A 56,869-nucleotide genomic window follows, 5' to 3' on the forward strand; every position below is an offset into this window, starting at 1 on the left:
TCCCCAATCCGCTGATCAACGAAGCGATCACGGTGACGTCGCTGGCCGGCATCACCGGTTCGGCCTCCGGCGGCATGAGCATCGCGCTCGGCGCGATGGCCGAGACCTTCATCGCCAACGCGACCGCGGCCGGCATCCCGATGGACGTGCTGCACCGCGTGGCGGCCATGGCCTCCGGCGGCATGGACACCCTGCCCCACAACGGCGCGGTGATCACCCTGCTGGCCGTCACCGGCCTGACCCATCGCCAGGCGTACAAGGACATCTTCGCGATCACCGTGATCAAGACGATGGCGGTGTTCGTGGCGATCGGCGCGTTCTACGCCACCGGGCTGGTCTGAGCGACGGCGGCCGCACCGGCCCTGTCGCCTCCTCCGGCGATCGCGCATCATTCCATCGTCGCGTTGCATCGCCTCGTTTCCCTGTTCGCCGCGTTTCGGACGCGGCGTTTTTTCCATCGACGGAGCCCCCATGTCCGACCGATTCCTCGCGTCCCGCACCGCACTCGTCACCGGCAGCACGTCCGGCATCGGCCTGGCGATCGCCCGCGCCCTCGCCGCCGCCGGGGTGAAGGTGGCAATCAACGGTCTCGGCTCGCCCGAGCAGATCGAAGCCGCCCTGCAGACCGTGCGCGACGCCGGCGCCGCCGACGCCCGCCACTTCGGCGCCGACCTGCGTGATCCCGACGCGATCGAGGCGATGATGGCCGCGATCGACGCGTGGTCGCCGCTCGACATCGTGGTCAACAACGCCGGCATCCAGCACGCCGTGCCGCTGGCCGAGATGCCGGTGCAGAAGTGGAACGACATCCTCGCGATCAACCTCAGCTCGGCGTTCCACACCATGCGCCTGGCGATGCCGGGCATGGCCGCGCGCGGCTACGGCCGAGTGGTGAACATCGCCTCGGTGCATGGCCTGGTGGCGTCGACGAACAAGGCGCCGTACGTCGCCAGCAAGTTCGGCATCGTCGGCCTGAGCAAGGTCGCGGCGCTGGAATACGCCGCGGCCGGCAGCCGCGACAGCGGTGGCATCACCACCAACTGCATCTGCCCCGGCTGGGTGGAGACGCCGCTGATCGAGCCGCAGATCGAGGCCCGCCGCAGCGCCCTCGGCGAAGGCGCCAGCCGCGACGACGGCGTGCGCGCGCTGCTCGCCGAGAAGCAGCCGAGCCTGCGCATGTCGCTGCCCGAGGACATCGCCTCGATGGTGCTGTGGCTGTGCCGCCGCGAGGCGCATAACGTGACCGGCGCCTCGTTCCCGATCGACGGCGGCTGGACCGCGCAGTAGGCCGCGCGACGGTCCGGAGGCGGGCTTTCCGGAGCGAGGCTTCCGTCACGGTTCGCAGGCGTTCAGGACATATTTCGTTTCGGGGTTCCGGCTTATAGTGCGGTCGATCCCCACGGTCGCATCGAGACGGAGCCCGCATGCCCAGACTGTTCCCGCACCTCCGCCGCAAGGCGGTGTACGCCCAGATCGCGCGTCGAAACGGCATCCGCGGCCCGCTGGTGTTCCAGGCGCCGCCGCCGCGCCTGGACGAGTTCGGGCATCCGATCGCCAACGGCCTGCCGACCACGGTCGGCACCCTGCCGGGCACGACGCCGGCAACGCCTTCCGGCGGGCACCGGATGTCCGGACCGTCGACGGCGCAGCTCTCCGAGGCCAATCTCGTCACCCTGCAGCGCGCGCCCTTCGCCGTGCGGGTGCTGAACCACCTCACCTACGGCGCGACCACGGCCTCGATCGCCGCCTTCAATGCGCTCGGTGCCAACGACACCGCACGGCTGACGGCGTTCCTCGACCAGCAGCTCAACCCGGCGGGCATCGACGACAGCGCGATGGACACCCGCCTGACCGCGGCCGGCTATACCACGCTCAACAAGAGCCTGACCCAGCTGTGGACCGACCACGTGGTGGGCGATCCTGTCTATGACGTGCGCATGCGCCCCGCATGGGAAGCCGAGCGCGGCGCGCTGGCCCGCGCGGTCCACTCCAAGCGCCAGTTGCTGGAAGTGGTCTGCGGCTTCTGGCACGACCACTTCAATGTCACCGCCAGCGACTTCTCCGCCGGCCCGGTGTACATCCACTACCAGCGCGACGTGATCCGCGCCAATGCGCTGGGCAATTTCCGGACGATGCTCGAAGCCGTCGCGCAGAGCACGTCGATGATGTACTACCTCGACAATGCCTCGAACACGCGCTCGGGTCCGAACGAGAACTTCGCGCGCGAACTGCTGGAACTGCACACGCTGGGTGCCGAGAACTACCTCGGCTTCATGGACCCGTTCCAGGTGCCGCCCTGCCCCGAGGATCCGACCTACCCGATCGGCTACACCGACAACGACGTGTACGAGACCGCATCGGCATTCACCGGCTGGTCGCTGAAGAACGGCCACTGGCAGTACCCGACCGAGAACGACGGCACCTTCGCCTACCGCTCGGCCTGGCACGATGCAGGCCCGAAGTACGTCCTCGGCAAGTACATCTATCCCGAGCAGCCGGCCATGAAGGACGGCCGCGACATCATGGACCGGCTGGCCAGCCATCCGCGCGTCGCCAAGTTCATCTGCAAGAAGCTGATCCGCCGCTTCGTGGGCGACCGTCCGCACCAGGCGCTGATCGACAGCGCCGCCGCCGTGTTCCGCGCGAACTGGCAGCAGCCGGACCAGATCGCGAAGACGCTGCGCCACATCCTCACGTCCGAGGCGTTCAAGAACAGCTGGGGCATGAAGAACCGCCGCCCGTTCGAGCTGATCGCCGCCGCGCTGCGCGGCCTCGGCTCCGACTGGACGCCGAAGGTCGGCGACAGCCGCACCGACTCGCTCTTCTACCTGCTCACGTCCGCCGGCCACGTGCCGTACGAATGGCCGGCGCCGAACGGTTATCCGGACACCTTCCTCGCGTGGTCGGGTTCCAGCAGTTACGTGATGACGTGGCGGGTGCTGGACTGGCTGACCGAGACCAACGACGGTGCGGCCACGCCCGCGCCGATCGCGCCGATCCTCGACGCCACCCGCAGCGGCGTGACCAGCTGGACCGCGAACAACCTCGTCGACTTCTGGTGCCAGCGGTTGCTGGGCTACCTGCCGGCGGCGAGCCGGCGCGCGGTGCTGGCGGGCTTCATGGCACAGAACGGCAATCCCGCCACCGACGTCATCACCGATACCGATGCCTGGGCCGCGAGCGATCCGAAGAAGCACTACAACCAGCAGCGCATCCGCAGCCTGGTCGCGCTGATCCTGCTGTCGCCCGAATTCACGACCCGCTGAGGACGCCGCCATGACCGATCTTCGTTTCGACCGGCGCGAGTTCCTCAAGGGCTGCTGCGCGACCGCCGCGATCGGCGCCGCGGGCCCGTCGATGTTGTTCTCGCAGGAAGCGGCCGCAGCCGCCAACGCCTACGACACCGTGGTGCTGGTGTTCCTCCGCGGCGGCATGGACGGCCTCAACCTGGTGCCGCCGGTCTCCGGCAACGACCGCAGCTACTACGAGGAAGCCCGGCCGTCGCTCAACATCGCCGCCAGCGGCACCTACGGCGCGCTGCCGCTGACCCTCGCCGGCGGCGCCGCCACCGGCTTCGGCCTGCATCCGTCGGCCACCGGGCTGAAGACGATCTGGGACGCCGGCAAGCTCGCCATCGTGCAGGGCTGCGGCATGCCGACCGTGGTCACCCGCAGCCATTTCGACGCCCAGCTGTACCTCGACCTCGGCACGCCGGGCGCGCAGGGCGGTGGCAGTGGCTGGATCAGTCGCGCCTGGTCCACCCTGCCCGGCACGACTGGCAGCGAGAGCATGCCGCTGCTGGCCGTGGCCAGCCGCCAGCCGGCGAACCTGCTCGCTTCCAACCAGGCGCTGGTGATGCCCAGCCCCACCGATTTCGCGCTGAACACCGGCGCCTGGCAGTGGCAGCAGTACCGCAGCGGCCTGCCCGCCGGCACCAAGGGCGTCAACGAGACGCTGGCCGCGCTGTGGGCCGGCCAGACCGGTACCGAGCTGGCCGGCCAGCGTGCCGACAACGCCCTGCGGGTGATCGGCAGCCAGGCCTACACCTCCACCCTGCCCGCCGGCTGGCCGACCACGACCTTCGCCCGCCAGCTGTGGACGATCGCCCAGTCGGTGCGTTTCAACCTCGGCCTGCGCTTCGCCACCCTCGACCTGGGCGGCTGGGACACGCACGACGGCCAGGGCACCGCAGGTAGCGGCTACCACTACTACCAGAACAAGATCGCCGAACTCTCCGACGCGCTGACCGCGTTCTACAACGAGCTGACCACCACCGGCGAAATGGGCCGGGTGACGGTGATCGTGCAGTCGGAATTCGGCCGCCGCGTGCGCCAGAACGGCAGCGGCGGCACCGACCACGGCTACGGCAACCAGATGCTGGTGCTCGGCGGCGCGGTCAACGGCCGCAAGCTCTACGGCCAGTGGCTGGGGCTGGCGCCGGAAACGCTCTCACCCTACTTCGGCGACGTGCCGGCGACCACCGACTACCGCCGCGTGTTCTCGGAAATCCTGATCCGCCGCCTCGGCAACAACAAGCTGGGCACGATCTTCCCCGGCTACACCGGCTACACGCCGATGGGCATCGTGCAGGGCACCGACATCGCACCGCAGTACTCGGCCGGCCTCGCGGTCCCGGCCATGGCCAACCTGCCGGTGAACCCGCAGCCGGCCTACGGCGAATCGCTGACCGAGACCTCGCGCGCGCTGCGCGCCGCCGCGCGCGATCGCGAGACCTGGTACCACCGTCTGCTGGCGGCGCTGGGCCTCGTCTGAACAAGCGAGCCATCGCGACGGCGGCGGGACGAATGCCCCGCCGCCGTCGCCGTCAACCCAGCGCGGCGATGCCGTCCACGATCGCCGACGCGTACGCGGAGACTGGGTTGCCGCTCTGCTGCACCTCGCCGTAATTCCAGACGAAGCCGCCGATGATCCCCGGCGTCATCTGCGTGTCGTCGGCGAACGTCGCCTGCAACGCCTGCGGCGGCGTCTGCTGCGCGTCGTAGCCGGGCACCACGAAGGCCGGGATGTCGGCGATGCCGAGCGGCGACGTCGCTTGCTGCAGCAAGCCGACCCACTGCGACTGGGTGTTGCTGCCGCCGCCGTCGTAGCACTGCAGGTTCATCGTGGTCACCAGCTGGCGATTGCCGTTCGCGGCGTAGATCTTCGCCAGACAGCCGATCCAGAAATCCGGATCCGTGTACGGGCAGAACGTCGTGGTCATGCCCAGGCCGTCGAGCATGGCCGCCAGCGACACCAGCGTGTCGGTGTAGTAGCTGTAGAGATGTGAATACGGCGCCGGCGACGACTCCGCCTCCAGGTCGATGTCGATGCCGTCGATCGACAGCGCCGTCTTCAGCGCCTGGAAGTTCGCGTACAGCGGATTGCTGCTGCCGGTACCGTACTGGTCGATCATCGCCTTGATGTTGACGAAGTCGCTCTCGCAGCTCCAGCCGCCGACCGAGAACAGCAGCTGCGTCATGATGCCGCGCGCCTTCATTTCCGCGATCAGCGCCGGCAGGTGCGCGAAGCCCGGCTGCAGCTGGCCGCCGGAGACGATCGGATCGCCGTCGTTGTAGGCGAAGTCACCGTTCGCGCGCACGTGCAGCGCCCAGAACACGCCGACGGTGAAGCCCGAATTGCCGATGTCGTGGGCCATCAGGCCCAGCGCCTCGATGCTGGGATTGCTGGTGGGACCGGGGTTCTGGACGTCGAAGTTGTTGAGATAGAGCGTGATCTTCTGCGTACCGCTCATGGCCTGTTCCTCCTGGACGTTGGCTGTCTGGCTTCCGGATTGCCGCATGGGGACGCCGGCGACGTCTGCATGCCGGCGCGGCACGCTCACCATAGCCTGTCCCCGACGGCAGCGTCATGGCATCGCGACGACGGATCGCCGCCGCAAAACGACGAAGCCCGCCGTTTTCACGGCGGGCTTCGGGAAAGCGCGCAGCGGCAGGCGGCTTATTCGCCGGACAGGCCTTCGCCTTCGGCCACGGCCTTCATCGACAGGCGGATGCGGCCCTGCTTGTCGACTTCCAGCACCTTGACCTTCACCACGTCGCCTTCCTTCAGCTTGTCGCTGACCTTCTCCACGCGTTCGCTGGAGATCTGCGAGACGTGGACCAGGCCGTCCTTGCCCGGCAGGATGGTGACGAACGCGCCGAAGTCCATGATCTTCGCGACCTTGCCTTCGTAGATCCGGCCCGGCTCGACGTCCGAGGTGATCTGCTCGATGCGCGCCTTCGCGGCCTGCGCGGCGGCGGCATTGACCGAGGCGATGACGATCGTGCCGTCGTCCTGGATATCGATCTGCGTGCCGGTTTCCTTGGTGATCGCCTGGATCGTGGCGCCGCCCTTGCCGATCACTTCGCGGATCTTGTCCGGATGGATCTTCATGGTCAGCAGGCGCGGCGCGTACTCGCTCAGCTCGGCGCGCGGCGTGGTGATCGCCTTGGCCATCTCGCCGAGGATGTGCAGACGGCCCTGCTTCGCCTGGGCCAGCGCGACCTTCATGATCTCTTCGGTGATGCCCTGGATCTTGATGTCCATCTGCAGCGCGGTGACGCCCTGCTCGCTGCCGGCCACCTTGAAGTCCATGTCGCCGAGGTGGTCTTCGTCGCCGAGGATGTCGGACAGCACGACGAACGCGCTCTCTTCCTTCACCAGACCCATCGCGATGCCCGCGACCGGGCGCTTCACCGGCACGCCGGCGTCCATCAGCGCGAGCGAGGAGCCGCACACCGAGGCCATCGACGACGAACCGTTCGACTCGGTGATCTCCGAGACGACGCGGATCGTGTACGGGAACGCTTCCATGCCCGGCATCATCGCCAGCACGCCGCGCTTGGCGAGGCGGCCGTGGCCGATCTCGCGGCGCTTCGGCGCACCGAAGCGGCCGGTTTCGCCGACGGAGTACGGCGGGAAGTTGTAGTGGAACAGGAAGTGTTCCTTCCACTCGCCGGCGACGTCGTCCATGATCTGGCCGTCACGCGCGGTGCCGAGGGTGGTCACGACCAGCGCCTGGGTCTCGCCGCGGGTGAACAGCGCCGAGCCGTGGACACGCGGCAGCACGCCGATCTTGCAGGTGATCGGACGCACGGCGTCGAGGGTGCGGCCATCGATGCGGATCTTGGTCTCGAGGACCGAGTCGCGCATGGTGCGGTATTCGAGTTCGCCGAATTCCTTCGACAGCTCGCCGGCGTTCCAGCCCTCGGCCTCGGCGCGCGGCGCGAGGGCGCCCAGCACGTCCTTCTTGATCGCGGCGATGGCGTCGCGGCGCTGCAGCTTGTCGCGCACCTGGAAGGCGGCGGCGAGCTGGCTGCCCACGGCTTCCTTCAGCGCGGCGATCATGGCGTCGTTCTTCGCCGGCGCCGTCCATTCCCACGACTTGGTGCCGGCTTCGACGACCAGTTCATTGATGGCGTGGATCACCGCCTGCTGCGCCTGGTGGCCGAAGACCACCGCGCCCAGCATCACCTCTTCCGACAGTTCCTTCGCTTCCGACTCCACCATCAGCACGGCCTGCGAGGTGCCGGCGACGACGAGTTCGAGCTCCGATTCCTTCAGCTCGCTGACGGACGGGTTGAGGATGTACTGGCCGTTCTTGTAACCGACCTTGGCGGCGCCGATCGGACCCTGGAACGGGGCGCCGGTCAGGGCCAACGCGGCCGAGGCGCCGATCATCGCCGGGATGTCGCCCTCGACTTCCGGATTCAGCGACACCAGCGTCGCGATGATCTGGACTTCGTTCTTGAACTCTTCCGGGAACAGCGGGCGGATCGGACGGTCGATCAGGCGGCAGATCAGCGTTTCCTTCTCCGTCGGACGACCTTCGCGCTTGAAGAATCCACCCGGGATGCGGCCACCGGCGTAGAACTTTTCCTGGTAGTCGACGGTGAGCGGGAAGAAGTCCTGTCCTTCGCGGGCCGACTTGGCGGCGACGGCCGTCACCAGCACCACGGTGCCATCCACCGACACCATCACTGCGCCGCCGGCCTGGCGGGCGATTTCGCCGGTCTCGAGCACCACTTCATGCCGGCCGTACTGGAAACGCTTGGTCACTTTTGCCACGTTGGAAATTCCTCGAATCGATGTCGATGGGCGATGCTGAACCGGGACGCGGCCCCTGCCGGGCCCGGGTGGCCGCGGTCGCGGCCGGTATTGCGCGGGACTCGCGTCCCCAAAACGAAACCGCGGCGCATTGCTGCGCCGCGGTGGGTCTGAAGCTTAGCGGCGCAGACCGAGCTTCTCGATCAGGGCCTTGTAGCGCTCCGCGTCTTTGCGGTGCAGGTAGTCGAGCAGGCTGCGACGACGGTTGACCATCTTCAGCAGGCCACGACGGCTGTGGTGGTCCTGCTTGTGGGTCTTGAAGTGTTCGGTGAGCTGCGAGATGCGGGCCGACAGCAGCGCGACCTGGACTTCCGGCGAACCGGTGTCGTTGGCGCTGCGCTTGTTGGCGTCGATGATCTGGGCGGAATCGATGGACATGAGGACCTCTGGACGCGGGCATCGCAGGAACGCGCATCGGACTTGCCGGATGCCGCGCACCACGGGTGCCGCCTGGATGGAAGGGAAAAACGAGACTGTCCGGGGTGCGGTGGAAACCGGCCCGGACAGCAGCGGAATTGTAGCCCGCTCCCCCGGCCCGGACAAGGCTTCCGGTCGGGAGGACGGCGGTCAGTGCCGTTTGGCGCCCGCAGGCGGGGCCGGCGCGGGCGGTGGAGTCCCGGCCTCGAACACCTTGCGCATCATCTCGGCCATGCCCTCCATCTCGCCGCTGAGTGCGACGCGCCAGCCGGTCGGCGTGCGGTTCAGGGTGACGACCTCCATCTTGGTCATCTTCAGCCCCATCGTCTCGGCCGTGTTGCGGGTGACCAGATGGACCCGGTCGGCGCCTTCCGGCACGGCGCCGAGGATCTGCTGGTCACCCAGCGACACCATGCCGCCCATGCGCCCCATGATCGCCTTGAGGAATCCGGCGAAGAACGCCGCGTCGTCCAGCTTGGCGACCGCGGCCGGGTCGTCGATGCCCAGCAAGCCCTGCAGCATCGGCGGCGTCTTGCCGGACGCATCGATCCCGCCGAGCATCTCGCGGAACCGGTGCAGCGCGGCCGGATCGAAGGTCGCGGCCGCCCCCGACCAGTCCCCGCCGCGCATCCGGGCGAAGCTCTCGCCGGCGACCTGTTGCGGCGTCATGTCCGGCTTCAGCTCGGCGGCGGACAGCGGCAGCACGCCCGCGACCAGCAGGACGGCCGCAAGGGCCAGGCGGGCCCGGGAAGGGGCGAACGAAACGGACGGAAAGCGCACGGGGAACTCCTTGTCGGGGGATGCGGGAATCGGTTCGGGGGTAAGGATGGCGCCCCGGGAACGTCAGGGGTCGGCCCGCTGGAACACGCGCTGCGGGGCCAGCAGGCCTTCGTCGTCGACGCTGCCCAGCCCGCAGGCGCGGCCCTCGGCGTCGAACACGGCGCAGTCGCCGGGGCGCTCCTGGGCGAGGCGCAGGCGCTGGCCCTGGCGAAAGCGGCGGGTGGCGTCCTCGGTCAGGTCGATGCGGCGATGGCCGACCAGCCCGATCTCCAGCGGCAACAGGCAGGCGTCGAGGCAGTGCGGGTCGCGTTCGGCCAGCGCCTGCAGCGAGGCCAGCGTCCACATCCGCGGATCGCGGAACGGATCGACCCACAGCCGGCGCAGTTCGGCGACGTGGGCACCGCAGCCCAGCGCTTCGCCGAGGTCGCGCACGAGGCTGCGCACGTACGTGCCCGAGCCGCATTCGACGTGCAGCCGCAACTGCGGCGCATCGCCATCGAGCAGATCCTGTTCCGACAGCAGCTCGAAGGCATGCACGTCGACGAGGCGAGGTTCGATCTCGATCGTTTCGCCACGACGCGCCTTGGCGTACAGCGGCTCGCCGCCGCGCTTGAGCGCGGAATAGATCGGCGGCACCTGTGCGATGCGGCCGGTGAGACCGCGCAGCGCGGCGTCGATCGTGGCGATGTCGTAGCGGCCGACGGGACGCTCGCGCAGCGGCCGGCCCTCGGCGTCGTCGGTGTCGGTGACGATGCCCAGCCGCGCCACGGTGTCGTACGCCTTGCGCGAGCCGAGCAGGTCGCCGGCGATCTTGGTGGCTTCGCCGAAGCACACCGGGAGCAGGCCGGTGGCGAGCGGGTCGAGACTGCCGGTATGCCCCGCCTTCTCCGCACGGAACAGGTGTCGCACCCGTTGCAACGCCTGGTTCGAGCTCAGCCCCTGCGGCTTGTCGAGCAGCAGGATGCCGTCGAGCTTGCGGAAGGTTTTCTTGGGGGCCTGGGCCATCAAGGGATCATATTCCCAACCAGCGGTGTGTAGGGCGGGCCCTGGCCCGCCACAGCGGCCTCACGGATCGCGATGGACGACGACCGAAACGGGCTTCCCCTCTTCCGCCTTGAACGGAACAACGCCGAAACGGGAGCCAAGGGCCACCGTCACGAACCGCTGTCGAGGTCCCGCAGCAAGTGGTCGATGCGTTCGCCGCGATCGACAGAATCGTCGTATTCGAAATGCAGTTCGGGCGTGTGCCGCATGCGCACGGCATGCGCGAGTTCGCGGCGGATTTCCGGCGCGGCTTCCTTGAGGCCCTTCAGTGCTTCCTTCGCGCGCTCGGCCTGCAGCGCGGTGAAGAACACCTTGGCGTGGGCCATGTCGCGGCTGACCTCGACGTCGGACACGCTCACCGACGGCAGACCATGCTCGCGCACCATGGCGTGCACGATCGCGCCCAGCTCCCTGCGGAGCTGGGCGGAGACGCGGTCGGTGCGGTGGAACGATTTCTTCGGCATCAGCGGGACCGGTTCGAGGATCGCCGGATCACAGCGTGCGCTGCACTTCGATGCGCTCGAAGCATTCGATCTGGTCGCCCGGCTTGACGTCGTTGTACGCCTTCACGCCGATGCCGCACTCGGTGCCGTTGCGCACCTCGTCGACGTTCTCCTTGAAGCGACGCAGCGATTCCAGCTCGCCCTCGAAGATGACGGTGTTGTCGCGCAGCACGCGGATCGGCTTGTTGCGCTTGACCACGCCCTCCACGACCATGCAGCCCGCGACCGCGCCGAACTTGGAGCTGCGGAACACGTCGCGGACCTCGGCGGTACCGATGATCTCTTCGCGGATCTCCTTGCCCAGCAGGCCGGACGCCACCTGCTTCACCTGGTCGATGACGTCGTAGATGATCGAGAAGTAGCGCAGGTCGAGGTTGTTGGCGTCGATCACCTTGCGCGCCGAGGCATCGGCACGGACGTTGAAGCCGATGATCGTGGCCTTCGCCGCCAGCGCGGAGTTGGCGTCGGATTCGGTGATGCCGCCCACGCCCGAGACGATCAGGTTGATGCGGATCTGGTCGTTCGACAGGCTGGTCAGCGCCTGGCGCAACGCCTCGGCCGAACCCTGCACGTCCGCCTTCACCACCAGGTTCAGCGACAGCTGGCTGCCGCCCGAACCCATCTGGGCCATGATGTCTTCCATGCGGTTGCCGGCGGACTGCACCAGGCGCAGCTCGCGACGCTTGGTCTCGCGCTGCTGGGCCACGTCCTTCGCCAGGCGCTCGTCGGCGACCACCACGAAGTCGTCGCCCGCGTCCGGCACGCCCGACAGGCCGAGCACCTGCACCGGGATCGACGGGCCGGCGCTCTGCACCTGCGAGCCGGTTTCGTCGAACAGCGCGCGCACGCGACCGTACTGGACGCCGCAGACGAGGTAATCGCCCTTCTGCAGCAGGCCTTCCTGCACCAGCACCGTCGCGACCGGGCCGCGGCCCTTGTCGAGCGCGGATTCGATGACCACGCCCGAGGCGCGGCCGTCGGCGACGGCGGAGAGTTCGAGCACTTCGGCCTGCAGCAGCACGGCGTCGAGCAGTTCGTCGATGCCCTTGCCGGTCTTGGCCGAGACTTCGATGCACTGCGTCTCGCCGCCGAAGTCCTCGGCCACGATGCCGTGCGCGAGCAGTTCGTTCTTGACCCGCAGCGGGTCGGCGTCGGACTTGTCGATCTTGTTGACCGCGACCACGATCGGCACGCCGGCCGACTTCGCGTGCTGGATCGCCTCGATCGTCTGCGGCATCACGCCGTCGTCGGCCGCGACCACCAGGATCACGATGTCGGTCAGCTTGGCGCCGCGCGCGCGCATCGCGGTGAACGCGGCGTGGCCCGGGGTGTCGAGGAAGCTGATCACGCCCTTCGGCGTCTCGACGTGGTACGCGCCGATGTGCTGGGTGATGCCGCCGGCTTCGCCCGAGGCGACCTTGGTGCGGCGGATGTAGTCGAGCAGCGAGGTCTTGCCGTGGTCGACGTGACCCATGATCGTGACCACCGGCGGACGGGCGCGCTTGTCGCCCTGCTTGTCCTCGATGTGCGCGAGCAGTTCGGACTCGGCGTCGTCGCTCGAGGCGCGGATCGCCTTGTGGCCCAGTTCCTCGGTCACCAGCGCCGCGGTGTCGTGGTCGATGGTCTGGGTGATGGTCGCCATCACGCCCATCTTGAACAGGGCCTTCACCACGTCGCCGCCCTTCAGCGCGAGTTTCTGCGCGAGATCGGACACGGTGATGGCTTCGCCGATCGACACTTCGCGCACAACCTTCTCCGTGGGTCGGGTGAACCCGTGCTGGCCGCCGCCGCTGCGGCTCTGTTCGATCTGGCGACGGGTCTGTCGGGTCTTGCTGCCGCGCGAGGTCGAGCGACGTTCGCGCTCGGCCGTGCTGAGATGCAACTGGCCGGCGAAGCGCGCGGTGGCGTCGTCGTCCTCGACGTCGGCCACCATCGCGTGCGAGCCGCGGTTCGGCTTGGCCTTGTGGGCATTGCGGTCGTCGACGCGCGGCGCATCGGGGCGCGCCGGCTTGGGATGACCATGGCCGGCGACCTTCGGGCGCGCAGCGGCCTCGTCGGTGGTCTCGGCGACCTTCCCGGCGGCCAGCGCGGCCTCGGCCGCGGCGCGCGCGGCGGCCTCGTCGGCGATGCGCTTGCGCTCGGCAGCCTCTTCGGCACGCTTGCGGTCCTCGGCGGCGAGCCGCTGCTGCTCTTCGAGGTTGCGCTGGCGCGATTCCTCGAGCTTGCGCAGGATCTCGGCGCGCTCGTCGTCGGCACCGGCCTCGGCGCCGCCTTCCGGCCGCTTCACCAGCGTGACCTTCTTGCGCACCACCACGTCGACGGTGGTCTTGTTCTTGCCGCCGCCGACGGTGATTTCCTGCTTGCTGTTGCGGCTGAGCGTGATCTTCTTCGCCGCGACCGGGTCTTCGACGGCCTGCTCGCTCTTGCCATGGGCACGCTTGAGGAAGCCGAGCAGCTTCAGCTTTTCGGCGCTGGTCACGATCTGGTCGGGACCGCTGAATTTCATGCCGGCCTCGGCCAGCTGCTCCAGCAGTTTCTCGACCGGCGTGTTCACCAGTTCGGCCAGCTTGCGGATGGTGGTTTGCTGCGACATTCGGTATCCGTTTCTCTATGACGCGGCGGGCCGCGCACGTGATCTGGCGATTCTACTGCGGGGGGCGCCGCCGGGGCGCCCGGGACGGCTCAGCCTTCGCGTTCCAGCCGGGCGATTTCCTCGGCGCGGGCGGCCAGGATCAGCGCCGCGGCGCGGGCCTCGTCCAGCCCCTCGATGCCGAACTCGGCGACTTCGTCGGCCGCCAGCTCGCCCAGTTCCTCGACGGTGCGGACGCCGTGCCCGGCCAGGGCGTAGGCGGTCTCGCTGTCCATGCCGTCCAGCGACAGCAGGTCGTCGGCGGGCTGGTGTTCGTCCAGCTCCTCCTCGACCGCCAGCGCCTCGTTCAGCAGGGCGTCGCGGGCACGCGAGCGGAGCTCCTCGACGATGTCCTCGTCAAAGCCCTCGACCGCGAGCAGCTCGCCGACCGGGACATAGGCGATTTCCTCGACCGTGCTGAAGCCTTCGGCCACCAGGATGCCGGCGATTTCCTCGTCCACTTCCAGCTTGTCCATGAACAGGCGGCGGGCGGTGGCCTGCTCGGCCTCGCTCTTGGCCTGCACCTGGTCGGCGGTCATGACGTTGAGCTGCCAGCCGGTCAGGCGGCTGGCCAGGCGCACGTTCTGGCCGCCCTTGCCGATCGCCTGCGCCAGGCGCTCCTCGGCGACCGCGAGGTCCATCGAGTGCTTCTCTTCGTCGACGATGATCGACTGCACTTCCGCCGGCGCCATCGCGTTGATGACGAACTGCGCCGGGTTGTCCGACCACAGCACGATGTCGACGCGCTCGCCGTTCAGTTCGTTCGACACCGCCTGCACGCGCGAACCGCGCATGCCGATGCAGGCGCCGATCGGGTCGGTGCGGTTGTCGTAGGCGACGACAGCGATCTTGGCGCGGTCGCCCGGGTCGCGGGCGCAGGCCTTGATCTCGACCAGACCCTGGCCGACTTCCGGCACTTCGAGCTTGAACAGCTCCATCATGAATTCGGGGGCGACGCGGCTGATGAACAGCTGCGGGCCGCGCGGTTCGCTGCGGACGTCGGACAGGAAGCCGCGGATGCGGTCGCCGGCGCGCACGACGTCGCGCGGGATCGCCTTGTCGCGCGGGATGAACGCCTCGACCTTGTCGGGCAGTTCGACGTAGACGTTGCCGCGCTCGACGCGCTTGACCGTGCCGGTGATCAGTTCGCCGACGTGGTCCTTCCACGCATCGACGACCTGCTGGCGCTCGGCCTCACGCACGCGCTGGACGATCACCTGCTTGGCGGCCTGCGCACCGATACGGCCGAATTCGGGATTCTCGATCTGCTCTTCGATGTAGTCGCCGACCTCGACACCTTCGACTTCGTCGACCGCGTCCATCAGGCGGATCTGGCGATCCGGCGATTCCATCACCACGTCGTCGGCGACCACTTCCCAGCGACGGAAGGTCTCGTAGCTGCCGTCCTTGGGATTGATCGACACGCGCGTCAGCACGTCCTGGTCCTGGTAGCGCTTCTTGGCGGCGGTGGCCAGCGCGGCTTCGAGCGCCTCGATGATGACCGACTCGGGCACGCGCTTTTCGTTGGCGACCGCGTCGACGACCAGCAACAGATCCTTACTCATCTTGTTTGCCTCTAGAACCTTGGATTCACTCATTCGTGGGGCCGGGGCACGTCGCCGTGCCGCCGCGGGCCGGAAGGCCCTCGATCGTCATGCCTTGCCGTCGGGACGCTTCGCGTCCGGCTTCCTGCCCGCGGGCTTCTTGCCGGGCTTCGTCGGCGCGAAACCGAGCGCGACCCAATCCGGCACCAGCCGCGCCTTCTCGATGTTGTCGAACGTCACCGACAGGACCGCGTTCTCCGGCTTCGCCTCGATCGAGAACTCGACGCGATCGCCATCGACCGCCGCGATGCGGCCCTGGAAACGACGGCGGCCATCCTGCGGCAGCTTCAGCACGATCTTCGCTTCCTCGCCGAGGAAACGTGCGCACTGCGCCGCGGTGAACAGCGGGCGATCGACGCCGGGCGAAGACACCTCGAGCGTGTAATGGCCGCTGATCGGATCCTCGACATCGAGCAGCGCGGAGACTTCGCGACTCACCGCTTCGCAGTCTTCGATGCCGACATGCTGCGCACTGCCCTCGCCTTCCGGCAGCGTCCCGCGCAAGGGCTCCGCGCCCGGACGATCGATGTACAGCCGCAGCGTCGCCCCGCCCGGCGCGGGCAGGTATTCGATGCCGAGCAGTTCGAGGCCGAGCGCCTCGACGGTCGGCGACAGCAGTGCGGCGATGTCGGTGGCCTTGTCCGCCATGTTGCGGCGATGCTCCCGGGGTCGGAATACGCAAAAATCGGAAACGAAAAAGGGGCCGAGGGGCCCCTTGTCCGATACCGCTGGATGTCGGCGTCGAAACGGGAGCAACCGTTCCGACAAGCCCCGTTTCCGATGCACTCCGGCCGAAGCCGGAATACATGGAAGAAACGTGGTAGCGGGGGCAGGATTTGAACCTGCGACCTTCGGGTTATGAGCCCGACGAGCTGCCAGACTGCTCCACCCCGCAGCAGAGAAACGAGATTATGCCGATCCCGTACGATTGTTGCAAGCCCTGTTCAGTCGCGAAGACGGAACGCAGGCACCTTCATCTTCAGGCGAACGCCTGCTGGCACCAGGCCATGAGCGGATCCCACGCCAGACCGAGCACGAGCAGGCCGAGCGCATTCACCGCGAACACCACGCGCAGAGCGATATCGTCGCGCTGCACCATCGGCTCGCCCTGCGGTTCGTCGAAGAACATCGCGCGGATCACGCGCAGGTAATAGAACGCGCCGATGACCGCGAAGACGATCGCGACGATCGTCAGCCAGATCTGGCCGCCTTCCCACGCCGCACGCAGCACGGCGAGCTTGGCCCAGAAGCCGAGGAACGGCGGCACGCCAGCCAGCGACGCCATCACGCACAGCACCAGCCACGCCATCCACGGGCTGCGCGCGTTGAGGCCCTTGTAATCCTCGATGCGATCGGCCTCGAAGCCCTTGCGCGACAGGATGATGATCGTGCCGAAAGACGCGGCCGCCATGATCGCGTAGGAGATCGCGTAGAACATCGATGCGGCATAGCCCGACGCACCGCCGCCGGACAGGCCGAGCAGCAGGAAGCCGACATGCGAGACAGTCGAATACGCGAGCATGCGCTTGAGATTGGTCTGCGCCAGCGCGATGAGGTTGCCGATCGCCAGCGAAGCGGCGGCGAGCAGCGAAAGCATCAGGCGCCATTCGGCATCGAGCTGGCCGACACCGGCTTCGAGCAGGCGGTAGGCCATCGCGAACGCGGCGAGCTTGGGCGCGGCGCCGATGAACAGCGTGATCGGCGTGGGCGCGCCCTCGTAGACGTCGGGCAGCCACATGTGGAACGGCGCGGCGCCGAACTTGAAGGCGATGCCGGCGACCATCAGCACCACGCCGGTGAGCAGCAGCGGGTTGTCCGTGCCGGCGCCGTGGATGACGGCGAGATCGAGGCTGCCGGCGCCGCCGTACACCAGCGACATGCCGAACAGCAGCAGGCCCGAGGCCAGCGAACCCAGCACGAAATACTTCATCGCCGCTTCGGAAGCGAGCGGGCTGTCGCGGTCGATCGCGACCAGCGCGTACGAGCACAGCGCCAGCAGTTCCAGGCCGAGATAGACCATCACCAGGCTGCCGGCGGAGATCAGCAGCATCATGCCGGCGACCGCGAACAGCATCAGCACCGCAATCTCGCCCTTGTACAGGCCGCGCTCGCGCAGGAACGCCCAGCTGTAGACCAGCGAGGCCGCGCTGACGATGCAGGCGACCCACTTCAGCACGTCGGCCATGGTGTCGCGCACGAACATGCCGCCGAGGAAGCTGCCGTGCAGGCTGGCGGCGTCGCCGCCGACGCCCAGCGCGATGAGGCCGGCGACGCCGATCAGCGTGGCGACGGCGAGTCCGTGGACGAGCCCGCGCTGGCGTTCGCTGACGAACAGGTCGAGCAGCAGCAGCGAGAACGCGGCGCCCACGAGCACCAGCTCCGGCAGGAGCGGCAGCAGGGAGGCGGCGGTGACGTTGGTCGTGATCATGATCTTCCCGGAACCTGTGTCGTTCTCAGAGCTTGCTGGCGGCCAACTGGCTGGCGAGCTGGGCGATGGCCGGCTCCATCAGGTCGGTCAGCAGTTTGGGGTACACGCCGATCAGCAGCGTGCCGGCCGCGAAGACCGACAGCACGATCCACTCGCGGGGATTGATGTCCTCGAGCTCGGCGACGTGGGCGTTGCCGACTTCGCCGAACACCACGCGCTTGACCAGCCACAGCGTGTAGGCCGCGCCGACGATCAGCGTGATGGCGGCGGTGAAGGCGATCATCGGGTGCGCCTGGAAGCTGGCCAGCACCACCATGAACTCGCCGACGAAGCCTGACGTGCCCGGCAGGCCGGAGTTGGCCATGCCGAACAGCACGAAGAACATCGCGAACCACGGCATCACGTTGGCCACGCCGCCGTAGTCACGGATCATGCGGCTGTGCATGCGGTCGTAGAGCACGCCGACGCAGGAGAACATCGCGCCGGAGATGAAGCCGTGCGAGATCATCTGCACCATCGCACCCTGCAGGCCGAGGCGCGCGGCGTTGGCGGCGTTCGGATCGCTGGAATCGCGGATCAGCATCAGGGCGATGAAGGTACCGAGGGTGACGAAGCCCATGTGCGAGATCGACGAATACGCGATCAGCTTCTTCATGTCCTCCTGCACCAAGGCGACCAGGCCGATGTAGACCACCGCGATCAGGCTCAGCGCGATCACCAGCCAGGCGTAGTCGTGGCTGGCGTCCGGCACGATCGGCAGGTTGAAGCGCAGGAAACCGTAGCCGCCGATCTTCAGCATGATCGCGGCCAGGATCACCGAGCCACCGGTCGGCGCCTCGACGTGCGCGTCGGGCAACCAGGTGTGGACCGGGAACATCGGCACCTTGACCGCGAACGCGATCAGGAAGGCGAAGAACAGCCACATCTGCTCATGCGCTTCGAGGCGCAGTGCGTACAGATCGGGCAACTGCCAGCTGCCGGCCTTCAGGTACAGGTAGATCAGCCCGACCAGCATGAACACCGAGCCGAGGAACGTGTACAGGAAGAACTTCACCGACGCGTAGACGCGGCGCGGACCGCCCCAGACGCCGATGATGATGAACATCGGGATCAGCATGCCCTCGAAGAACACGTAGAACAGCATCGCGTCGATGGCGGAGAACACGCCGACCATCAGGCCTTCGAGGAACAGGAACGCGGCCACGTACTGGTTCACGCGCTTGTCGATCGACGTCCACGCACCGATCAGTACCAGCGCCGTGGTCAGCGTGGTCAGCACGATCAGCGCGACCGAGATGCCGTCGGCGCCGAGGTGGTACTGGATGCCGTAGCTCGGGATCCACTCGCGCTGCTCGACGAACTGCATGCCCGAGGTGAAGTAGTCGAAACCGGTGAGCAGCGGCAGGCTGAACGCGAAGGTCGCCAGCGCGACCGTCAGCGCCAGCCAGCGCGCGGTCTGCGCGCGACCCTGGCCGAGCGCGAGCGCCAGCGCGCCGCCGACGATGGGCAGCCAGATCAGGATGCTGAGAAGGGGCCAGTGTTGCATCGCGATTCGGTATCCGTCGGTTCGTGTCGATTAGTGCCAGAAGTTGATCAGCACGGCCAGCAGGGCGATCAGGCCGAGGATCATCGCGAAGGCGTAGTGATAGAGGTAGCCGGACTGCGTGCGGCGCAGCAGCCCCGACACCAGGTCGACGATGCGGGCACTGCCGTTGACGATCACGCCGTCGATGACGACCTCGTCGTGGCGACGCAGCAGCTTGCCCAGCTTGACGCCGCCGCCGGCGAAACCGCCGATCCACAGGTCGTCCATGCCGTACTTGTTGTTGAGCACGCGCGCAGCCAGCGCGAACGGCGGGAACGCAGCGAGCCTGGCCGGCAGGTCGGTGCGGAACAGGTACAGGAAGGTCGCCAGCGCGAAGCCGCCGAAGGCCAGCCAGAACGCGGGGGCCAGGAAACCGTGCAGCGCGAACGCCACGGAGCCGTGGAACTCCTCGGCCAGCTTCGCGACGACGTCGTGGTCCTTCAGCACCTCGATCGCGCCGAGGAAATAAGGCAGCACCTCGTGATGCCCACTCAGGTCCTTGCCGAACAGCATCGGGCCGACGGTGAAGAAGCCGATGAAGATCGAGGGGATCGCCAGCAGGATCAGCGGCAGCGTGACCACCCACGGCGACTCGTGCGGTTCGTGCGCGCCATGGCCGTGGCCATGATCGTCGTGGCCGTGGTCGTCATGCGCATGGTCGCCATGGTGCGCATCGGCATGGGCGTGGTCGTCGTGGCCGTGCGCGGCCGCATGGCGGAAGCGCTCCTCGCCGAAGAACGTCAGGTACAGCAGGCGGAAGCTGTAGAACGAGGTCACGAACGCGCCCAGCAGCACCGACCAGTAGCCGTAGGTCGCGATCCAGCCGTGGGCTTCATGCGCGTGTTCGGCGGCGGCCTCGATGATGGTGTCCTTCGAGTAGAAACCGCTGAAGAACGGCGTGCCGACCAGCGCCAGCGTGCCGATGAGGCTGGTCCAGAAGGTGATCGGCATGTACTTGCGCAGGCCGCCCATCTTCCGCATGTCCTGCTCGTGGTGCATGCCGATGATGACCGAACCGGCGGCGAGGAACAGCAGCGCCTTGAAGAAGGCGTGGGTCATCAGGTGGTACACAGCGGCGGAGTACGCCGACACGCCCAGCGCCACGGTCATGTAGCCCAGCTGCGACAGCGTCGAGTACGCAACCACGCGCTTGATGTCGTTCTGGACGATACCGATCAGGCCGGTGAAGAACGCGGTGGTCGCGCCGATGAACAGCACGAAGTCCAGCGCGGTCTGCGACAGCTCGAACAGCGGCGACATGCGCGCGACCATGAAGATGCCGGCGGTCACCATCGTCGCGGCGTGGATCAGCGCCGAGATCGGGGTCGGACCTTCCATCGAGTCCGGCAGCCACACGTGCAGCGGCACCTGCGCCGACTTGCCCATCGCGCCGATGAACAGGCAGATGCAGATCAGCGTCGCCACCGACCATTCGTGGCCGGCGAAGATCTGGACCGTCTGGCCGCCGCCGATCACGCTGGAGGCGTTGGCGAAGACCGTGGCGTAGTCCAGCGTGCCGAACCAGTACAGCACCGCGGCGATGCCCAGCAGGAAGCCAAAGTCGCCGACGCGGTTGACCAGGAAGGCCTTCATGTTCGCGAAGATCGCGCTGGGCCGCTTGAACCAGAAGCCGATCAGCAGATACGACACCAGGCCAACCGCTTCCCAGCCGAAGAACAGCTGCAGGAAGTTGTTGCCCATCACCAGCATCAGCATCGAGAAGGTGAAGAGGCTGATGTAGCTGAAGAAGCGCTGGTAGCCCGGGTCCTCGGCCATGTAGCCGATGGTGTAGACGTGGACCAGCAGCGAGACGAAGGTGACGACCACCATCATCATCGCGGTCAGCTTGTCGACCATGAAGCCGACGTGGGCGTCGTAACCGGCGACCTGGAAGAAGGTGTAGACGTTCTCGTTGAACGGCGTCGCGCCCTGCAGCAACTGCCACAGCGTGTGCACCGACAGCGCGCAGGCGGTGGCGACACCGAGAATGGTGACGGTGTGCGCGCCGGCGCGGCCGATGCGGCGGCCGAACAGGCCCGCGAGGATCGCGCCGAACAGCGGCGCGAGCACGACGGCGATCAGGACGGACTTCGAGATAGCGTACATACCGGTGCCGTCAGCCCTTGAGAGTGTCGATTTCGGTCACGTTGATCGTCCGGCGGTTGCGGAAGAGCGTGACCAGGATCGCCAGACCGATGGCGGCTTCGGCAGCGGCCACGGTCAGGATGAAGAACACGAAGATCTGCCCTGCCGCGTCGCCGAGGTGGCGCGAGAAGGCGACGAAGTTGATGTTGACGCTGAGCAGCATCAGCTCGATCGACATCAGCAGGATGATGACGTTCTTCCGGTTGAGGAAGATGCCGGCGACGCTGATGCAGAACAGCGCGGCGCCGAGCGCCAGGTAGTGCCCGAGGGCGAGCGGTCCGATCACGATTTCACCTCCTCGGTCGCGGCGGCTTCGGCGACGACCGGCTGTTCGGCCGCCATCTTCACCATGCGGATGCGGTCCTGCGCGCGGACGCGCGACTGCTCGGCGGGGTTCTGGTGCTTCACGCCGACGCGACGGCGCAGGGTCAGCATCACCGCCGCGATTACCGCGATGGTCAGGATGACCGCCGCGGTCTCGAACGGCAGCATGAAGTCGGTGAACAGCGTGCGCGCCAGCCACTCGGTGTTCGACAGGCCCTGCGCTTCGGCCGGGTCGGCACCGAAACCGGCGGCCAGCTGCGCCTTCACGCCGATCAGGGTCAGCATCTCGACCAGCATCACCACCGAGACCAGCAGGCCCAGCGGCAGGTAGCGGACGAAGCCTTCACGCAGCGGCGCGATGTCGACGTCGAGCATCATCACCACGAACAGGAACAGCACCATCACCGCGCCGACGTAGACGAGGATGAGGGCCACGCCGAGGAACTCGGCGCCGGCGATGATCCAGGTGCAGGCGACGGTGAAGAACGTCAGCACCAGGCACAGCGCAGCGTGCACCGGGTTGCGCACGGTGATCACCGCGCCGGCGGAGACGACGGCGACGAGCGCGAAGAAGAGGAAAGCGATGGTCGGCAGGTTTTCCACGGCGGTCCTCAGCGATAGGGCGCGTCGGCGGCGCGACGTTCGGCGATTTCCTTCTCGAGGCGATCACCGAGGGCCAGCAGCTTGGGCTTGGTCAGGATGTTCTCGCCGCGCTGCTCGAAGTGGTACTCGTGGATGTGGGTCTCCACGATCGAGTCGACGGGGCAGGATTCCTCGCAGAAGCCGCAGAAGATGCACTTGAACAGGTCGATGTCGTAGCGCGTGGTGCGGCGGGTGCCGTCCTCGCGGGGCTCCGAATCGATGGTGATGGCCAGCGCCGGGCAGACTGCCTCGCACAGCTTGCAGGCGATGCAGCGCTCTTCCCCGTTGGGATAGCGGCGCAGCGCATGCAGGCCGCGGAAACGCGGCGACTGCGGCGTCTTTTCCATCGGGTACATCAGCGTGTACTTCGGACGGAACAGGTACTTCAGGGTCAGCCACATGCCCTGGAACAGTTCCAGCAGCAGCAGGCTCTTGAGATAGGCGACGATCTTGTCCATCACTGGCCGGCCTCGAAGATCTGGAAGTGCACCAGCAGTGCGGCGACGAAGATCCACGCCATGGTGACCGGGATGAAGACCTTCCAGCCCAGCCGCATGATCTGGTCGTAGCGGTAGCGCGGGAACGAGGCGCGGAACCAGATGAACAGGCTGGCGAACAGGAACACCTTCGCCAGCAGCCACGGCCAACCGCCCTTCCAGATCCAGTCGACCCACGGCGACACGTCGGCCGTGATCAGGCCCTGCAGCGGGCTGAGCCAGCCGCCGAGGAAGAACAGCGCGGTCAGGAAGCTGACCAGGATCATGTTCGCGTATTCGGCGAGGAAGAACAGGGAGAACTGCGACCCCGAATACTCGACCATGTGGCCGGCGACGATTTCCGACTCGCCTTCCACCACGTCGAACGGCGCGCGGTTGGTTTCGGCCACGCCGGAGATGAAGTAGACGACGAACAGCGGCAGCAGCGGGAACCAGAACCACTCGAACGGACCGGCGTTGCCCGCCTGGGCCATCACGATGTCGGTGAGGTTGAGGCTGCCGGCGGCGATCAGCACGCCGACGAGGGCGAAGCCCATCGCGATCTCGTACGAGACGACCTGCGCGGCGGAACGCATCGCGCCGAGGAAGGCGTACTTCGAGTTGGAGGCCCAGCCGGCGAGGATGATGCCGTACACGCCCAGCGAGGTCATCGCCAGCAGGTACAGCAGGCCGGCGTTGGCGTTCGACAGCACGACGCGCGCGTCGAACGGCACCACCGCCCAGGCGGCGAAGGCCGGCACCAGCGCGATCATCGGCGCGAGGATGTACAGCGGCTTGTTCGCGCTGGACGGCTGCAACACTTCCTTGAACAGCAGCTTGAACACGTCCGCGAAGGCCTGGAGGATGCCCCAGCCGACGTACATCGGCCCGTGGCGCACGTGCATCCAGCCGATCAGCTTGCGTTCCCAGACCACGTAGAACGCGACCGAGATGATCACCGGCATGGCGACCGCGAGGATCTTCAGGATGATCCACAGGAACGGCCCCATCGTCGGGCCGAGCGCGAACAGCCAGTCGCGCAGCGGGTCGAACAGCATCTCCATCAGACCACCCCCGTCACGCGCACGCGGCCTGCGCCGAGCGCTGCCGTCGGGCCGTAGCCCGCTTCGACCCACGCCGCGCCTTGCGCGACGCGGTCGTCGACCACGACCTGCAGGGTCGCGGTGCCGACGCCGTTGTCGAGCTTCGCCATCGCGCCTTCCTCCACACCGGCCGCAGCGGCATCGGCCGAATGCAGCACGACGCGCGGACCGGCATTGAGCGGGTGCGACTGCAGCGCCGCGGCGCGACGCACCGTGGCGTCGACGCGGTAGATCGCCTGCGACACCGCCAGTTCAAGGCCCTCGCCCGCCTGCGGCTGCGCCGCGGACGCGGCGACCTGCACATTGCGCGGCGCGAGGCCGGCGTCGGACAGATCGGTGAAGGCGAAGGCGTTCGCGCCGAGCGTGCCGCCGAGGGCGCGCAGCACGCGCCAGCCCGGACGCGCCTCGCCCGGCAACTTGCCGCCGGCGACGGTGCGCTGGTCGGTGCCGGCGAGATTGGTCAGCGTGGCCTCGATTTCCGGCAGCGCACCGATCGGCAGGATCACGTCGGCGACGTTGCGGGTCGAGCGGCAGGCGTACTGGCTGAAGGCCACGACCTTCGCCGCGCCCAGCGCCTTCAACGCGCGGGACTGGTGGGCGAAATCGAGCCCCGGCTCGATGCCGTAGATCACGTAGGCCTTGCGCGCGTCGGCGAGCATCGCCTGCGCATCGCGCGCGGTCGGCAGCACGCCCATGCGGGCGAGACCGAGCGCGTTCGCGCCCTGCGGGATGCGGCAGACCGCGGCATCGTGCGCAGCGGCGAACGCGGCCGCGGCCTTGCGGATGGCGGCCGCGTGCGCGGAGGTTTCCGCGACCGCACCGACGATCACCGCACCGCGGGTCACGCCTTCGAGCTTCAGATTCGACAGCGCCGACGCCAGCTGCGACGGCGGCACGATCGTCTTCGAGGTAATCGCGAACGCGAAGTCGAAGTCGACCGGGTTGACCACGTGGATCTTCGCGCCGCGCTTCGCCGCCTTGCGCAGGCGCTGGTGCAGCAGCGGGACTTCATGGCGCAGGTTGGTGCCGACCAGCACGATGGCGTCGGCGGCTTCCAGATCGGCCACGGCCATGCCGAAGGCTTCGGCGACCGCGCCGTCGGACAGGTCGTGCTGCGCGATGCGGTGATCGACGTTGCCGGTGCCCAGCGCGTCGGCAAGACGCGCGAGCAGCGCGCCTTCCTCGTTCGAGGTCGACGGATGCACGAGCACACCGAGGTCGTCGCCGCGGTGCGCGGACAGGATCTCGACGGCCTTCGCCAGCGCCTCGTCCCAGTTCGCTTCGCGGAAGGCTTCGGGTTCACCGCCCTCGCCCACCCGGATCATCGGCTTCTTCGCACGATCGTCGGCGTAGAGGCCCTGGTGCGAATAGCGGTCGCGATCCGACAGCCAGCATTCGTTGACCGCTTCGTTGTCGCGCGGCACGGTGCGCAGCACGTCGCCGCGGCGCACATGCAGGAACAGGTTGCTGCCCAGCGCGTCGTGGTAACCGAGCGATTCGCGCGCGACCAGCTCCCACGGACGCGCGCGGAAGCGGAACACCTTGTTGGTCAGCGCGCCGACCGGGCAGACGTCGATGACGTTGCCGGAGAGTTCGGTCGTCAGCGGCTTGCCGTCGTAGGTGCCGATCTGCAGGTTCTCGCCGCGCTGCATGCCGCCCAGCTCGTAGGTGCCGGCGACGTCAGCGGTGAAGCGCACGCAGCGCGTGCACTGGATGCAGCGGGTCATCTCGGTGGCGACCAGCGGGCCCATGTCCTCGTCGGCGACCACGCGCTTGCGCTCGGCGAAGCGGCTGACCGAACGGCCGTAGCCCAGCGACAGGTCCTGCAGTTCGCACTCGCCGCCCTGATCGCAGATCGGGCAGTCGAGCGGATGGTTGATCAGCAGGAACTCCATGACGTTCCGCTGTGCCTTCAGCGCCTTCTCGTTGCGCGTGAAGATCTTCATGCCGTCGGCCACGGGCGTGGCGCAGGCCGGCTGCGGCTTGGGCATCGGGCGACCGCCCATTTCGGCGTCGACCAGGCACATGCGGCAGTTCGCGGCGATCGGCAGCTTCTCGTGGTAGCAGAAGCGCGGGATCGGGATGCCGGCCTTGTCGGCGGCCTGGATGATCATCGAGCCCTTCGGCGCGAACAGCGCGCGGCCGTCGATCTCGATGCTGACGTGCCCCTCGGGCACGACCGGCGCGGCGGGGGCCGCGGTCTCGGTGCTCATGCGGCCACCTCCCCGACGACGGTGCCGGCGCGCTGGTCATCGACCAGGAAACGCTTGTTCACGATCGCGTATTCGAATTCGTTCCAGAAATGACGCAGGAAGCCCTGCACCGGCCACGCCGCGGCTTCGCCGAACGCGCAGATGGTGTGGCCTTCGATCTGGCCGGCGGCGGCCTTCAGCATGCGCAGGTCGTCCATCGTCGCCTGCTTCTCGACGATGCGGGTCAGCATGCGGTACATCCAGCCCGTGCCTTCGCGGCACGGCGTGCACTGGCCGCAGCTTTCCTTGAAGTAGAAGCGCGAGATGCGCTGGCAGGCGCGCACCATGCAGGCGGTCTCGTCCATCACGATAACCGCGCCCGAACCCAGGCCCGAGCCGGCCTTCTGGATGCTGTCGTAGTCCATCGTGAGGCCCAGCATCGTCTCGCCCGGCAGCACCGGCATCGACGAACCACCGGGGATCACCGCCTTGAGCTTGTGGCCGTTGCGCACGCCGCCGGCCATCGCCAGCAGGTCGGCGAACGAGGTGCCGAGGCGGATCTCGTAGTTGCCCGGCTTGTTGACGTGGCCGGACACCGAGAACACCTTCGGGCCGCCGTTGTTCGGCTTGCCGAGGTTGAGGAACCACTCCGCGCCGTTGCGGATGATCGCCGGCACGGACGCGTAGGTCTCGGTGTTGTTGATCGTGGTCGGCTTGCCGTACAGGCCGAAGTTCGCCGGGAACGGCGGCTTGAAGCGCGGCTGGCCCTTCTTGCCTTCCAGCGACTCCATCAGCGCGGTCTCTTCACCGCAGATATAGGCGCCGGCACCCAACGCGTTGTAGATGTCGATGTCGACGCCGCTGCCGAGCACGTTCTTGCCGAGCCAGCCGTGCTTGTAGGCCTCGGCGGTGGCTTCTTCCAGATGCTCGAACGGCTCGTGGTGGAACTCGCCGCGCAGGTAGTTGTAGGCGACCGTCGAACCGGTCGCGTAGCAGGCGATCGCCATGCCCTCGACCACCGCATGCGGGTTGAAGCGCAGGATGTCGCGGTCCTTGCAGGTGCCGGGCTCGGATTCGTCGGAATTGCAGAGGATGTACTTCTGCATGCCGGCGCCCTTGGGCATGAAGCTCCACTTCAGGCCGGTCGGAAAGCCCGCGCCGCCGCGACCGCGCAGGCCGGAGGCCTTCACCATCTCGACGACCTGCTCCGGCGGGATCTTCTCTTCGAGGATCTTGCGCAACGCGCTGTAGCCGCCGGTCTTGAGGTAGTTCTCGTACGACCACGGCTTGTCGAAATGCAGCGTGGTATAGACGACCTGGTGCTCCTGCGGCGCGGGGCCGACGGGACCGGTGGCGTGGGGGCCGTGCTCATTGGAGCCGTGGTGTGCCATCTCGTCGACCGCCTTATTTCAGACCGTCGAGCAGCTCGTCCACCTTCTCGGGCGTGAGCTTCTCGTGGTAGTGACCGTTGATGACCATCATCGGCGCGCCGCAGCAGGCGGCCAGGCATTCTTCCTCGCGCTTGAGGAAGATGCGGCCGTCGGCGGAGGACTCGCCCAGCTTGCAGCCGAGCTTCTTCTCGGCGTGCGCGACCAGTTCCTCGGCGCCGTTGAGCCAGCAGCTGATGTTGGTGCAGAACGCGACGTTGTTGCGGCCGACGGGCTCGGTCTCGAACATCGAGTAGAAGGTCGCGACCTCGTACGCCCACACCGGCGGCAGGTCGAGGTACTTCGCGACCGCGGCGATGAGTTCGTCGCTCAGCCAGCCGCCGTTCTGCTCCTGCGCAGCGTGCAGGCCCTGCAGCACGGCCGAACGCTTGCGGTCAGGCGGGAACTTGGCCAGCCAGTGGTCGATGTGGGCCCGCGTCTTGTCGGTCAACGCGACCATCGGGTCGACGTTGCGGCAGGCTTCGAAATTTCCGGTCGCTTTCATTCTGGGTGCGTCCTCAGCGATCGATTTCGCCGAACACGATGTCGTAGGTGCCGATCATCGCGACCACGTCGGCCAGCATGTGGCCCTTCACGATCGCGTCCATCGACGACAGGTGCGCGAAGCCCGGCGCGCGCAGGTGCACGCGGAAGGGCTTGTTCGCGCCGTCGGAGACGAGGTAGCAGCCGAACTCGCCTTTCGGCGCCTCGACCGCGCTGTAGGTCTCGCCGGCCGGCACGCAGTAGCCTTCGCTGAACAGCTTGAAGTGGTGGATCAGCGCTTCCATGTCGTCCTTCATGGACTCGCGCTTCGGCGGCGCCACCTTGTAGTTGTCCAGCATCACCGGGCCGGGATTGGCGCGCAGCCACTTCACGCACTGCTTGATGATGCGGTTGGACTCGCGCATCTCGGCGATGCGGACGAGGTAACGGTCGTAGCAATCGCCGTTGACGCCGACCGGGATGTCGAAATCGACGTTCGCATAGCGCGCGTACGGCTGCTTCTTGCGCAGGTCCCAGGCGATGCCGGAGCCGCGGATCATCGGACCGGTCATGCCCCACGCCAGCGCCTGCTCCGGCGGGATCACGCCGATGCCGACGGTGCGCTGCTTCCAGATGCGGTTGTCGGTCAGCAGCGTCTCGTATTCGTCGACGCGCTTCGGGAAATCGTCGGTGAAGGCGTCGAGGTAATCGAGCATCGAGCCTTCGCGCCATTCGTTGAAGCGCTTGAGCTTGCCGCCCTTGCGCCACGGCGATTCGCGGTACTGCGGCATCTTCTCCGGCAGGTCGCGGTAGACGCCGCCCGGACGGTAGTAGGCCGCGTGCATGCGCGCGCCGGACACCGCCTCGTAGACGTCCATCAGCTCTTCGCGTTCACGGAACGCATAGAGGAACACCGCCATCGCGCCGAGGTCGAGCGCGTTCGAGCCCACCCACATCAGGTGGTTCAGGATGCGCGTGATCTCGTCGAACATCGTGCGGATCCACTGCGCGCGCTCCGGCGCCTCGATCCCCATCAGGGTCTCGATCGCGCGCACGTAGGCGTGCTCGTTGCACATCATCGACACGTAATCCAGACGATCCATGTAGCCGATCGACTGGTTGAAGGGCTTGGACTCGGCGAGCTTCTCGGTGCCGCGATGCAGCAGGCCGACGTGCGGGTCGGCGCGCTGCACGATCTCGCCGTCCATCTCGAGGATGAGGCGGAGCACGCCGTGCGCGGCCGGGTGCTGCGGGCCGAAGTTCAGCGTGTAGTTGCGGATTTCCTGCTTCGCCTCGGCGGCGTTGCTGGCGAAGGCCTCGTGGGCCTGGTGTGCGGTGCTCATGGTCAGTTCCCCGCCTTCCGCGCCATCTGCTCACCGGCGGCGGTGGCGTAACGGGCGTCGTCGCGGATCACGCGCGGCACGCCGACGCGCGGCTCGACCGAGGTGACGGGTTCGTACACGACGCGCTTCTTCTCTTCGTCGTAGCGCACTTCGACGTTGCCGATCAGCGGGAAATCCTTGCGGAACGGATGGCCGACGAAGCCGTAGTCGGTGAGGATGCGACGCAGGTCCGGATGGCCTTCGAAGATGATGCCGAACAGGTCGAACGCCTCGCGCTCGAACCAGTTGGCGATCGGCCAGATGTCGGTCACCGACGCCACGATCGGCAGGTCGTCGTTCGGCGCGAACGCCTTCACCCGCACGCGACGGTTGTGCTGCACCGACAGCAACTGCGCGACCGCGGCGTAACGCTGCGCCGGCGCGGGCATCGACGCTTCCGCACCGGGCTGCGCGACCTGGCGGCTCGGCGCCTCGCCGTACTTGAAGCGACCGACGTTGCGGCCTTCGACGCCGCGGCTGAAGCCCTCGGAGGACACGTCGGTGTCCCACTCGTCGCTGCCGTAGCCGAGGTGGTCGAGGCCGCAGAGATCGATCAGCGATTCGAAGCCGAACTCGTCGCGGAGCGCGACGCAGCCGGCATGCCAGTCGGCGGCGGCGAACACGATGCCGACTTCGCCGCGCGGCTCGGCGACCTCGACGGTCGCGTCCGGGAAGCGCGCGCGCAGGCGCTCGGCGAAAGCCTGGGAAGTCTCGCGCATGTCAGTACACGCCCTGCTTCTGATCGCCGAAGTTGGTGCCGCGGCGGATCTTCTTCTGCAACTGGAGGATGCCGTAGACCAGCGCTTCGGCGGTCGGCGGGCAGCCTGGCACGTAGACGTCGACCGGCACCACGCGGTCGCAGCCGCGCACCACCGAGTAGGAATAGTGGTAGTAGCCGCCGCCGTTGGCGCAGCTGCCCATCGAGATCACCCACTTGGGGTTGGGCATCTGGTCGTAGACCTTGCGCAGCGCGGGGGCCATCTTGTTGACCAGCGTGCCGGCGACGATCATCACGTCCGACTGGCGCGGCGACGGGCGGAACACCACGCCGTAGCGGTCCAGGTCGAGGCGCGCGGCGCCGGCGTGCATCATCTCCACCGCGCAGCAGGCGAGACCGAACGTCATCGGCCACATCGAGCCGGTGCGCGCCCAGTTCCAGAGCACGTCCATGCTGGTGGTGACGAAACCCTGCTCCAGCAGCGGATTGCCTTCGGTGGAGAGCAGGCTCTCCGGGCGCAGGATGTCGTCGACCCGCCCTTCCGGAATCGGGTTGTTCGCGAAATCCGCGATCTTCTGGATGGAACCGGTCACTCCCATTCCAGTGCTCCCTTCTTCCACACGTAGACGAAACCGATCACCAGCAACCCGAGGAACACGCCCATCTCGACCAGGCCGTAGTTGCCCAGTTCGCGGAACGTGAGCGCCCACGGATAGACGAAGGCGATTTCGAGGTCGAAGACGATGAAGAGGATGGCGACGAGGTAGTAGCGCACGTCGAACCGCATGCGCGCGTCCTCGAACGCGTTGAAGCCGCACTCGTAGGGCGACAGCTTCTCGGTGCTCGGGCGTCTGGGGCCCAGCACGTTGCCGATGACGATGAGGGCGATGCCGATGACGGCGGCAACGATCAGAAACAGCAGGGTCGGCAGATATTCGGCCAGCACGCGTGTGTTCTCTCGGCGAGGGTGTTGCGAGGGGGAACGCCCGTCCGCCTGACGCGCCCCGGAGGGGGACGATGCGCCTGCGTGCCGCCGCGAAGATGTGGTGCCCAAGGGGGGACTCGAACCCCCACGACCTAAGTCGCTACCACCTCAAGGTAGTGCGTCTACCAATTCCGCCACCTGGGCAATTTCCGCGGCTCCGCGCCGAGCGGGACGCGAAGCCGGACTATTGTAAAGGATGCGGATGGAAAGACGCACCCTTTTCTTTCGTCGAATCGACATGTCGCCGATCCGGTGAAACTCCGCCGCGACGACCGCCTTGCGATGCGTCGCGACGTCATCGGGCGCGGCGATGCGCGCCCGGAATCACGTCAGCCGCCCTTCTTCTCCCCGGCAGGCGCGGGCGCCGGCGCAGAGGTGGCCGGCGCGGGCGCGGCAGGCGCCGTCTGCACAGCGGGCACCGCGGGCGCGGTCGGCACCGGGGCCGGCTGCGCGGGTGCAGTCGGCAGTTGCGCCGGGGCCTTGGCGGGTTCGGCGGCGGTCGAGACCACACCGAGATCCTGCTCCGACGCCGGCTTGGCCTTGCCGCCATGCGAGGCGTACCACGCCATGAACAGGCTGATGCCGAAGAAGGCGATGGCCAGCCAGCGCGTCGTCTTCGACAGGAAGCTGGACGCGCCGCGCGCGCCGAACACCGTGGACGAAGCGCCGCCGCCGAAACCGGAACCGGCCTGCGCACCGGCGCCACGCTGGAGCAGGATGAGCGCGATCATCGAGATCGCGACCAGCACATAGATCACATTGAGGAACAGCATCATCGGTTGAGCGCCCGTCAGGAAGGTCGTCGTGCCGGCACGTCCCGTCCGGGGCGGCCGGCGCGCAAGGCGGCGATCAGGCCCGGGCGGCCGCGACGATGGCGAGGAAGTCGGCCGCCACAAGCGAGGCGCCGCCGATCAGACCACCATCCACGTCCGGCTGCGCGAACAGCTCGGCCGCGTTGTCCGGCTTGCAGCTGCCCCCGTACAGGATGGACAGCGAGCCGGCGATTGTAGCATCGCGGGCCGCGACTTCGCCACGAATGAAGGCGTGGACGGCCTGGGCCTGCGCCGGGGTGGCGGTCTTGCCGGTGCCGATCGCCCAAACCGGTTCGTACGCGACCACCGCCCCTTGGAACGCCTGCGGGCCGCAAAGTTCGAAGATCGCCGACAGCTGGGTCTCGATCCGGTATTCGGTCTGGCCGGCCTCGCGCTCATGCAGCGATTCGCCGACGCACAGGATCGGCACCAGCCCGGCGTGCTTGGCGGCCTGGAACTTGCGGGCGACCAGCGCGTCGCCTTCACCGTGGTACTGGCGACGCTCGGAATGGCCGACCAGCCCGTAGCGGGCACCGATGTCGACCAGCATCGCGGCCGACACCTCGCCGGTGAAGGCACCTTTCTCGTTGGCGCTGACGTCCTGGGCGCCGAATTCGATGCCGCTGCGCGGGAAGGCCTCGATCAGGCCGCCCAGATAGGGCAGCGGCGGCAGCACGACCACGTCCGGCCCGCCATGGAGGCCAGCCACTTCGGCGGCGATGGCGCCGACCAGATCGGCCGCGAAGGCACGGGTCCCGTGCAGTTTCCAGTTGCCGGCGACGATCTTGCGACGCATGACGCACTCCAGGACAAGGGGGCGACAGGATAGCCGAAGCGGCCCGCGACACCGGCAGACCGCCCGCCGCGGGCCGGCTAAGCTGTGCGGCCGCACCCCATGGACCCAGACACATGCAGGCCGATTCCCGGGGCTTCGCCCTGATCACGGGCGCCTCCAGCGGTATCGGCGCTGCGATCGCCCGCGAGTACGCGCGCCGCGGCGTGCCGGTGATCCTCACCGCTCGTCGCGCCGACCGGCTGGAGGCACTGGCCGCCGAGCTGCGCGGCAAGGTCGAGGCGGTGACACTGGCCGCCGATCTCGCCGACCCGGCGGCGCCCGCCGCGCTGCAGGCCGAGATCGCGGCGCGCGGGTTGCACGTGGCGCACCTCGTCAACAACGCCGGCTACGGCGTGCCGGGGCGCTACCTGTCGGTCGACTGGAAGACCCACGCCGATTTCCTGCAGGTGCTGGTGACCTCGGTCTGCGAATTGAGCCACCGCTTCCTGCCGGCGATGGAAGCCGCCGGCCACGGCCGTATCCTCAACGTCGCCTCGCTGGCCGGACTGGTGCCGGCCTCGGCCGGGCACACGCTGTACGGCGCGGCGAAAAGCTTCGTCATCCGCTTCTCCGAATGCCTGGCGCTGGAAGTCGCGGACCGCGGCGTGAACGTCTGCGCGCTGTGCCCCGGCTTCACCTACAGCGAATTCCACGACGTCAACGGCATGCGCGAGCGGGTGTCGAAACTGCCGCGCTGGCTGTGGCTGGACGCCGACACCGTCGCCCGCCAGGGCATCGATGCGGTCGAAGCCGGACGCACGCGACGGGTCACCGGTGGCGCCAACCGCGCGATCGCCGCGGTGTCGAAATACCTGCCCGACCCGGTCGCGCGGGCGCTCGTCGCGAGCCGCAGCAAGGAATTCCGCGACGCCGAATGAGCCGGCGGCCGCGCCGGCGCCTTGAGCCCGGTCAACGCCGGGCACCGGCGTTCGGGTAGAGTCGCCGGCCATGAACGCACGCTTCCCGCCCTCGCCGCCCCGCCTGCCCATCCTGCCCTACCGCAAGCCCACGCCGGGCCGCGACTACTGGCTGATCGAGAACGTCCTGCCCGACCCCGACGCCGTCCGCGCCCGCACGCTGCAGCGCACCGACTGGATCGAGGGCTACCCGTTCAAGCCGGAAAGCTGGCCGGGCATGCGCGTGATCCCCGGGCTGGAGCCGGAGGAACTGGCGATCGTCGAGGCCAAGGTGAAGCAGGCCACCGGCTCGAAGAAGCTGTGGGTCGGCGAGACCGGCGAGGATCGCACCAAGCTCAACCACAACTGCATCCAGGTGGTCGGCCGCGACGAATGCGAGCCGCGCCCGCACACCGACTCGCGCAAGCTGTGCAAGTTCGCGGCGGTGCTGTACCTCAACCCGAACGTGCCGCCGCACTGCGGCACCGCGTTCTACCGGCAGCGCCTGCCGATGGGCCAGCGCGGCGGCAACATCGCGCCGCCGCCGCACGCCAATCTGGTCGAAGCGCTGGGCACGCGCTTCGTCCCACCGGATTCGTTCGTCGAGGACGTGGCCTTCCCGTATCGCTACAACACGATGCTGGTCTACCACAGCAACCTCATCCACAGTGCCACCGCCTACTGCGGCGACACGCTGGAAACGAAGCGGATGGCGGCCGTGTTTTTCTGGTTCGCGAGCTGAGCGCAGCGACGCGACAAGACTGAAAGCCCTCACCTGTCATCCCGAGCGCATGCGAGGGATCTGCTTTTCCCCTGCCTGACCGAAAGTCGAAAGCAGATCCCTCGCATGCGCTCGGGATGACACGGAAACGGCGGCACGATGTCGTCGATGCAGCCGTCGCCGACACAGCAAACGAAAGGGCCGGCATCACTGCCGGCCCTTCGCTTTTGCATCGCCCGGTGGCCGGGACGATTACATCAACCCGATCTCGCGCAGGCGCTCTTCGAGGTAGCCCTGCGCGGTGATCGGCTCCGGATAGCGGCTCGGGTTCTCGGCGCTGACGCAGTTCGGCAGGACGTCGATCACGAAGTCCGGGTTCGGGTGCAGGAAGAACGGCGTGGAATAGCGAGGCTGGCGCGCCTTGTCGCCCGGGGGATTGACCACGCGGTGCGTCGTCGACGGCAGCACGTGGTTGGTCAGGCGCTGCATCATGTCGCCGATGTTGACCACGATGGTGTCGGCAGCGGCGGTGTACGGCACCCACTCGCCCTTGCGCGACAGCACCTGCAGGCCTTCGGCGCTGGCGCCGACCAGCAGCGTGATCAGGTTGATGTCCTCGTGCGCGCCGGCACGCACGTTCGGCACATCGTCGGCGGTGATCGGCGGATAGTGGATCGGGCGCAGGATCGAGTTGCCGTTGTTGGTCTTGTCGGCGAAGTAGCCTTCGCCCAGGCCCAGGCCGAGCGCCAGCGCGGACAGCATGCGCGAGCCGAGCGCGTCGAGCGCGCCATACAGCGCCAGGGCGCGTTCGCGGAACTCGGGCACTTCGGTCGGCCACACGTTCGGGGCCATCACGCCGGCGTACTTCTCGTCGCGCACTTCGCGGCCGACGTGCCAGAACTCCTTGAGATCGAAATGCTTGGAATCCTTGGCGGTCTCGATGCCGAACGGGGTGTAGCCGCGGGCGCCGCCGCCACCGGGGATGTGGTACTGCTTCTTCACGTCCTCGGGCAGGGCAAAGAACTTCAGGAAGGCGTCGTAGGCGCCGTCGATCAGGTCCTGCGGGATGCCATGGCCGCGGATGCCCGCGAAGCCCCACTCGCGGTAGGCAGCGCCGAGTTCGGCGACGAAAGCGTCGCGGTCGGTGTCGAAGCGGCGGATGTCGAGGGTCGGGATGTAGGGCTGGTCGCTCATGACGTCGTGTCGTCCTGTGGAATGTGCGTGCTTGTCTGAAGGGACGGATTATCGCCCGGTCGGCGGTCTGCCGGCAGGTGGCGCGGACCGGGAGTCTGCGCGAGCGCGGCCGGGGCCGGTTTGAGCGTGGTCAAGGACCGCGATCAAACCGCGGCACGGACCGCGTCGGCTAGGCGGTCGAGGGTGGCCTGCATCAAACCGGCGTCGTCGGCCTCCACCGTCACCCGCACCACCGGCTCGGTGCCGGAGGGGCGCAGGAACGCACGCCCCCTGCCCTGCACCGCCGCCTGCGCCTCGGCCAGCGCGGCCTTGACGCTGTCGGCCTCGGCCGGGCGGCTGCCGGCGGCGACCTTCACGTTCACCGTCTTCTGCGGCACCTTGCCGAAGCCGGCCAGCAGTTGCTCTAGGCTCAGCCCGCGACGGCGCAGCACTTCCAGCACCTGCAGCGCGCTGACGATGCCGTCGCCGGAACTCACCCGATCCAGGCACAGCAGGTGGCCGGAGGTCTCGCCGCCGAGGATGCCGTCGCGCTCCAGCAGCGCCTGGTGCACGTAGCGGTCGCCGACCTTCGTGCGCAGGAACTCGATGCCACGTTCGGCGAAGGCACGCTCAAGGCCGTAGTTCGTCATCAGCGTGCCGACCACCGGACCGCGCAGGCGGCCGCCGTCCTTCCAGTCGGTGGCGAGCACGTACAGCAGGTCGTCGCCGTCGCGCACCGCACCGGTGCCGTCGACGAACAGCACGCGGTCGCCGTCGCCGTCGAAGGCGATGCCGAGATCCGCGCCGGTGGCGCGCACGCGCTCGACCAGCGCCTCGGGATGGGTCGAACCCACGCCGTCGTTGATGTTCACGCCGTTCGGGTCGATGCCGATGGCCTCGACCCGCGCGCCCATCTCGCGCAGCACCAGCGGGCCGACCTGGTAGGTCGCACCGTGCGCGCAGTCGACGACGATGCGCATGCCGCCGAGGTCGAACCGCCGCGGCACCGACCCCTTGCAGGCCTCGACGTAACGGCCGATCGCATCGCGCGTGCGCACGGCCTTGCCGAGCTGGTCGGACGGCACCGTGGAGAAAGGCTTGTCGAGCGCGGCCTCGATCGCGAGTTCGGTGGCGTCGTCGAGCTTCTCGCCTTCGGCCGAGAAGAACTTGATGCCGTTGTCGTAGTGCGGATTGTGCGACGCGCTGATGACGATGCCGCCGTCCGCGCCCAGCGAGCGCGTGAGGTGCGAGACCGCGGGCGTCGGCATCGGGCCCATCAGCTGCACGTCGACGCCGGCCGCGACCAGCCCGGCCTCCAGCGCCGCCTCGAACATGTAGTTCGAAATGCGCGTGTCTTTGCCGATCACCACCAGCGGCTTGCGCCACTGCCCGCCCTCGCGCGCGTCCGGGCGCATGCCCGCCTCGCGCAGTGCATGCCCGTAGGCGTTGCCCAGGCGCAGCACGAAATCCGCGGAGATCGGGCCCTCGCCCACGCGTCCGCGGATGCCGTCGGTGCCGAAATACTTTCTGCTCATCGAGTAACGCCCCAATGCAAGTGTGGTCGTGATGCCGTCGATACGGAAAAAGCGCTCAGATCCCGTCATCCCCGAGCAGGCGGGGATCGGGGAAGCGTCGACGGCAGGGACGGGAAGCGCGCGTCCGCAGGGAAGACCGGCGCATCGGGACAGCGATCGAGGCGTTCGAGGCGGGTGGCCCTCAGGCCTCCGCCGCCTCGTCCTCCGGCGCCGGCAGCCGCATCAGCAGCGCGACGAGGTGGGCGATGCGCTCGCGCAGTTCGCGGCGATCGCAGATCTGGTCGAGCACACCGTGGTCGAGCAGGAATTCGGGGCGCTGGAAGCCTTCGGGCAGCGTCTGGCGCACGGTCTGTTCGATCACGCGCGGGCCGGCGAAGCCGATCAGCGCACCGGGCTCGGCGATGTTGACGTCGCCCAGCATCGCGAACGACGCGGACACGCCGCCGGTGGTGGGGTTGGTCATCACCGAGATGTACGGCAGGCCCTTCGCGCGCAGGCGACCCAGCGCCGCGGAGGTCTTGGCCATCTGCATCAGCGAGAACAGGCTCTCGTGCATGCGCGCGCCGCCGCTGGCGGAGAAGCACACGAACGGCGCGTGCAGGTCGACCGCACGCTCGACGCCACGGGCGAAGCGTTCGCCGACGACCGAGCCCATCGAGCCGCCCATGAATGCGAAATCGAACGCCGCCGCGACCATCGGGCGGCCGCGCAGCGCGCCTTCCAGCGCGATCAGCGCGTCGCGTTCGCCGGTGTTCTTCTGCGCGGCCTTGATGCGATCGGAATACTTCTTCTGGTCCTTGAACTTGAGGACATCGACCGGGCCGAGTTCGGACGCGATCTCCACGCCGGTGCCGGCGTCGAGGAAGGCGTTCAATCGCGTGCGGGCGCGGATCGCGCCGTGGAAACCGCACTTCGGACAGACTTCAAGGTTGTCCTCCAGCTCCTGGCGATACAGCACCACGCCACAACCGTCGCACTTCTCCCACAGCCCCTCGGGCACACTGCGCTTGCGTGCGACGTTGGTATCGGTGCGGATGCTCGCGGGCATCAGTTTCTTCAGCCAGGACATGCGTTCGAAGGCCTTTTCGGTAATGGAGACGGGAGCCCGGTCGCTCCTCGACCGGCCCGCCAGTCTAGCAGGCCGCCCGGAAGCTGGGATGACACCCGTGACACCACGCAAGCCGTTGATTCGAAAGGACGTCCCGGAGCCGGACGAGCGGCGGCGGGTCAGCCGGCGTCGAGCGCCGCCCGCAAAGGCGCGAGGAAAACCCGCGCCCGGGCCTCGGCATCGGCCACGTCGGTGGCCTCGGCCAGGGCCGCGACCAGTGCGCTGCCGACCACCACGCCTTCGGCCGAGCGCGCCATCGCCGCGGCGCTGGCGGCGTCCTTGATGCCGAACCCCGCCACCACCGGCACGCCGGCACGGGCGCGGATCGTCGCCAGGTGCGCGCCGGCATCGCCGGCATCGAGGCGATCGGCGCCGGTCACGCCGGCGTAGCTGACGTAGTAGAGGTAGCCCTCGGCGTCGGCGCAGAGGCGGTCAAGGCGGGCGTCGGGCGTGGTCGGCGACGCCAGCAGGATCAGCGACAGGCCGTGTTCGCGCATCGCCGCGCGCAGGTCGTCGGCCTCTTCCGGCGGCAGGTCGACCAGCAGCAGGCCGTCGACGCCGGCCGCGGCCGCATCGGCGGCGAAGCGGGCGTAGCCTCGGATCTCGACAGGGTTGAGGTAGCCCATCAGCACCACCGGCGTGTCGGCGTCGGTCGTGCGGAACGCGCGCACGGCGTCGAGCACGAACGTCAGCCCGGCATGCCGCGCCAGCGCGCGTTCGGAGCTGCGCTGGATGGTCGGCCCATCGGCCATCGGGTCGGAGAACGGCACGCCGAGTTCGATCACGTCAGCGCCGGCGGCGACCAGCGCGTGCATCACCGGCACGGTCGCTTCCTTCGACGGATCGCCGGCGGTGATGAAGGGCACGAGGGCCTTGCGGCCGGCGGACTTGAGCTGGGCGAAGCGGGGGGCGATGCGGGTCATGGGGATGTCGGAATGTAGTGGAGGCGTGTTGCTGGATGTCATCCCGAGCCGGAGGCGAGGGACCTGCTGTTCATCGGCGTGGAAGGGAAGTCGGCAAGCGCTTGCCCCTCGGCCCTTTGTTTCGCTCGCTGCCGCGAGCGAGTCACCTTTCTTTGCTTGTACAAAGAAAGGGTGACCCAAAGAAAGCACACCCCGTCGGTCGCGCCCGTCGCTGCGCGACGGGTTCGCAGGCTTCGCGGGGTTTTTCGACAAGACATCCCTGTCTTGTCGAAAAATGTGCGGCGTCCTGCCGCACACCCTTCGGGCCTGATCCGCGAAACCCGCCGCGACCAGGGGCCCCGGTGAATCAAGAGCGGAAAAGCAACTGCAAAAGCAACAACGTCATCACGATCGGAGGTGCACTGCCGTGCGAACTCAGAACACGATCCCTTCCCGCGCGGCGACGGTGTGCACGTCTTTGTCGCCGCGACCGGAGAGGTTGCACAGGACCAGCGCGTCCTTCGGCAGGTCGCGGGCGAGTTTCATCGCCTGGGCGACGGCGTGGCTGGATTCCAGCGCCGGCAGGATGCCTTCGGTGCGGGCGAGCAGGTGGAACGCTTCCATCGCCTCGGCGTCGGTGATGCCGACGTAATCGGCGCGGCCGCGCTCCTTGAGGAACGCGTGTTCGGGGCCGACGCCCGGGTAGTCGAGGCCGGCCGAGATCGAGTGCGTTTCGATGATCTGGCCGTCGTCGTCGCAGATCACGTAGGTGCGGTTGCCGTGGAGCACGCCGGGGCGGCCGGCGGCCAGCGACGCGGCGTGGTGGCCGCTGGCGATGCCCTCGCCCGCCGCTTCGGCGCCGACCAGGCGCACATCGGCGTCGTTGAGGAAGGCATGGAAGATGCCGATCGCGTTGCTGCCGCCGCCGACGCAGGCGGTGATCGCGTCCGGCAGGCGGCCATATTCGGCCAGCATCTGCGCGCGCGCCTCGCGGCCGACCACGGCGTTGAAGTCGCGGACCATGCGCGGGTACGGGTCGGGGCCGGCGACGGTGCCGATGATGTAGAACGTGTCGTGCACGTTCGTCACCCAGTCGCGCATCGCTTCGTTCAGCGCGTCCTTGAGCGTGGCCGAGCCGCTGGTCACCGGCACCACCTTCGCGCCGAGCAGCTTCATGCGGTAGACGTTGATCTTCTGGCGCTCGATGTCGGTGGCGCCCATGTAGACCACGCATTCCAGCCCGAGGCGCGCGGCGACCGTGGCGCTGGCGACGCCGTGCTGGCCGGCGCCGGTCTCGGCGATGATCCGCGGCTTGCCCATGCGGCTGGCGAGCAGCGCCTGGCCGATGGTGTTGTTGATCTTGTGCGCGCCGGTGTGGTTCAGGTCCTCGCGCTTGAGCAGGATCTGTGCGCCGCCGACCTTCGCGCTGAGGCGCTCGGCGTGGTAGATCGGGCTGGGCCGGCCGACGTAGTGCTTGAGGTCCTTGTCGAAGGCGGCGATGAACGCGGGATCGACCCGCGCCTGGTCGTAGGCGGCGGCCAGCTCCTGCAGCGGGCCGATCAGGGTCTCGGCGACGAAACGACCGCCGAAACGGTCGAAATGGCCTTCGGCATCCGGGAAGGCGTTGTAGTCGGTCGGGTTGGGGAGCTTGGTGTCGAGCATGGCGGCAGTGCCTGGGAAGTCGCGCGTGGAGGTCGCGCGCCGGCCACGGCGGCCGGCGATCCCTCACTTTAACGCAGCCTCCGGGTCGACATAAGGCATGAAATCAACGCGACCCGTGAGTAAAATTCACAGGTCATGGCCCGCGACCTGCCCCCGCTGAACGCCCTCCGCGCCTTCGAGGCCGTCGCCCGGCTGGACAGCGTCAGCCGCGCCGCCGAGGAACTACACGTCACCCACGGCGCCGTCAGCCGCCAGCTGCGCCAGCTCGAAGAGGCGCTGGGCGCGCCACTGTTCGTCCGCGCGGGCCGTGGGTTGGCGCTCACGCCGGCTGGCCGTCGCCTGCACGCCGCCGCGGCGGACGCACTCGATCCCCTGCGCCGCGCCTGGGCCGACCTTTGCCGCGGGCCGGAGCAACGCGCGCCGCTGGTGCTGGGCTGCCCGGGCAGCATCCTCGCGCGCTGGATGATCCCGCGGCTGGAGCGGCTGGCACGCGAATGCCCGGACCTGCCGCTGCACCTGTCGGCCAATGAAAGCCGCCCCGACGCCCGCCTCGCCGGGCTGGACGCGGCGCTGATGATCGCCACGCCGCCGTGGCCGGGCGACTGGCAGGTGCACGCGCTGGCGACCGAACGCATCGGCCCGGTGGTCAGCCCACTGTGGCCCGGCGCCGAGGCCCTGCGCGGCGCGGCGCCGACGGCGATCGCGGCGCACGCGCTGCTGCACACCACCTCGCGACCGCAGGCGTGGCAGGAATGGGCAACGCGGATCGACATCGACCCGGCGACGCTGCGCATGGGCACCCGCTTCGATCGGCTGTACTACCTGCTGGAAGCCGCCGCGGCCGGGCTGGGCATCGCGATCGCGCCCGAGCCGCTGGCGGCCGAGGATCTCGCCAGCGGCCGTCTGATCGCGCCGTGGGGCTTCGTCGACACCGACGCGCAGTGGGTGCTGTGCGCGGCGAAGCGCAACGCGGATCCGCGGATCGCGCGGTTGGCGGCGTGGCTGCGGCCGGCGCTGGCGCCGGTCTGAAGGCGCGATCGGGCGTCGATCAGGCGCGGGCGGCGTCGGCCCGCCGCACTTCGTCGGCGAAGCGGCGCATGCGGGCGCGATCCTTCACGCCGGGCACGTCGCCCTCGATGCCGCTGGACACGTCCACGCCCCAGCAGCCGGTGGCGCGCACGGCCTCGGCGACGTTGTCCGGCGTCAGCCCGCCGGCGACGAGGAACGGCCGCGCGAAGTCGTCCGGCACGCGCGCCCAGTCGAACGTGCGGCCGCTGCCGCCGGCCTCGCCCTTGGCGTGACTGTCGAACAGGAACGCCGCGGCCCGCGGCCAGCGCGCGCACAGCGTCTCGGCGCGCTCGCCCTCGCCGCCCATCGCGACCGCCTTGAGGTACGGCAGCCCGAAGGCCGAGCAAAACGCGTCGTCTTCGCCGCCGTGGAACTGCAGCAGGCTCGGGCGCACGACGTCGATGATCGCGCGCACCGCGTCGGCGTCGTTGTCCATGAACAGCGCGACCGCGTCGACCAGCGGCGGCAGCGCGGCGCGGATCGCGGCGGCGGCGTCGGGGTCGACCCGGCGCTTGCTGCGCGCGGCGAAGATCAGGCCGATCGCGTCGACGCCCAGCGCGGCGGCGGCCAGCGCATCCTCGACACGGGTCATGCCGCAGAACTTCATCCGCGTGCGCAGCGGGAAGCGGAAGGCGTCAGGCATCGAACGAGACCTCGGCAGGCAGCGACCAGATGCGCGGATACCGCGGGCCGATGAAGACCAGTCCAGCGGCCGGTGCGGTCGGCCCGGCGACGGTGCGGTCGCGGGCCTCCAGCACGTCGGCGATCCAGCGCTCCGGCCGCGCGCCGGCGCCGACTTCCAGCAGCGAACCGACCATGTTGCGGACCTGGTGGTGCAGGAACGCGTTGGCCTGCACGGTGAAGGTGACGATCTCGCCGTCGCGGGTCACGTCCAGCCGCTGCAACTCGCGGCGCGCGTGCGGCGCCTGGCAGTGCACGGTGCGGAACGACGAGAAGTCGCGCTCGCCCAGCAACTGCTGCGCGGCGCGATGCATGGCCTCGGCGTCCAGCGGCCGACGCTCCCACGCCAGCCACTGCCGGCCCAGCGCCGGGCGGACCTGGTGGTTGAGCAGGCGGTAGCGGTAGCGGCGGGCGCGGGCCGAGAAACGCGCGCTGAAGTCGTCCGCCACCGGCGCGCACCAGCGGATGCGCATCGACGGCGGCAGGCGCGCGGTCGTGCCCAGCATCCACGCACGCGGGTCGCGGCGGGCGTCGGAATCGAAATGCACCACCTGGCATTCGGCATGCACGCCGGCGTCGGTGCGGCCAGCGCAGATCGTCTCGACCGGAAGATCGGCGACGCTGGCCAGCGCGGCTTCCAGCGTCGATTGCAGGGTCGGCGGGCCAGCGGCCTCGCCGTGGGCGGTCAGGCGCTGCCAGCCGTGGAAATCGCTGCCGTCGTATTCGACGCCGAGGGCGTAACGCGTCATGGGCGTCAGTGGCTGGATGCTTGCGGGCGCGAGTTACCCGGGCCCGGGCTCAGCCCAGATCCTTGAGCAGCCTCTCGGCATCCATGCGCACGCCGAGCGTGTCGCCGCGCGCGGCGACTTCCTGCAGCAGGCTGCGCGCGGTGTCGCGGTCGCCCATGTCGAGGTAGGCCTTGGCCAGGTCCAGCCGGCCCTGTCCCGGCGTTGCGGGGTTGAGCGGGCTCACTTCGACGCCGCCGGAATGCCAGGTCGGCACCGGTCGCGCCGGCACGGCCGGCTTCGGCGGTTCGGGATCGGCGGACGGCGCCAGCCGGCTCCACGCCGGCGAGGCCTCGGTCGCGGGCGCCTCGTCCGGGGACTGCGACGGCTCGGCCGGCGGTTCGTCGACGAACACCGGCACCGTCTCCTCGTCGGCGGTCGCTTCGCTGTCGAAGCTGTCGGCGCCGAAGGCATCGGCCAGCGACGGCGTTCGGTCGCGGGCAACGTCGTTGCGCAGCGCGGTCACCACCGCCGGCTCGGCGGCGCGGCGGCGCAGCCACAGCACGACGACCACCGCCAGCAGCACCAGCCCGACCGCGGTGCCGATCCACGGCAGCAGGCTGCCCTCCGCCGGCTTCTGCGCGGGCGGCGCGGCCTGCTGTCCGGCGGCGAGCTTCTTCTGGGCGGACGCCAGCGCGTTGTCCTTCATCGCCAGCAACTGCGACTGCTTCTGCTGGAGCTGTTCGAGTTCGGCCACGCGCGCCTTGAGTTCCTGCACTTCGGCGTCGCGCGCGGCGAGGTTTTCTTTCGTCTGCTGCAGTTCCTGTCGCACCATGTCGCCCTCGCCGCCGGCGCTCGTGCCGGATCGCTGCCCTGCCCGTTTCGCTTCGTTGCCGGCAGCCGGCACGATCTCCAGCCGCGCCTGCGCTGCCGTGCGCGGCGTCCGCGGCTTCGCGGGCGCCGGTGTCGCGACCGCATCGGCCGGTGCCGCGCCGACCACGGCCGGCGGCTGCGGCAGGGCACGACCGGCGCCGCGCGACTGCGTGGCCTGTTCGCGCACCACCACCGCAGCTTCGTCCGGCGAATACCGATCGATGCCGCTGCCTCCGGGGATGCGCAGCACCGCACCGGCGCGGAGCCGGTTGGCATTGCCGCCGATGAAGGCGTCGGGATTCGCGCGCAGCAGCGCGACCAGCGTCTGGTCGAGATTGCGGCCGCGGCCGACTTCGGCGGCGATGCCGGCAAGCGTCTCGCCCGGGCGGACGGTGCGGGTCTGTTCGTCGGCGACCACCTCGATCGGCGCGGCGGCGGCGACTTCGCTCTCGCTCGGTGCCGGCAGCGGCACCGGAACCGGCGCATCCGCCTGCAGCACGTTCGACGGCGTCGGGGCCGGCGACGGCGCGGGCTTCGTCGGCGGCAGCGGCACCGGTTTGGGCGCGGTGGCGGTGAGCGGGTTGTCCGGTTCGGCGGCCGGCGGCCGGACCACGACATCGACCGGGTCGACCGTGGCCTCGATGATCGGCGGCTGCGCCGGGGCGGCCGCGGTCTGCGGCGTGTCCAGCAGCGCGGAATATTCGCGGACCAGGCGGCCCTGGCCCCAGTCGACTTCCAGCAGGAAGGTCAGCAACGGCTGCTGCACCGGGCCGGCGCTGGTGACGCGCACCACCGGGCGACCGCGGGCATCCAGCGCCACCGCGAACTGCAGGTCGGAGACGATGCCCTGCGGCGGCGCCAAGCCGACGCGGGCGAAGGTATCGGGGGACGCCAGCCGGGCCTGAAGGGACTCCAGTTCGGACGGATCGGCGGAAATGACCGGGATCTCGGCCAGCAGCGGCTGGTCGCGCTGGGACAGCACCTTGATCTGTCCCAGCCCGAGCGCCCACGCCGGCGCCGCCGCGAAGGCGAACACCAGTGCGAGTAGCGCGCTAACTGTGATCCGCAAGTGATTGATCACGCTTGTCCCCTGACACGATCCGGAGACTGTAGCCGGGTCTCCGGGTCGCACGCAACGTCGGTCCTCAGCCTTCCGCGGCCACCAGCTCCGCGATCTGCACGGCATTGAGCGCCGCGCCCTTGCGGATGTTGTCGGCCACCACCCACAGGTTGACCGCCTGCGGATGCGACAGGTCGTCGCGGATGCGGCCCACGTAGACCGGGTCGCGGCCCGAGGCGTGGGTGACTGGGGTCGGGTAGCCGCCGGCCTTGCGCTCGTCGACCACTTCCACGCCGGGCGACTGTTCCAGCAGCGCGCGGACCTCGTCGGCGGTGATCTTCTGGCGGGTCTCGACGTTCACGGCCTCGGAGTGGCCGTAGAACACCGGCACGCGCACCGCGGTCGGGTTCACCTGGATGCTGTCGTCGCCGAGGATCTTCCGGGTCTCCCACACCAGCTTCATCTCTTCCTTGGTGAAGCCGTTGTCGAGGAAGTCGTCGATGTGCGGGATCAGGTTGAACGCGATCTGCGCCTGGAAGCGCTTGGGCTCGATCTCCTGGAAGTTCAGCAGGTCGGCGGTCTGCCGACCCAGTTCCTCCAGGCCGGAGCGTCCGGCGCCGGACACCGACTGGTAGGTCGCGACGTTGATGCGCGAGATGCCGACCTTGCGGTGGATCGGGCCCACCGCGACCATCATCTGCATGGTGGAGCAGTTCGGGTTCGCGATGATGCCGCGCGGACGCTGCTTCGCCGCCTCCGGGTTCACTTCGCTGACCACCAGCGGGACGTCGTCGTCGTAGCGGAAGGCCGAGGAGTTGTCGATCACCACCGCGCCCGCAGCGGCGAACTTCGGCGCGTATTCCTTCGAGATCGAACCGCCGGCCGAGAACAGCGCGATGTCGACACCGGTCGGGTCGAAGGACGCGAGGTCGCGCACCATCACCTCATCGTCGCCGAACTTCAAGTATTCGCCGGCAGAACGTTCGCTCGCGAGCGCCACGATCTCGCCGACCGGGAACTTGCGCTCGGCGAGGATCGACAGCATCACCTCGCCCACGGCGCCCGTCGCGCCGACCACTGCCACCTTGAATTGCTTGCTCATGAGGGTTTCACCTGATTGATCTTGCAGGAGCGCCGGAAGGCGCGACGGACGATGCAAGGAACCGGTCGCGCCTTCCGGCGCTCCTGCAAGGGAATTGGATTGTGGGTTGGCCGTACTGCTGCTGCGGCGCGTCGCTGCCTGTGGGGGGCGAACTGGCGGCGCGCCGCTATCGTTTCGCGTCGGTCGTGCCGATGGCGCCCGGAATTCGCGGCGAGACCTCGCCGACGTCGCCGCACTGCGCGCGGTGGCGCAGCGCCTGGTCCATCAGCACCAGCGCCATCATCGCCTCGCAGATCGGCGTCGCGCGGATGCCGACGCACGGGTCATGGCGGCCGGTGGTGATCACCTCGACTTCCTCGCCCAGCACGTTCATGCCGCGCCCGGGCAGGCGCAGGCTGGAGGTGGGCTTGAAGGCGACCGAGCACACGACCTGCTGGCCGCTGCTGATGCCGCCGAGGATGCCGCCGGCGTGATTCGAGTGGAACCCGTCGCGGGTCATCTCGTCGCGATGGAACGAGCCCTTCTGCGCGACCGAAGCGAAGCCGTCGCCGATCTCCACGCCCTTCACGGCGTTGATCGACATCATCGCCGCGGCGAGGTCGCCGTCGAGCTTGCCGTAGATCGGTTCGCCCCAGCCGGGCGGCACGCCGTCGGCCACGACGGTGACGCGCGCGCCGACCGAGTCGCCGGACTTGCGCAGCGCGTCCATGTAACTTTCGAGCGCCGGCACCTGGGCGTCGATCGGCCAGAAGAACGGATTGGTCTCGACCACGCCCCAGTCGAACGCGCCGAGCGCGGCGTCCGGCAGCACCTCGCCGAGCTGCGAGAGGTGCCCGCGCACGGTCACGCCATGGCGTTCGGCCAGCCACTTCTTCGCGATCACGCCGGCGGCGACGCGCATCGTGGTCTCGCGCGCGCTGCTGCGCCCGCCGCCGCGCGGGTCGCGGTGGCCGTACTTCTGCCAGTAGGTGTAGTCGGCATGCGCCGGGCGGAACTGCGCGGCGATGTCGTTGTAATCCTTGCTGCGCGCGTCGGTGTTGCGGATCAGCAGCGCGATCGGCGTGCCGGTGGTGCGGCCCTCGTGCACGCCGCTGAGGATCTCGACCGCGTCGGTCTCGCGCCGCTGCGAGGTATGCCGGCTGCGGCCGGTGGCGCGACGTTCGAGGTCGTGCGCGAATTCGTCTTCGGAAATCGCCAGCCCGGGCGGGCAGCCGTCGATCACGCAGCCGATCGCCGGCCCGTGCGATTCGCCGAAGGTGGTGACGCGGAGCAGGTGACCGAAGGAGTTGCTCACGCGCGGCGCCCTCAGAACAGGCCGGAGGCGGCCGCGGCGGCCGGCGCGACCGCACCGCGCAGCGCCGGGTCGCGGGCATCGGCCAGTTGGCGGATGCGGGCGTGGTAGGTCACGAGGTCGCGGCATTCGGCGACGAACACGCCCATCTGCCCGACCTTGAACTCGACCCACGCCAGCGGGAGTTCCGGCAACAGCCGCGACAGCGCGCGCTCGGCCTCGCCCACCTCGCAGATCAGCAGGCCGTCCTCGGTGAGGTGCAGCGGGGCGTCGCGCAGGATGCGCAGCGCCAGGTCCAGGCCGTCGTCGCCGGCGCGCAGGCCCAGTTCGGGCTCGTGCGAATACTCCTTCGGCAGCGCGTCGGTCTCGTCGTTGGTGACGTAGGGCGGATTGGTGACGATCAGGTCGTAGTGCTCGCCCTGCAGGCCGCCGAACAGATCCGACTTCACGAAGCGGACGTTGTCGGCGTGCAGGCGGGCCTTGTTCTCGGCGGAAAGCGCCAGCGCGTCGTCGCTGATGTCGACGCCATCGACGTGCCACTCGGGATTGTGGTGGCCCATCGCGATCGCGATGCAGCCCGAGCCCGTGCACAGGTCCAGCGCGCGGCGCACTTCACGGCCGCCGAGCCAGGGCTCGAAGCCGGCTTCGATCAGTTCGGCGATCGGCGAGCGCGGCACCAAGGCACGTGGGTCGGTCTTGAAGCTGAGGCCGGCGAACCACGCCTCGCCGGTCAGGTAGGCGGCGGGAATCCGCTCCTCGATCCGGCGCAGGAACAGCTTCAGCACGTCTTCCTTTTCCGCCAGCGTCACCCGCGACTGGCCGTAGACCGGCGGCAGGTCGTGCGGCAGGTGCAGCGCGTGCAGGACGAGCTGAGTGGACTCGTCGAGCGCGTTGTCGTAGCTGTGCCCGAACGTGAGCCCGGCCGCGTTGAACCGGCTGGCGCCATACCGGATGAGATCGATGATGGTCTGCAGCTCGTCGGTCATTGGGTCTGGGATCGGGCGTGGCCGCGGAAGCGCGGCGTTTCGGGCGTGACCGCGAAGTATAGCCGTCGCGGGGTTATCATGGCCCGGTTTTTTCGGCCGTTCGGGGCTCCGCGCATGTTCAACCGCACCACCCTGCTGATCCTGCTGGTCGCGCTGGCCACCGCCGCCGGCCTGGTCACCGCGGAGTTCGTGTTCCGCCCGAAGGCGCCCGTCGGCCCGACGCTGCAGACCGTCCGCCTGCTCGGCACGCCGCGCGAATTGCCGGCGTTCACCCTGCAGCAGACCGACCACACCCAGTTGCAGCCGGGCGAACTGCGCGGCCACTGGACGGTGGTGTTCATCGGCTTCACGTTCTGCCCCGACATCTGCCCGACCACGCTGGGCGAACTGGCGGCCTCGCAGAAGCAGTGGGAATCGCTGCCCGACACCACGCGGCCGCGGGTGCTGTTCGTGTCGGTGGACCCCGAACGCGACACCGTCGACCGCCTGGGCGAATACGCCCACGGCTTCCACAAGGACACGCTGGCCGCCACCGCCGACATCCCGACCCTGGAGAACTTCACCCGCGCCCTGTCGCTGGTGTTCGCCAAGGTGCCGCTGGGCAAGGATGCGCCGCCGGACCAGTACACGATCGACCACTCGGCCACGCTGGTGGTCCTGGACCCGCAGGGCCGCATGGCCGGAGTGATCCAGCCGCCGCTGAAGCCGAAGGCCATCGCCGAGGACCTGATCGCGCTGACCCGCAGCACGTCGAAGGCGGCGGGCGGCTGATGCGCCCGGTCACCGCCCTCACCTACGTCCTGCCGCACCGGCTGCTGTCGGGGCTGGCGCGCCGACTGGCCTACTCGCGCAACCGCGCGGTCAAGCAGTGGCTGATCGACACCGTGACCCGGAAGTTCAGGGTCGATCTGTCCGAAGCCGCCGAACCGGACCCCACCGCCTACCCCACCTTCAACGCGTTCTTCACCCGCGCGCTGAAACCCGGCGCCCGCCCGGCCGATCCCGATCCACGCAGCCTGCTGATGCCCGCCGACGGCCACATCAGCCAGTGCGGCCCGATCGAGCCCCTGGGCAACGGGGACGGCCGCATCTTCCAGGCCAAGGGCCAGTCGTTCACCGCCGCCGAGTTACTGGGCGACGCCGATGCCGCGGCGCCATTCGCCGACGGTCTGTACGCCACGGTCTACCTCTCGCCACGCGACTACCACCGCGTGCACATGCCGTGGGCCGGCACCCTGCGCGAGACCGTGCACGTGCCGGGCCGGTTGTTCAGCGTCGGCACCGACGCCGTCGCCTCGGTACCGCGGCTGTTCGCGCGCAACGAGCGCCTGGTCTGCCACTTCGACACCGACTTCGGACCGATGTGCCTGGTGATGGTCGGCGCGCTGCTGGTTTCGGGCGTGGAAACGGTGTGGGGCGGCGTGGAGATCCCGGCCTACGGCGATCGCATCACCCGCAAGGACTATCGCGGCCGCGGCATCGCACTCGACCGCTTCGCCGAGATGGCGCGCTTCAACTACGGCTCCACCGTGATCGTGCTGCTGCCGAAGGGCGTCGCAGCGCTCGACCCCGCCCTCGTTGCCGAATGCCCGGTGCGTCTGGGCCAGCGACTGGCTGGCCGCACGCCAGCGTGAACGGCGTCGCACAAGCTGCGCGGCACCGCACACGGATCGGGACACCGCGGCGGTTGCGGCCATCGCATGCATTGATCGCGACGCGACGCATCCCGTAACGTGCAGACACGCGCGGCGGCGACGCCATGCGGACAAGGAACGCGGCTTCGGCCGCGCACGGAGCGCGCCCGGATCGGGCGCAGTGGACAGGGAGCGTACCCATGAGCCGACAAGGCACCATCGCCGTCATCGACCGCGATCAATCCGCGATCGCCATCCGCACCGGGGAAGGCGAATACACCATCGTCGAAGTCGGTCCGGAGTGGGAACTGGATCCGGGCGACGTGATCGAATGGGACAACGACGAAGGCCTCGGCTTCGACACCTATCGCAACACGGGCAAGGGCACCGAGGGCGACGTGTTCGTGCAGAACCACTACGTCGACGAGCAGGCGATGCGCCTGCAGTTCCCGGGCTGACGCCGCCTCCCGCGCTCAGTCGACACCGTGCGCCGCCGCCACCTCCCGGCGCGGCGGCGCGCCGAACAGGCGCCGGTATTCGCGGCTGAAGTGCGACGGACTTTCGTAACCGACGCGGTGCCCCGCAGCCGCGGCGTCGAGGCCGTCGCTGAGCATCAGTCGCCGCGCCTCCTGCAATCGCAGGCGCTTCTGGAATTGCAGCGGCGACAGGCCGGTGACTTCGCGGAAATGCGCGTACAGCGCCGACGGACTCATGTGCGCGGCGTCGGCAAGCGCTTCGACTGGCAGCGGCTCGGCATAGCGCTCGCGCAGCAACGCCAGCGCGCCGCCGACGCGGCGCAGCGTGCCGTCGACCGCACACACCGCACGCAGCCGCGGCCCGAGTTCGCCCGCCAGCAGCCGCACGTGGATCTCGCGCACGACCAGCGGCGCCAGCAACGATGCCGTCGCCGGTGCGTCGCGCAGCCGCAGCAGGCGCAACGCGGCATCCAGCAACGCCGGGGAGGTGCGCGCCAGCATCAGCCGCCGCGCATCGTCGGGCTCGCGCGCCGGCGCGTCCGCGCCGAGCTGCGGCAACAACTCATCGACGATCCGTGGATCGAGATCGATGCGCAGGCACAGGTAGGGCCGCTCGGGCGTTGCATCGAGGATGCGGCCGCTGATCGGCAGGCTGGTCGACACCAGCAGGCAGTGCAGCGGGTCGTAGACGTAGGTCTCGCCGCCGAACGCCGCCTGCTTGCGGCCCTGGGCGACGATGCACAGCGACGGGTGGTAGACCGCCGGCAGCGGGCCGGAGGGCGCGCTCATGCGGATGCCCGCGACACCCGGCAACCCGCTGTCGTGGGCACCGTCGACCTCCGAGATTGCGGCAATCCGCGCCGCCAGTTCGCGCCGCAGGCGATCCTCCGCCTCCGCGACGTTACCTGCGCGCAACCCGCTGGATTCCATGGCGTTGTCCCGGTTCGACGATGCCCGGCATTATCCGCGGCCGATGCCCGGCGCCAAGGGCATGGCGGCGTCGCCGGAGGATCGGGCAAGGATGGGCGAGATTCCCGCTAACGCCACCCGCACCCCGAAGCGCACGATGCGCCCACTCTCCCCCACCGGATGCCTGCCATGACCGACGCCTTCCCCCGCCGCACCCTGGGCCGCCAGGGCCTGGTCGTTTCCGCCCTCGGCCTCGGCTGCATGGGCATGTCCGATTTCTACGGCCCCAGCGAGGAAGCGACCAACCTCGCCGTGCTCCACCACGCGCTGGACATCGGCGTGAACTTCCTCGACACCGCCGACATGTACGGCGTCGGCGAGAACGAACGCCTGCTCGGCAAGGTGCTGCGCGAACGCCGCGACGAGATCGTGCTGGCGACCAAGTTCGGCAACGTGCGCGGCCCCGACGGCGCCTTCCTCGGTGTCAACGGCCGTCCCGAGTACGTCGCCGCCGCCTGCGACGCCAGCCTGCAGCGGCTGGGCGTGGACTGCATCGACCTGTACTACCAGCACCGCGTCGACCGCACCGTGCCGATCGAGGAGACCGTGGGCGCGATGGCGCGGCTGGTCGAGGCCGGCAAGGTCCGCCACCTCGGCCTGTCCGAGGCCGCGCCGGCGACGCTCCGCCGCGCCACCGCAGTGCATCCGATCGCCGCACTCCAGACCGAGTATTCGCTGTGGACCCGCGACGTCGAGGCCGAGATCCTGCCGACCTGCCGCGAACTGGGCATCGGTTTCGTGCCCTACAGCCCGCTGGGCCGCGGCTTCCTCACCGGCGCGATCACCGCCACCGACACGCTGGCCGACAACGACTGGCGCCGGCAGAACCCGCGCTTCCAGGCCGACAACGCCGCGCAGAACCGCGCGCTGGTCGATGCCGTGACCGCCCTCGCGCAGGCCCGCGGCTGCACGCCGGCACAGCTCGCGCTGGCGTGGCTACTGCACCAGGGCGAGGACATCGTGCCGATCCCGGGCACCCGCCGCATCAGCCGCCTCGACGAGAACGCCGGCGCGGCGCGGATCGCGCTCACCGCCGACGAACGCACCTGCATCGACGCCGTGCTGGCCGAGCACGCGGTCGCCGGCCTGCGCTATCCCGAGTGGAGCATGGGCACGGTCAACGGCTGACCGCGCAGTTTCCATTTCGCGGTCTACACTCCTGCGTCGTGGTCGTGCCCTCCCCCCACGACGCAGGAGCCCTGCATGTCCCGTATCGTCCGCATCGCGCTGATTGTCGGCGTCCTCGGCCTGCTCGCCTGGGTGGCGGCCGCGCCTTGGCTCACCGTCCACGCCATGCAGAAGGCGGCCGAACGCGGCGATGCGGCGGCGCTTGCCGCGCATGTCGACTTCCCGTCGGTGAGCGCGCACTTCAAGGCGCAGTTGGCGGATGCAGCACGCCGCCGGCTCGGCGCCGACGGCGACGACACCGGCGGCTGGCGCGATCTCGGCGCCTCGCTGCTCGCGTCCGCCGCCACGCCGTGGATCGACGGCCTCGCCTCGGAAGCGGGGCTGACGGCCCTCTTCACCGGTCACGGCGCCCTTGCGTCGTTGCGCGACCCGACCGCGGACGCTGCGCCGACAGCGGACGGCGGCGTCGCCACCGCCGACTGGCACCTGCAGATGCGCTATCGCGACCTGTCGACCTTCGTCGTCACCTGCGATCTCGGCGGCGACCCGTCGCTGCCGGCGACGCTGGTGTTCGAGCGCCGCAATCTCGTGCAGTGGAAACTGACCGAAGTCGACCTCTCGCAGGTCGACGGCGACGCGCTGCTGCCGGGGCGTTGAGCCGGCTTCAACCCGGGATCAACGCCTCGATCCGTTCGCGCAGCATGGCCTCGGCGGCGCGTGTCGCGCGGCCGTAGGCCTGCTCGGCGGAATCGCGCGACCGCGCCAGCGCGTCGACCGCACGCGATCGATCCCCGTGCAGGGCCGCCGCCAGGGCTTCCAGTCGCGGCAGCACGTGCGGGACATACCAGTCGAAGTCGCGGCGCCATGCGTCGGCATGTTCTGCCAGCCAGGCGTCGAGCGGTGCCGCGTCGGCCGTGGAGATCGCACGCCCCCACACCAGTTCCGCCTCGATCTGGCGCTGCAAGGGCGACCAGCCCGCGCGCGTCGCCGGGTCTTCGATCGCGTCGAGACGCGCGGCAAAGGCATCGCCGCGTTCGAGCATCGCCTGCCAGTCGCCGATGTTCCGGGCCGCGATGATGCGATACCAGCTCGCCACGAGCAGCCCGTTCGGCGGCTCGAAGGACTCCAGCGTCTGCAGCAGCGATTCCGGCAGCGCCTGCGCCTGCACGCCTTCCAGGCTCAGTGCCTGTAGGCGCAGATAGGCAGCGCCGGGCATGGCGCCCGGATCGCGCTTCCGCAACGCCAGCAGCTGCAACCCATCGGTGAAGCGCCCGAACGTGGAAAAGGGCAGCAGGTTGGCGACCAGGCCGACGAGATTCAGCAGGAATGCCGAAACCAGGAGGTTTTCGGCAGGGGCGGGATCGATCACCGCAACCGTACCGATGCAAACCACGGCCAGCAGGCCGTTCGCGAGCGGCCCGCCCAGCAGCAACCACACGGAGGACCTTCGCAGGTTGGCGTCCGATGCCGGACATACCGCGGCAAATCCGAGAGAACCGAAGGACATTGGCCGCTTCCATCGCAAGCGCCAACCGTGGCGGGCTCGATGCAGCTCCGCCCAGATCACCCTTGCCGCGAGGAGGTGGGACCTGGCAAGTGCGCCCCCAAGCAGATGCCCGGCTTCATGCACGGCCACCGACACCCAGATCAATCCCGGGAAAACGAGGAGCCCCATCGCCGCCAGGCCCTGTCCGCCAGCGACCTTCTCGCCCGCCTCCAGAAGGATCATCAACGCACTGACCGCTCCCAGTCCCGCGAAGGCGCCAGCCAGACCGCGGCAAAGTCGTTGCCACCACGGCACCCACGGTTCGGGCGGGCGCTTGCGGGCCAATGCAGCCCCCTCAGTCCCCGCAGCCCGCCAGCGTGATCTGCTGGCCCGGCTTCACCGGGTAGCGCGGTCCCTTGATGCGGTTGGCCTTCGCCAGATCCGACAGATCGCAGTCGTACTTGCGGGCGATCGAGGTCAGCGTGTCGCCGCGGGCGACGCGATGGTGGCGGACCGGCTTCGGTTTGGGCTTGGGCTTGTCCTGCGGCTTGGGCGTCGCGGGTTTCGGCGTCGACGGCGGCACGGGTTGCGCGGCGGCATCGCCATCCGCCGGCACGGCAGTCCCGTCCTGTCCGGTCGCCGTCGTGGTGACGGCCTCGATCGCGCCGATGCGCACGATCGCGGCGCTGGCATTACTGTTCACGAGTTGCTGCGCCAGTTCCGCACGCTCGCCCTGGATGCAGTAGCGCTGGTACAGGCCGGAGATCTTCGCCGTGCCGTTGAGCACGGTGCCGGTCGGCAGCCAGGCGTCGGCCTCGTAACGTGGGTTGAGGTTGCGCAGCGCGCGCATGAAGCCGTCGCGGGTGCCGCCGTTGCCGAGACAGATCGTGAGCTGGTAGATCGACGCCGGGCGCACCAGCCGGAACGTCGCCTCGCGCGCATCGATCTTCGGGAAGGTCAGGCCGTATTCCTTCGGATGCAGGTACAGCCACGCCGCGGCGATCACCATCGGCACGTAGTCGCGGGTCTCGGCCGGGAACTGGTTGTAGACGTCCTCGTCCCAGAAGCTGCGGCCGCCGGTGCTCTTGTAGACACGCAGCGCCCGACCTTCGCCGCCGTTGTAGGCGGCCAGCCAGAGCTCGATCATGTTGCCGAACTCGGCGTAGCGCTCGCTGAGGTAGGCCGCGGCGGCCTCGGACGACATCTTCGGGTCGTAGCGGGTGTCGAAGCCGGTGCCGTCCTGGCCCAGGCCGAAACGGCGGCCGGTCGACGGCATGAACTGCAGCAGGCCCACCGCACCGGCGCGCGAACCGATGTGCACGCGGCCGGTGGATTCCTTCGCCATGATCCCGAACAGCAGCGCCTCGGGCAGGCCGTTGCGCTGGAACGCCGGCGCCATGTACGGCCGCAGGTACTGGTAATTCTCGTGGGTGTTGATCAGCGCGCCGCGCATGTCGGTGAGCCAGCGGCGGATGCCGGCCTGCACCGCGGGATTCATCTGCACCATGTTCACGAAGCGCTGGCCGTCGGCGCTGAGCAGCGACGACGCCTCGGCCGCGCGCGGCACGTCGGCGCTGGCGATCTCGCTGTCGATCATCCCCTGCTCGTCTTCGCCCACCGGTGCCTCGCCGGTGGCGCGCTGGTCGACGTCCGACTTCAGCAGGCGCTTGTAGGTGGTCAGGAGCTGCGAGATCGGGCAGCCCTTGATCTTCAGGCAGGCGGTGATGACGTCCTCCATGTCCTCCAGCGCCGCGTTGCTGTCCTGCATGCCGGCCGGGTCGTTGTTGGCGACCTTCACCAGCGCCTCGCGGTAGCGGGTCTCGGCGACGGTCATCCGCGCCTTCAGCGCGTCGAGATCGCGCTCGCGTCGGGACTGGGCGTGGACGGACGGCAGCACCAGCAGCAGGGACAGCGCCAGCAGCGGCGCGAACGAACGCAGCAGCGCGTTCGGGCGGGCAAGGCGCCCACCGGCAGACATCGATCGGAGCATGAACACGGGGGAGACCACGACGGAGGACAGGCAGGTTAGCCCCGGGGCGTCGGGGCGGCAACCGGGCGAAAGGTCATGCCTGCGCGGCGCCTGCGCCCGGCGATCCCGCATAGAATCGCCGGATCGCATTCGAGGACCCCCCATGGACCCCATCCTGGTCGGCAAGGCCATCACCACCGAAACCTCCGGCAACGTCTTCCTGCTGCCGAAGTTCGGCAACCGCCACGGCCTGATCGCCGGCGCCACCGGCACCGGCAAGACCGTGACCCTGATGACCCTCGCCGAAGGCTTCTCGCGGATCGGCGTGCCGGTGTTCCTGGCCGACGTGAAGGGCGACGTGGCCGGCCTGTCCGCCGCCGGCGCCATGAACGAGCGGATCCAGCAGCGCCTCGCCCAGATGGGCAACCCCGACTACCGCAACGAGCCCAGCCCGACCGTGTTCTGGGACCTGTACGGCAAGCTCGGCCACCCGGTGCGCACCACCGTCAGCGAGATGGGCCCCACCCTGCTGGGCCGCATCCTCGAACTCAACGACACCCAGGCCGGCGTGCTCGACATCGTGTTCAAGCTGGCCGACGATCGCGGCCTGCTGCTGCTCGACCTCGAAGACCTGCGCGCCCTGCTCGGCCTCGTCGCCGACGAGCGCAAGGACATCTCGACCAGCTACGGCCTGGTCAGCACGCAGTCGATCGGCGCCATCCAGCGCGCGCTGCTGCGGCTCGAACAGGAAGGCGCCGACCTCTTCTTCGGCGAACCGGCGCTCGAACTCGGCGACCTGATGCG

General features: G+C 68.9%; 51 protein-coding genes, 2 tRNA genes and 2 pseudogenes (2 of these 55 only partly in view). 13 read left to right on the plus strand and 42 right to left on the minus strand.

Annotated features, from left to right (window positions below; translation table 11 throughout):
- From ACT53R_RS00250 to ACT53R_RS00265, 4 genes are all read left to right on the plus strand, one after another.
- Positions 1-341, plus strand: partial view of a GntP family permease gene (locus ACT53R_RS00250; RefSeq protein ID WP_476169831.1) — the 3' end only. Its footprint begins 1,063 nt before the window's first position; only the last 341 of its 1,404 coding nucleotides appear in the window; the start codon falls outside the window, past its left edge; it ends in the stop codon at positions 339-341.
- 130 nt (positions 342-471) lie between these two features.
- Complete coding sequence (locus ACT53R_RS00255) at positions 472-1,287, plus strand: 3-hydroxybutyrate dehydrogenase (RefSeq protein ID WP_476169832.1); 816 nt, start codon at positions 472-474, stop codon at positions 1,285-1,287.
- Between the two features lie 137 nt (positions 1,288-1,424).
- Positions 1,425-3,266 carry a DUF1800 domain-containing protein gene (locus ACT53R_RS00260; RefSeq protein WP_476169833.1) on the plus strand — a complete coding sequence of 614 codons (1,842 nt, stop codon included), beginning with the start codon at positions 1,425-1,427 and terminating at the stop codon, positions 3,264-3,266.
- Between the two features lie 10 nt (positions 3,267-3,276).
- On the plus strand, positions 3,277-4,773 hold the full coding sequence (locus ACT53R_RS00265; RefSeq protein ID WP_476169834.1) for a DUF1501 domain-containing protein: 1,497 nt from the start codon (positions 3,277-3,279) through the stop codon (positions 4,771-4,773).
- Positions 4,774-4,825: 52 nt separating this feature from the next.
- On the opposite strand, the gene ACT53R_RS00270 is transcribed toward ACT53R_RS00265, so the two are convergent.
- The 28 genes and pseudogenes from ACT53R_RS00270 to tpiA all read right to left on the minus strand — a co-directional run bounded on the left by ACT53R_RS00270 (position 4,826) and on the right by tpiA (position 32,581).
- Positions 4,826-5,752, minus strand: coding sequence for a glycoside hydrolase family 18 protein (locus tag ACT53R_RS00270; RefSeq protein ID WP_476169835.1), 927 nt, complete (start codon positions 5,750-5,752; stop codon positions 4,826-4,828).
- A 206-nt stretch (positions 5,753-5,958) separates the two neighbouring features.
- Positions 5,959-8,067 carry a polyribonucleotide nucleotidyltransferase gene (pnp, locus tag ACT53R_RS00275; protein ID WP_476169836.1) on the minus strand — a complete coding sequence of 703 codons (2,109 nt, stop codon included), beginning with the start codon at positions 8,065-8,067 and terminating at the stop codon, positions 5,959-5,961.
- Between the two features lie 156 nt (positions 8,068-8,223).
- The gene (gene rpsO, locus ACT53R_RS00280; RefSeq protein WP_476169837.1) at positions 8,224-8,484 is read right to left on the minus strand and encodes a 30S ribosomal protein S15; all 261 of its coding nucleotides are present in this window, start codon (positions 8,482-8,484) and stop codon (positions 8,224-8,226) included.
- A gap of 189 nt (positions 8,485-8,673) precedes the next feature.
- Entirely contained in the window at positions 8,674-9,303 is a 630-nt protein-coding gene (locus ACT53R_RS00285) for a hypothetical protein (RefSeq protein ID WP_476169838.1), read from the minus strand.
- 63 nt (positions 9,304-9,366) lie between these two features.
- Positions 9,367-10,308, minus strand: a complete 942-nt coding sequence (truB, locus tag ACT53R_RS00290) for a tRNA pseudouridine(55) synthase TruB (RefSeq protein WP_476169839.1) — start codon at positions 10,306-10,308, stop codon at positions 9,367-9,369.
- Between the two features lie 149 nt (positions 10,309-10,457).
- On the minus strand, positions 10,458-10,811 hold the full coding sequence (rbfA, locus tag ACT53R_RS00295; protein WP_476169840.1) for a 30S ribosome-binding factor RbfA: 354 nt from the start codon (positions 10,809-10,811) through the stop codon (positions 10,458-10,460).
- 28 nt (positions 10,812-10,839) lie between these two features.
- Positions 10,840-12,633, minus strand: a pseudogene (gene infB, locus ACT53R_RS00300) (translation initiation factor IF-2); the annotation flags it as partial.
- A 42-nt stretch (positions 12,634-12,675) separates the two neighbouring features.
- Positions 12,676-13,443, minus strand: a pseudogene (locus tag ACT53R_RS00305) (translation initiation factor IF-2); the annotation flags it as partial.
- Positions 13,444-13,532: 89 nt separating this feature from the next.
- A complete protein-coding gene (gene nusA / locus ACT53R_RS00310) occupies positions 13,533-15,044 on the minus strand; it encodes a transcription termination factor NusA (RefSeq protein WP_476169841.1) in 1,512 nt (503 codons plus the stop codon).
- Positions 15,045-15,131: 87 nt separating this feature from the next.
- Complete coding sequence (gene rimP / locus ACT53R_RS00315) at positions 15,132-15,731, minus strand: ribosome maturation factor RimP (protein ID WP_476169842.1); 600 nt, start codon at positions 15,729-15,731, stop codon at positions 15,132-15,134.
- Positions 15,732-15,901: 170 nt separating this feature from the next.
- A tRNA-Met gene (locus ACT53R_RS00320) sits at positions 15,902-15,978 on the minus strand.
- A gap of 84 nt (positions 15,979-16,062) precedes the next feature.
- A complete protein-coding gene (nuoN, locus tag ACT53R_RS00325) occupies positions 16,063-17,511 on the minus strand; it encodes an NADH-quinone oxidoreductase subunit NuoN (protein ID WP_476169843.1) in 1,449 nt (482 codons plus the stop codon).
- A gap of 25 nt (positions 17,512-17,536) precedes the next feature.
- Positions 17,537-19,057 (minus strand): NADH-quinone oxidoreductase subunit M, encoded by a 1,521-nt coding sequence (locus tag ACT53R_RS00330; RefSeq protein WP_476169844.1) that lies wholly within the window; start codon positions 19,055-19,057, stop codon positions 17,537-17,539.
- 30 nt (positions 19,058-19,087) lie between these two features.
- Positions 19,088-21,202 carry an NADH-quinone oxidoreductase subunit L gene (gene nuoL / locus ACT53R_RS00335; RefSeq protein ID WP_476169845.1) on the minus strand — a complete coding sequence of 705 codons (2,115 nt, stop codon included), beginning with the start codon at positions 21,200-21,202 and terminating at the stop codon, positions 19,088-19,090.
- Positions 21,203-21,212: 10 nt separating this feature from the next.
- Complete coding sequence (nuoK, locus tag ACT53R_RS00340; RefSeq protein WP_476170298.1) at positions 21,213-21,524, minus strand: NADH-quinone oxidoreductase subunit NuoK; 312 nt, start codon at positions 21,522-21,524, stop codon at positions 21,213-21,215.
- Entirely contained in the window at positions 21,524-22,168 is a 645-nt protein-coding gene (locus ACT53R_RS00345) for an NADH-quinone oxidoreductase subunit J (protein ID WP_476169846.1), read from the minus strand. Before ACT53R_RS00345 ends, nuoK begins: the two co-directional genes overlap by 1 nt.
- 8 nt (positions 22,169-22,176) lie before the next feature.
- On the minus strand, positions 22,177-22,665 hold the full coding sequence (gene nuoI, locus ACT53R_RS00350) for an NADH-quinone oxidoreductase subunit NuoI (protein ID WP_476169847.1): 489 nt from the start codon (positions 22,663-22,665) through the stop codon (positions 22,177-22,179).
- Positions 22,665-23,747, minus strand: coding sequence for an NADH-quinone oxidoreductase subunit NuoH (gene nuoH / locus ACT53R_RS00355; RefSeq protein ID WP_476169848.1), 1,083 nt, complete (start codon positions 23,745-23,747; stop codon positions 22,665-22,667). The genes nuoI and nuoH overlap by 1 nt, the downstream gene beginning before the upstream one ends.
- Positions 23,747-25,999 (minus strand): NADH-quinone oxidoreductase subunit NuoG, encoded by a 2,253-nt coding sequence (nuoG, locus tag ACT53R_RS00360; RefSeq protein ID WP_476169849.1) that lies wholly within the window; start codon positions 25,997-25,999, stop codon positions 23,747-23,749. The genes nuoH and nuoG overlap by 1 nt, the downstream gene beginning before the upstream one ends.
- On the minus strand, positions 25,996-27,369 hold the full coding sequence (nuoF, locus tag ACT53R_RS00365; RefSeq protein ID WP_476169850.1) for an NADH-quinone oxidoreductase subunit NuoF: 1,374 nt from the start codon (positions 27,367-27,369) through the stop codon (positions 25,996-25,998). Before nuoF ends, nuoG begins: the two co-directional genes overlap by 4 nt.
- 13 nt (positions 27,370-27,382) lie before the next feature.
- Positions 27,383-27,910: an NADH-quinone oxidoreductase subunit NuoE gene (gene nuoE, locus ACT53R_RS00370; RefSeq protein WP_476169851.1), complete on the minus strand. Its 528-nt coding sequence runs from the start codon at positions 27,908-27,910 to the stop codon at positions 27,383-27,385.
- Positions 27,911-27,923: 13 nt separating this feature from the next.
- Complete coding sequence (locus ACT53R_RS00375; RefSeq protein ID WP_476169852.1) at positions 27,924-29,231, minus strand: NADH-quinone oxidoreductase subunit D; 1,308 nt, start codon at positions 29,229-29,231, stop codon at positions 27,924-27,926.
- Positions 29,232-29,233: 2 nt separating this feature from the next.
- Positions 29,234-29,989 carry an NADH-quinone oxidoreductase subunit C gene (locus tag ACT53R_RS00380; protein ID WP_476169853.1) on the minus strand — a complete coding sequence of 252 codons (756 nt, stop codon included), beginning with the start codon at positions 29,987-29,989 and terminating at the stop codon, positions 29,234-29,236.
- Between the two features lies 1 nt (position 29,990).
- A complete protein-coding gene (locus ACT53R_RS00385) occupies positions 29,991-30,587 on the minus strand; it encodes a NuoB/complex I 20 kDa subunit family protein (RefSeq protein ID WP_476169854.1) in 597 nt (198 codons plus the stop codon).
- Positions 30,578-30,934: an NADH-quinone oxidoreductase subunit A gene (locus tag ACT53R_RS00390; protein ID WP_476169855.1), complete on the minus strand. Its 357-nt coding sequence runs from the start codon at positions 30,932-30,934 to the stop codon at positions 30,578-30,580. The genes ACT53R_RS00385 and ACT53R_RS00390 overlap by 10 nt, the downstream gene beginning before the upstream one ends.
- A 98-nt stretch (positions 30,935-31,032) precedes the next feature.
- Positions 31,033-31,117: transfer RNA gene (locus ACT53R_RS00395), tRNA-Leu, on the minus strand.
- A 185-nt stretch (positions 31,118-31,302) separates the two neighbouring features.
- Positions 31,303-31,749: a preprotein translocase subunit SecG gene (gene secG, locus ACT53R_RS00400; protein ID WP_476169856.1), complete on the minus strand. Its 447-nt coding sequence runs from the start codon at positions 31,747-31,749 to the stop codon at positions 31,303-31,305.
- 73 nt (positions 31,750-31,822) lie between these two features.
- Positions 31,823-32,581, minus strand: coding sequence for a triose-phosphate isomerase (gene tpiA / locus ACT53R_RS00405; RefSeq protein WP_476169857.1), 759 nt, complete (start codon positions 32,579-32,581; stop codon positions 31,823-31,825).
- Between the two features lie 113 nt (positions 32,582-32,694).
- On the opposite strand from tpiA, the gene ACT53R_RS00410 reads away from it, so the two are divergent.
- Positions 32,695-33,498: an SDR family NAD(P)-dependent oxidoreductase gene (locus ACT53R_RS00410; RefSeq protein WP_476169858.1), complete on the plus strand. Its 804-nt coding sequence runs from the start codon at positions 32,695-32,697 to the stop codon at positions 33,496-33,498.
- A gap of 70 nt (positions 33,499-33,568) precedes the next feature.
- Entirely contained in the window at positions 33,569-34,258 is a 690-nt protein-coding gene (locus tag ACT53R_RS00415; RefSeq protein ID WP_476169859.1) for a DUF6445 family protein, read from the plus strand.
- 231 nt (positions 34,259-34,489) lie between these two features.
- Here the strand turns inward: ACT53R_RS00415 and ACT53R_RS00420 are convergent, their stop codons facing one another.
- The 5 genes from ACT53R_RS00420 to trpB all read right to left on the minus strand — a co-directional run bounded on the left by ACT53R_RS00420 (position 34,490) and on the right by trpB (position 40,617).
- A complete protein-coding gene (locus ACT53R_RS00420; RefSeq protein WP_476169860.1) occupies positions 34,490-35,431 on the minus strand; it encodes an isopenicillin N synthase family dioxygenase in 942 nt (313 codons plus the stop codon).
- Positions 35,432-35,574: 143 nt separating this feature from the next.
- Positions 35,575-36,945: a phosphoglucosamine mutase gene (glmM, locus tag ACT53R_RS00425; RefSeq protein ID WP_476169861.1), complete on the minus strand. Its 1,371-nt coding sequence runs from the start codon at positions 36,943-36,945 to the stop codon at positions 35,575-35,577.
- Positions 36,946-37,126: 181 nt separating this feature from the next.
- Complete coding sequence (gene accD / locus ACT53R_RS00430) at positions 37,127-38,014, minus strand: acetyl-CoA carboxylase, carboxyltransferase subunit beta (protein WP_476169862.1); 888 nt, start codon at positions 38,012-38,014, stop codon at positions 37,127-37,129.
- A 158-nt stretch (positions 38,015-38,172) separates the two neighbouring features.
- Positions 38,173-38,976: a tryptophan synthase subunit alpha gene (gene trpA, locus ACT53R_RS00435; protein ID WP_476169863.1), complete on the minus strand. Its 804-nt coding sequence runs from the start codon at positions 38,974-38,976 to the stop codon at positions 38,173-38,175.
- Positions 38,977-39,390: 414 nt separating this feature from the next.
- On the minus strand, positions 39,391-40,617 hold the full coding sequence (gene trpB / locus ACT53R_RS00440; protein WP_476169864.1) for a tryptophan synthase subunit beta: 1,227 nt from the start codon (positions 40,615-40,617) through the stop codon (positions 39,391-39,393).
- Positions 40,618-40,752: 135 nt separating this feature from the next.
- Here trpB and ACT53R_RS00445 point away from each other — a divergent pair, with 135 nt between their 5' ends.
- On the plus strand, positions 40,753-41,646 hold the full coding sequence (locus ACT53R_RS00445) for a LysR family transcriptional regulator (RefSeq protein ID WP_476169865.1): 894 nt from the start codon (positions 40,753-40,755) through the stop codon (positions 41,644-41,646).
- A 19-nt stretch (positions 41,647-41,665) separates the two neighbouring features.
- Here ACT53R_RS00445 and ACT53R_RS00450 read toward each other — a convergent pair whose 3' ends face one another.
- The 6 genes from ACT53R_RS00450 to prmB all read right to left on the minus strand — a co-directional run bounded on the left by ACT53R_RS00450 (position 41,666) and on the right by prmB (position 48,403).
- Entirely contained in the window at positions 41,666-42,328 is a 663-nt protein-coding gene (locus ACT53R_RS00450) for a phosphoribosylanthranilate isomerase (protein WP_476169866.1), read from the minus strand.
- Positions 42,321-43,115: a tRNA pseudouridine(38-40) synthase TruA gene (truA, locus tag ACT53R_RS00455; RefSeq protein WP_476169867.1), complete on the minus strand. Its 795-nt coding sequence runs from the start codon at positions 43,113-43,115 to the stop codon at positions 42,321-42,323. The genes ACT53R_RS00450 and truA overlap by 8 nt, the downstream gene beginning before the upstream one ends.
- Before the next feature lie 49 nt (positions 43,116-43,164).
- Positions 43,165-45,045, minus strand: a complete 1,881-nt coding sequence (locus ACT53R_RS00460) for a type IV pilus assembly protein FimV (RefSeq protein ID WP_476169868.1) — start codon at positions 45,043-45,045, stop codon at positions 43,165-43,167.
- Between the two features lie 64 nt (positions 45,046-45,109).
- A complete protein-coding gene (locus ACT53R_RS00465) occupies positions 45,110-46,126 on the minus strand; it encodes an aspartate-semialdehyde dehydrogenase (protein WP_476169869.1) in 1,017 nt (338 codons plus the stop codon).
- A gap of 166 nt (positions 46,127-46,292) precedes the next feature.
- Entirely contained in the window at positions 46,293-47,420 is a 1,128-nt protein-coding gene (gene aroC, locus ACT53R_RS00470; RefSeq protein WP_476169870.1) for a chorismate synthase, read from the minus strand.
- 11 nt (positions 47,421-47,431) lie between these two features.
- Positions 47,432-48,403: a 50S ribosomal protein L3 N(5)-glutamine methyltransferase gene (gene prmB, locus ACT53R_RS00475; RefSeq protein WP_476169871.1), complete on the minus strand. Its 972-nt coding sequence runs from the start codon at positions 48,401-48,403 to the stop codon at positions 47,432-47,434.
- A gap of 114 nt (positions 48,404-48,517) precedes the next feature.
- Between prmB and ACT53R_RS00480 the strand changes: the two genes are divergently transcribed.
- From ACT53R_RS00480 to ACT53R_RS00490, 3 genes are all read left to right on the plus strand, one after another.
- Positions 48,518-49,174 carry an SCO family protein gene (locus ACT53R_RS00480; protein ID WP_476169872.1) on the plus strand — a complete coding sequence of 219 codons (657 nt, stop codon included), beginning with the start codon at positions 48,518-48,520 and terminating at the stop codon, positions 49,172-49,174.
- Entirely contained in the window at positions 49,174-50,037 is an 864-nt protein-coding gene (asd, locus tag ACT53R_RS00485) for an archaetidylserine decarboxylase (RefSeq protein ID WP_476169873.1), read from the plus strand. Before ACT53R_RS00480 ends, asd begins: the two co-directional genes overlap by 1 nt.
- Positions 50,038-50,237: 200 nt before the next feature.
- Entirely contained in the window at positions 50,238-50,495 is a 258-nt protein-coding gene (locus ACT53R_RS00490) for a hypothetical protein (protein ID WP_476169874.1), read from the plus strand.
- A gap of 15 nt (positions 50,496-50,510) precedes the next feature.
- Here the strand turns inward: ACT53R_RS00490 and ACT53R_RS00495 are convergent, their stop codons facing one another.
- Positions 50,511-51,443, minus strand: coding sequence for an AraC family transcriptional regulator (locus tag ACT53R_RS00495; RefSeq protein ID WP_476169875.1), 933 nt, complete (start codon positions 51,441-51,443; stop codon positions 50,511-50,513).
- A gap of 168 nt (positions 51,444-51,611) precedes the next feature.
- Here ACT53R_RS00495 and ACT53R_RS00500 point away from each other — a divergent pair, with 168 nt between their 5' ends.
- Together ACT53R_RS00500 and ACT53R_RS00505 are read left to right on the plus strand one after the other, a co-directional pair.
- On the plus strand, positions 51,612-52,610 hold the full coding sequence (locus tag ACT53R_RS00500) for an aldo/keto reductase (RefSeq protein ID WP_476169876.1): 999 nt from the start codon (positions 51,612-51,614) through the stop codon (positions 52,608-52,610).
- Positions 52,611-52,685: 75 nt separating this feature from the next.
- On the plus strand, positions 52,686-53,267 hold the full coding sequence (locus ACT53R_RS00505; RefSeq protein WP_476169877.1) for a DUF2939 domain-containing protein: 582 nt from the start codon (positions 52,686-52,688) through the stop codon (positions 53,265-53,267).
- A gap of 7 nt (positions 53,268-53,274) precedes the next feature.
- On the opposite strand, the gene ACT53R_RS00510 is transcribed toward ACT53R_RS00505, so the two are convergent.
- Together ACT53R_RS00510 and ACT53R_RS00515 are read right to left on the minus strand one after the other, a co-directional pair.
- The gene (locus tag ACT53R_RS00510) at positions 53,275-54,339 is read right to left on the minus strand and encodes a zinc metalloprotease (protein WP_476169878.1); all 1,065 of its coding nucleotides are present in this window, start codon (positions 54,337-54,339) and stop codon (positions 53,275-53,277) included.
- A 112-nt stretch (positions 54,340-54,451) separates the two neighbouring features.
- Positions 54,452-56,074, minus strand: a complete 1,623-nt coding sequence (locus ACT53R_RS00515; protein WP_476169879.1) for a lytic transglycosylase domain-containing protein — start codon at positions 56,072-56,074, stop codon at positions 54,452-54,454.
- Between the two features lie 154 nt (positions 56,075-56,228).
- On the opposite strand from ACT53R_RS00515, the gene ACT53R_RS00520 reads away from it, so the two are divergent.
- Positions 56,229-56,869, plus strand: the 5' portion of a protein-coding gene (locus ACT53R_RS00520) for a helicase HerA-like domain-containing protein (protein ID WP_476169880.1). Its footprint extends 883 nt past the window's final position; the window shows 641 of its 1,524 coding nt (coding positions 1-641); its start codon is at positions 56,229-56,231; its stop codon lies beyond the right edge, outside the window.

The sequence above is a fragment of the Lysobacter sp. DMC104 genome, from assembly GCF_056313665.1.

Coding starts and splice junctions, on each gene's coding strand:
- truA (WP_476169867.1), bottom strand. CDS start 43,115: ATGACGCGTTACGCCCTCGGCGTCGAATACGACGGCAGCGATTTCCAC.
- trpB (WP_476169864.1), bottom strand. CDS start 40,617: ATGCTCGACACCAAGCTCCCCAACCCGACCGACTACAACGCCTTCCCG.
- asd (WP_476169873.1), top strand. CDS start 49,174: ATGCGCCCGGTCACCGCCCTCACCTACGTCCTGCCGCACCGGCTGCTG.
- ACT53R_RS00375 (WP_476169852.1), bottom strand. CDS start 29,231: ATGAGCACCGCACACCAGGCCCACGAGGCCTTCGCCAGCAACGCCGCC.
- ACT53R_RS00385 (WP_476169854.1), bottom strand. CDS start 30,587: ATGGGAGTGACCGGTTCCATCCAGAAGATCGCGGATTTCGCGAACAAC.
- truB (WP_476169839.1), bottom strand. CDS start 10,308: ATGGCCCAGGCCCCCAAGAAAACCTTCCGCAAGCTCGACGGCATCCTG.
- secG (WP_476169856.1), bottom strand. CDS start 31,749: ATGATGCTGTTCCTCAATGTGATCTATGTGCTGGTCGCGATCTCGATG.
- trpA (WP_476169863.1), bottom strand. CDS start 38,976: ATGACCCGCATCGCCCCCCGCTTCGCCCAGCTCAAGTCCGCCGGCCGC.
- nuoL (WP_476169845.1), bottom strand. CDS start 21,202: ATGTACGCTATCTCGAAGTCCGTCCTGATCGCCGTCGTGCTCGCGCCG.
- ACT53R_RS00465 (WP_476169869.1), bottom strand. CDS start 46,126: ATGAGCAAGCAATTCAAGGTGGCAGTGGTCGGCGCGACGGGCGCCGTG.
- ACT53R_RS00420 (WP_476169860.1), bottom strand. CDS start 35,431: ATGAGCGACCAGCCCTACATCCCGACCCTCGACATCCGCCGCTTCGAC.
- nuoF (WP_476169850.1), bottom strand. CDS start 27,369: ATGGCACACCACGGCTCCAATGAGCACGGCCCCCACGCCACCGGTCCC.
- ACT53R_RS00415 (WP_476169859.1), top strand. CDS start 33,569: ATGAACGCACGCTTCCCGCCCTCGCCGCCCCGCCTGCCCATCCTGCCC.
- rimP (WP_476169842.1), bottom strand. CDS start 15,731: ATGGCGGACAAGGCCACCGACATCGCCGCACTGCTGTCGCCGACCGTC.
- ACT53R_RS00260 (WP_476169833.1), top strand. CDS start 1,425: ATGCCCAGACTGTTCCCGCACCTCCGCCGCAAGGCGGTGTACGCCCAG.
- tpiA (WP_476169857.1), bottom strand. CDS start 32,581: ATGCGTCGCAAGATCGTCGCCGGCAACTGGAAACTGCACGGGACCCGT.
- ACT53R_RS00515 (WP_476169879.1), bottom strand. CDS start 56,074: ATGTCTGCCGGTGGGCGCCTTGCCCGCCCGAACGCGCTGCTGCGTTCG.
- rpsO (WP_476169837.1), bottom strand. CDS start 8,484: ATGTCCATCGATTCCGCCCAGATCATCGACGCCAACAAGCGCAGCGCC.
- ACT53R_RS00270 (WP_476169835.1), bottom strand. CDS start 5,752: ATGAGCGGTACGCAGAAGATCACGCTCTATCTCAACAACTTCGACGTC.
- ACT53R_RS00410 (WP_476169858.1), top strand. CDS start 32,695: ATGCAGGCCGATTCCCGGGGCTTCGCCCTGATCACGGGCGCCTCCAGC.
- ACT53R_RS00450 (WP_476169866.1), bottom strand. CDS start 42,328: ATGCCTGACGCCTTCCGCTTCCCGCTGCGCACGCGGATGAAGTTCTGC.
- ACT53R_RS00265 (WP_476169834.1), top strand. CDS start 3,277: ATGACCGATCTTCGTTTCGACCGGCGCGAGTTCCTCAAGGGCTGCTGC.
- nuoI (WP_476169847.1), bottom strand. CDS start 22,665: ATGGACAAGATCGTCGCCTATCTCAAGAGCCTGCTGCTGCTGGAACTG.
- ACT53R_RS00330 (WP_476169844.1), bottom strand. CDS start 19,057: ATGCAACACTGGCCCCTTCTCAGCATCCTGATCTGGCTGCCCATCGTC.
- ACT53R_RS00505 (WP_476169877.1), top strand. CDS start 52,686: ATGTCCCGTATCGTCCGCATCGCGCTGATTGTCGGCGTCCTCGGCCTG.
- nuoE (WP_476169851.1), bottom strand. CDS start 27,910: ATGAAAGCGACCGGAAATTTCGAAGCCTGCCGCAACGTCGACCCGATG.
- ACT53R_RS00255 (WP_476169832.1), top strand. CDS start 472: ATGTCCGACCGATTCCTCGCGTCCCGCACCGCACTCGTCACCGGCAGC.
- nuoN (WP_476169843.1), bottom strand. CDS start 17,511: ATGATCACGACCAACGTCACCGCCGCCTCCCTGCTGCCGCTCCTGCCG.
- accD (WP_476169862.1), bottom strand. CDS start 38,014: ATGTCCTGGCTGAAGAAACTGATGCCCGCGAGCATCCGCACCGATACC.
- ACT53R_RS00490 (WP_476169874.1), top strand. CDS start 50,238: ATGAGCCGACAAGGCACCATCGCCGTCATCGACCGCGATCAATCCGCG.
- ACT53R_RS00445 (WP_476169865.1), top strand. CDS start 40,753: ATGGCCCGCGACCTGCCCCCGCTGAACGCCCTCCGCGCCTTCGAGGCC.
- ACT53R_RS00510 (WP_476169878.1), bottom strand. CDS start 54,339: ATGATCCTTCTGGAGGCGGGCGAGAAGGTCGCTGGCGGACAGGGCCTG.
- ACT53R_RS00480 (WP_476169872.1), top strand. CDS start 48,518: ATGTTCAACCGCACCACCCTGCTGATCCTGCTGGTCGCGCTGGCCACC.
- ACT53R_RS00500 (WP_476169876.1), top strand. CDS start 51,612: ATGACCGACGCCTTCCCCCGCCGCACCCTGGGCCGCCAGGGCCTGGTC.
- ACT53R_RS00495 (WP_476169875.1), bottom strand. CDS start 51,443: ATGGAATCCAGCGGGTTGCGCGCAGGTAACGTCGCGGAGGCGGAGGAT.
- nuoG (WP_476169849.1), bottom strand. CDS start 25,999: ATGAGCACCGAGACCGCGGCCCCCGCCGCGCCGGTCGTGCCCGAGGGG.
- glmM (WP_476169861.1), bottom strand. CDS start 36,945: ATGAGCAGAAAGTATTTCGGCACCGACGGCATCCGCGGACGCGTGGGC.
- ACT53R_RS00380 (WP_476169853.1), bottom strand. CDS start 29,989: ATGCGCGAGACTTCCCAGGCTTTCGCCGAGCGCCTGCGCGCGCGCTTC.
- nuoH (WP_476169848.1), bottom strand. CDS start 23,747: ATGGAGATGCTGTTCGACCCGCTGCGCGACTGGCTGTTCGCGCTCGGC.
- nusA (WP_476169841.1), bottom strand. CDS start 15,044: ATGAGTAAGGATCTGTTGCTGGTCGTCGACGCGGTCGCCAACGAAAAG.
- prmB (WP_476169871.1), bottom strand. CDS start 48,403: ATGACCGACGAGCTGCAGACCATCATCGATCTCATCCGGTATGGCGCC.
- rbfA (WP_476169840.1), bottom strand. CDS start 10,811: ATGCCGAAGAAATCGTTCCACCGCACCGACCGCGTCTCCGCCCAGCTC.